At 52.4% G+C, this 40,769-nt stretch carries 62 protein-coding genes; 51 read left to right on the plus strand and 11 right to left on the minus strand.

The features are described from left to right. Positions 1-145 precede the first annotated feature (145 nt). From EFB08_RS11250 to EFB08_RS11260, 3 genes are all read right to left on the minus strand, one after another. Entirely contained in the window at positions 146-1,444 is a 1,299-nt protein-coding gene (locus EFB08_RS11250) for a site-specific integrase (RefSeq protein ID WP_123127069.1), read from the minus strand. A gap of 145 nt (positions 1,445-1,589) precedes the next feature. Next, complete coding sequence (locus EFB08_RS11255; protein ID WP_123127070.1) at positions 1,590-1,892, minus strand: hypothetical protein; 303 nt, start codon at positions 1,890-1,892, stop codon at positions 1,590-1,592. 85 nt (positions 1,893-1,977) lie between these two features. Then, positions 1,978-2,538, minus strand: coding sequence for a hypothetical protein (locus tag EFB08_RS11260; protein WP_123127071.1), 561 nt, complete (start codon positions 2,536-2,538; stop codon positions 1,978-1,980). 60 nt (positions 2,539-2,598) lie between these two features. On the opposite strand from EFB08_RS11260, the gene EFB08_RS11265 reads away from it, so the two are divergent. From EFB08_RS11265 to EFB08_RS11435, 36 genes are all read left to right on the plus strand, one after another. After that, complete coding sequence (locus tag EFB08_RS11265; RefSeq protein ID WP_123127072.1) at positions 2,599-2,853, plus strand: hypothetical protein; 255 nt, start codon at positions 2,599-2,601, stop codon at positions 2,851-2,853. Positions 2,854-2,905: 52 nt separating this feature from the next. Next, positions 2,906-3,202 (plus strand): hypothetical protein, encoded by a 297-nt coding sequence (locus EFB08_RS11270; RefSeq protein WP_123127073.1) that lies wholly within the window; start codon positions 2,906-2,908, stop codon positions 3,200-3,202. 27 nt (positions 3,203-3,229) lie between these two features. Continuing rightward, positions 3,230-3,700 carry a hypothetical protein gene (locus EFB08_RS11275; protein WP_123127074.1) on the plus strand — a complete coding sequence of 157 codons (471 nt, stop codon included), beginning with the start codon at positions 3,230-3,232 and terminating at the stop codon, positions 3,698-3,700. Positions 3,701-3,702: 2 nt separating this feature from the next. Further along, on the plus strand, positions 3,703-3,891 hold the full coding sequence (locus EFB08_RS11280) for a hypothetical protein (protein ID WP_123127075.1): 189 nt from the start codon (positions 3,703-3,705) through the stop codon (positions 3,889-3,891). A 1-nt stretch (position 3,892) separates the two neighbouring features. Continuing rightward, positions 3,893-4,207, plus strand: a complete 315-nt coding sequence (locus EFB08_RS11285; protein WP_123127076.1) for a hypothetical protein — start codon at positions 3,893-3,895, stop codon at positions 4,205-4,207. A 95-nt stretch (positions 4,208-4,302) separates the two neighbouring features. After that, complete coding sequence (locus EFB08_RS11290) at positions 4,303-5,175, plus strand: PD-(D/E)XK nuclease-like domain-containing protein (protein ID WP_123127077.1); 873 nt, start codon at positions 4,303-4,305, stop codon at positions 5,173-5,175. Between the two features lie 13 nt (positions 5,176-5,188). After that, positions 5,189-5,989 carry a recombinase RecT gene (locus EFB08_RS11295; protein WP_123127078.1) on the plus strand — a complete coding sequence of 267 codons (801 nt, stop codon included), beginning with the start codon at positions 5,189-5,191 and terminating at the stop codon, positions 5,987-5,989. 32 nt (positions 5,990-6,021) lie between these two features. After that, positions 6,022-6,621: a hypothetical protein gene (locus EFB08_RS11300; protein ID WP_123127079.1), complete on the plus strand. Its 600-nt coding sequence runs from the start codon at positions 6,022-6,024 to the stop codon at positions 6,619-6,621. A 65-nt stretch (positions 6,622-6,686) separates the two neighbouring features. Then, complete coding sequence (locus tag EFB08_RS11305) at positions 6,687-7,604, plus strand: DUF4373 domain-containing protein (RefSeq protein WP_123127080.1); 918 nt, start codon at positions 6,687-6,689, stop codon at positions 7,602-7,604. Continuing rightward, positions 7,601-8,635 (plus strand): hypothetical protein, encoded by a 1,035-nt coding sequence (locus EFB08_RS11310; protein WP_123127081.1) that lies wholly within the window; start codon positions 7,601-7,603, stop codon positions 8,633-8,635. The genes EFB08_RS11305 and EFB08_RS11310 overlap by 4 nt, the downstream gene beginning before the upstream one ends. Then, positions 8,635-8,844 carry a hypothetical protein gene (locus EFB08_RS11315; RefSeq protein ID WP_123127082.1) on the plus strand — a complete coding sequence of 70 codons (210 nt, stop codon included), beginning with the start codon at positions 8,635-8,637 and terminating at the stop codon, positions 8,842-8,844. The genes EFB08_RS11310 and EFB08_RS11315 overlap by 1 nt, the downstream gene beginning before the upstream one ends. A gap of 1 nt (position 8,845) precedes the next feature. Then, complete coding sequence (locus EFB08_RS11320) at positions 8,846-9,223, plus strand: hypothetical protein (RefSeq protein WP_123127083.1); 378 nt, start codon at positions 8,846-8,848, stop codon at positions 9,221-9,223. Then, positions 9,220-9,633, plus strand: a complete 414-nt coding sequence (locus EFB08_RS11325) for a hypothetical protein (RefSeq protein ID WP_123127084.1) — start codon at positions 9,220-9,222, stop codon at positions 9,631-9,633. The genes EFB08_RS11320 and EFB08_RS11325 overlap by 4 nt, the downstream gene beginning before the upstream one ends. Further along, positions 9,633-10,373, plus strand: coding sequence for a hypothetical protein (locus tag EFB08_RS11330; RefSeq protein ID WP_123127085.1), 741 nt, complete (start codon positions 9,633-9,635; stop codon positions 10,371-10,373). The genes EFB08_RS11325 and EFB08_RS11330 overlap by 1 nt, the downstream gene beginning before the upstream one ends. Further along, positions 10,370-10,711: a RusA family crossover junction endodeoxyribonuclease gene (locus tag EFB08_RS11335; RefSeq protein ID WP_123127086.1), complete on the plus strand. Its 342-nt coding sequence runs from the start codon at positions 10,370-10,372 to the stop codon at positions 10,709-10,711. The genes EFB08_RS11330 and EFB08_RS11335 overlap by 4 nt, the downstream gene beginning before the upstream one ends. Before the next feature lie 2 nt (positions 10,712-10,713). After that, positions 10,714-10,989: a hypothetical protein gene (locus EFB08_RS11340; protein ID WP_123127087.1), complete on the plus strand. Its 276-nt coding sequence runs from the start codon at positions 10,714-10,716 to the stop codon at positions 10,987-10,989. 4 nt (positions 10,990-10,993) lie between these two features. After that, positions 10,994-11,509: a hypothetical protein gene (locus EFB08_RS11345; RefSeq protein ID WP_125077714.1), complete on the plus strand. Its 516-nt coding sequence runs from the start codon at positions 10,994-10,996 to the stop codon at positions 11,507-11,509. A 62-nt stretch (positions 11,510-11,571) separates the two neighbouring features. Continuing rightward, positions 11,572-11,766: a hypothetical protein gene (locus tag EFB08_RS11350; RefSeq protein WP_123127089.1), complete on the plus strand. Its 195-nt coding sequence runs from the start codon at positions 11,572-11,574 to the stop codon at positions 11,764-11,766. A 9-nt stretch (positions 11,767-11,775) separates the two neighbouring features. Continuing rightward, positions 11,776-11,961, plus strand: coding sequence for a hypothetical protein (locus tag EFB08_RS11355; protein ID WP_125077715.1), 186 nt, complete (start codon positions 11,776-11,778; stop codon positions 11,959-11,961). 5 nt (positions 11,962-11,966) lie between these two features. Then, positions 11,967-12,137, plus strand: coding sequence for a hypothetical protein (locus tag EFB08_RS23495; RefSeq protein ID WP_165864865.1), 171 nt, complete (start codon positions 11,967-11,969; stop codon positions 12,135-12,137). Positions 12,138-12,152: 15 nt separating this feature from the next. Continuing rightward, on the plus strand, positions 12,153-12,326 hold the full coding sequence (locus EFB08_RS23500; RefSeq protein WP_165864866.1) for a hypothetical protein: 174 nt from the start codon (positions 12,153-12,155) through the stop codon (positions 12,324-12,326). 79 nt (positions 12,327-12,405) lie between these two features. Continuing rightward, entirely contained in the window at positions 12,406-13,101 is a 696-nt protein-coding gene (locus EFB08_RS11360; protein WP_123127091.1) for a hypothetical protein, read from the plus strand. A 19-nt stretch (positions 13,102-13,120) separates the two neighbouring features. Then, complete coding sequence (locus EFB08_RS24025; RefSeq protein ID WP_123127092.1) at positions 13,121-13,321, plus strand: DUF551 domain-containing protein; 201 nt, start codon at positions 13,121-13,123, stop codon at positions 13,319-13,321. Beyond that, positions 13,318-13,500: a hypothetical protein gene (locus tag EFB08_RS11370; RefSeq protein WP_123127093.1), complete on the plus strand. Its 183-nt coding sequence runs from the start codon at positions 13,318-13,320 to the stop codon at positions 13,498-13,500. The genes EFB08_RS24025 and EFB08_RS11370 overlap by 4 nt, the downstream gene beginning before the upstream one ends. Before the next feature lie 1,213 nt (positions 13,501-14,713). Beyond that, positions 14,714-15,220 carry a terminase gene (locus EFB08_RS11375; protein ID WP_123127129.1) on the plus strand — a complete coding sequence of 169 codons (507 nt, stop codon included), beginning with the start codon at positions 14,714-14,716 and terminating at the stop codon, positions 15,218-15,220. Beyond that, positions 15,220-16,404 (plus strand): PBSX family phage terminase large subunit, encoded by a 1,185-nt coding sequence (locus EFB08_RS11380; protein WP_123127094.1) that lies wholly within the window; start codon positions 15,220-15,222, stop codon positions 16,402-16,404. Before EFB08_RS11375 ends, EFB08_RS11380 begins: the two co-directional genes overlap by 1 nt. Beyond that, positions 16,401-16,922, plus strand: a complete 522-nt coding sequence (locus EFB08_RS11385; protein WP_123127095.1) for a hypothetical protein — start codon at positions 16,401-16,403, stop codon at positions 16,920-16,922. The genes EFB08_RS11380 and EFB08_RS11385 overlap by 4 nt, the downstream gene beginning before the upstream one ends. Positions 16,923-17,204: 282 nt before the next feature. After that, positions 17,205-17,564 (plus strand): hypothetical protein, encoded by a 360-nt coding sequence (locus tag EFB08_RS11395; RefSeq protein WP_123127097.1) that lies wholly within the window; start codon positions 17,205-17,207, stop codon positions 17,562-17,564. Then, positions 17,557-17,739 (plus strand): helix-turn-helix domain-containing protein, encoded by a 183-nt coding sequence (locus EFB08_RS24030; protein WP_123127098.1) that lies wholly within the window; start codon positions 17,557-17,559, stop codon positions 17,737-17,739. The genes EFB08_RS11395 and EFB08_RS24030 overlap by 8 nt, the downstream gene beginning before the upstream one ends. Before the next feature lie 288 nt (positions 17,740-18,027). Then, on the plus strand, positions 18,028-18,456 hold the full coding sequence (locus EFB08_RS11405) for a hypothetical protein (protein ID WP_123127099.1): 429 nt from the start codon (positions 18,028-18,030) through the stop codon (positions 18,454-18,456). Then, the gene (locus tag EFB08_RS11410; RefSeq protein WP_123127100.1) at positions 18,456-18,956 is read left to right on the plus strand and encodes a hypothetical protein; all 501 of its coding nucleotides are present in this window, start codon (positions 18,456-18,458) and stop codon (positions 18,954-18,956) included. The genes EFB08_RS11405 and EFB08_RS11410 overlap by 1 nt, the downstream gene beginning before the upstream one ends. Next, on the plus strand, positions 18,956-20,209 hold the full coding sequence (locus EFB08_RS11415; protein ID WP_123127101.1) for a hypothetical protein: 1,254 nt from the start codon (positions 18,956-18,958) through the stop codon (positions 20,207-20,209). Before EFB08_RS11410 ends, EFB08_RS11415 begins: the two co-directional genes overlap by 1 nt. Further along, the gene (locus EFB08_RS11420) at positions 20,190-20,774 is read left to right on the plus strand and encodes a hypothetical protein (protein ID WP_165864867.1); all 585 of its coding nucleotides are present in this window, start codon (positions 20,190-20,192) and stop codon (positions 20,772-20,774) included. The genes EFB08_RS11415 and EFB08_RS11420 overlap by 20 nt, the downstream gene beginning before the upstream one ends. 107 nt (positions 20,775-20,881) lie before the next feature. Continuing rightward, positions 20,882-21,307 (plus strand): hypothetical protein, encoded by a 426-nt coding sequence (locus EFB08_RS11425; RefSeq protein ID WP_123127103.1) that lies wholly within the window; start codon positions 20,882-20,884, stop codon positions 21,305-21,307. Beyond that, on the plus strand, positions 21,304-23,274 hold the full coding sequence (locus tag EFB08_RS11430; RefSeq protein ID WP_123127104.1) for a hypothetical protein: 1,971 nt from the start codon (positions 21,304-21,306) through the stop codon (positions 23,272-23,274). The genes EFB08_RS11425 and EFB08_RS11430 overlap by 4 nt, the downstream gene beginning before the upstream one ends. After that, on the plus strand, positions 23,274-25,823 hold the full coding sequence (locus EFB08_RS11435; RefSeq protein ID WP_123127105.1) for a coiled-coil domain-containing protein: 2,550 nt from the start codon (positions 23,274-23,276) through the stop codon (positions 25,821-25,823). The genes EFB08_RS11430 and EFB08_RS11435 overlap by 1 nt, the downstream gene beginning before the upstream one ends. Before the next feature lie 53 nt (positions 25,824-25,876). Here EFB08_RS11435 and EFB08_RS11440 read toward each other — a convergent pair whose 3' ends face one another. Beyond that, entirely contained in the window at positions 25,877-26,329 is a 453-nt protein-coding gene (locus EFB08_RS11440) for a hypothetical protein (RefSeq protein ID WP_123127106.1), read from the minus strand. A 156-nt stretch (positions 26,330-26,485) separates the two neighbouring features. Between EFB08_RS11440 and EFB08_RS11445 the strand changes: the two genes are divergently transcribed. Further along, positions 26,486-26,749 (plus strand): hypothetical protein, encoded by a 264-nt coding sequence (locus EFB08_RS11445; protein WP_123127107.1) that lies wholly within the window; start codon positions 26,486-26,488, stop codon positions 26,747-26,749. Between the two features lie 34 nt (positions 26,750-26,783). Here the strand turns inward: EFB08_RS11445 and EFB08_RS11450 are convergent, their stop codons facing one another. The 7 genes from EFB08_RS11450 to EFB08_RS23505 all read right to left on the minus strand — a co-directional run bounded on the left by EFB08_RS11450 (position 26,784) and on the right by EFB08_RS23505 (position 28,730). Then, positions 26,784-27,026, minus strand: a complete 243-nt coding sequence (locus tag EFB08_RS11450; protein WP_123127108.1) for a hypothetical protein — start codon at positions 27,024-27,026, stop codon at positions 26,784-26,786. Next, positions 27,023-27,373 carry a LexA family protein gene (locus EFB08_RS11455; RefSeq protein WP_123127109.1) on the minus strand — a complete coding sequence of 117 codons (351 nt, stop codon included), beginning with the start codon at positions 27,371-27,373 and terminating at the stop codon, positions 27,023-27,025. Before EFB08_RS11455 ends, EFB08_RS11450 begins: the two co-directional genes overlap by 4 nt. Before the next feature lie 45 nt (positions 27,374-27,418). Next, positions 27,419-27,640: a hypothetical protein gene (locus tag EFB08_RS11460; protein WP_123127110.1), complete on the minus strand. Its 222-nt coding sequence runs from the start codon at positions 27,638-27,640 to the stop codon at positions 27,419-27,421. A gap of 25 nt (positions 27,641-27,665) precedes the next feature. Next, positions 27,666-27,797: a hypothetical protein gene (locus EFB08_RS23895; RefSeq protein WP_262707480.1), complete on the minus strand. Its 132-nt coding sequence runs from the start codon at positions 27,795-27,797 to the stop codon at positions 27,666-27,668. A 4-nt stretch (positions 27,798-27,801) separates the two neighbouring features. Continuing rightward, positions 27,802-28,149: a hypothetical protein gene (locus tag EFB08_RS11465; RefSeq protein ID WP_123127111.1), complete on the minus strand. Its 348-nt coding sequence runs from the start codon at positions 28,147-28,149 to the stop codon at positions 27,802-27,804. Beyond that, complete coding sequence (locus EFB08_RS11470; RefSeq protein WP_123127112.1) at positions 28,146-28,361, minus strand: hypothetical protein; 216 nt, start codon at positions 28,359-28,361, stop codon at positions 28,146-28,148. Before EFB08_RS11470 ends, EFB08_RS11465 begins: the two co-directional genes overlap by 4 nt. 201 nt (positions 28,362-28,562) lie before the next feature. Then, a complete protein-coding gene (locus tag EFB08_RS23505) occupies positions 28,563-28,730 on the minus strand; it encodes a hypothetical protein (protein ID WP_165864868.1) in 168 nt (55 codons plus the stop codon). A gap of 110 nt (positions 28,731-28,840) precedes the next feature. Between EFB08_RS23505 and EFB08_RS11485 the strand changes: the two genes are divergently transcribed. From EFB08_RS11485 to EFB08_RS11550, 14 genes are all read left to right on the plus strand, one after another. Further along, positions 28,841-30,040 carry a Clp protease ClpP gene (locus EFB08_RS11485; RefSeq protein WP_123127115.1) on the plus strand — a complete coding sequence of 400 codons (1,200 nt, stop codon included), beginning with the start codon at positions 28,841-28,843 and terminating at the stop codon, positions 30,038-30,040. Positions 30,041-30,058: 18 nt separating this feature from the next. Then, on the plus strand, positions 30,059-31,072 hold the full coding sequence (locus tag EFB08_RS11490) for a hypothetical protein (RefSeq protein ID WP_123127116.1): 1,014 nt from the start codon (positions 30,059-30,061) through the stop codon (positions 31,070-31,072). 18 nt (positions 31,073-31,090) lie between these two features. Continuing rightward, entirely contained in the window at positions 31,091-31,687 is a 597-nt protein-coding gene (locus EFB08_RS11495) for a hypothetical protein (RefSeq protein WP_123127117.1), read from the plus strand. Then, positions 31,687-32,220 (plus strand): hypothetical protein, encoded by a 534-nt coding sequence (locus EFB08_RS11500; RefSeq protein ID WP_123127118.1) that lies wholly within the window; start codon positions 31,687-31,689, stop codon positions 32,218-32,220. The genes EFB08_RS11495 and EFB08_RS11500 overlap by 1 nt, the downstream gene beginning before the upstream one ends. A gap of 3 nt (positions 32,221-32,223) precedes the next feature. Further along, the gene (locus EFB08_RS11505) at positions 32,224-33,594 is read left to right on the plus strand and encodes a phage portal family protein (RefSeq protein WP_125077716.1); all 1,371 of its coding nucleotides are present in this window, start codon (positions 32,224-32,226) and stop codon (positions 33,592-33,594) included. Beyond that, positions 33,575-34,150 carry a DUF6712 family protein gene (locus EFB08_RS11510; protein ID WP_123127120.1) on the plus strand — a complete coding sequence of 192 codons (576 nt, stop codon included), beginning with the start codon at positions 33,575-33,577 and terminating at the stop codon, positions 34,148-34,150. Before EFB08_RS11505 ends, EFB08_RS11510 begins: the two co-directional genes overlap by 20 nt. Position 34,151: 1 nt before the next feature. Continuing rightward, on the plus strand, positions 34,152-35,066 hold the full coding sequence (locus tag EFB08_RS11515) for a SprB repeat-containing protein (RefSeq protein WP_123127121.1): 915 nt from the start codon (positions 34,152-34,154) through the stop codon (positions 35,064-35,066). Position 35,067: 1 nt separating this feature from the next. Further along, positions 35,068-37,086: a hypothetical protein gene (locus EFB08_RS11520; RefSeq protein ID WP_123127122.1), complete on the plus strand. Its 2,019-nt coding sequence runs from the start codon at positions 35,068-35,070 to the stop codon at positions 37,084-37,086. Between the two features lie 98 nt (positions 37,087-37,184). Further along, a complete protein-coding gene (locus tag EFB08_RS11525) occupies positions 37,185-38,519 on the plus strand; it encodes an alkaline phosphatase D family protein (protein ID WP_165864869.1) in 1,335 nt (444 codons plus the stop codon). A 128-nt stretch (positions 38,520-38,647) separates the two neighbouring features. Beyond that, the gene (locus EFB08_RS11530) at positions 38,648-38,995 is read left to right on the plus strand and encodes a hypothetical protein (RefSeq protein ID WP_123127124.1); all 348 of its coding nucleotides are present in this window, start codon (positions 38,648-38,650) and stop codon (positions 38,993-38,995) included. Then, positions 38,992-39,279 (plus strand): hypothetical protein, encoded by a 288-nt coding sequence (locus tag EFB08_RS11535; RefSeq protein WP_123127125.1) that lies wholly within the window; start codon positions 38,992-38,994, stop codon positions 39,277-39,279. Before EFB08_RS11530 ends, EFB08_RS11535 begins: the two co-directional genes overlap by 4 nt. 2 nt (positions 39,280-39,281) lie before the next feature. After that, positions 39,282-39,956: a glycoside hydrolase family 19 protein gene (locus EFB08_RS11540; RefSeq protein ID WP_123127126.1), complete on the plus strand. Its 675-nt coding sequence runs from the start codon at positions 39,282-39,284 to the stop codon at positions 39,954-39,956. Positions 39,957-39,960: 4 nt separating this feature from the next. Beyond that, positions 39,961-40,173: a hypothetical protein gene (locus EFB08_RS11545; RefSeq protein ID WP_123127127.1), complete on the plus strand. Its 213-nt coding sequence runs from the start codon at positions 39,961-39,963 to the stop codon at positions 40,171-40,173. Positions 40,174-40,214: 41 nt separating this feature from the next. After that, the gene (locus tag EFB08_RS11550; protein WP_125077717.1) at positions 40,215-40,583 is read left to right on the plus strand and encodes a hypothetical protein; all 369 of its coding nucleotides are present in this window, start codon (positions 40,215-40,217) and stop codon (positions 40,581-40,583) included. Positions 40,584-40,769 lie beyond the last annotated feature (186 nt).

Raw genomic sequence — 40,769 nt, forward strand, 5'->3', positions numbered from 1 at the left:
ATGTTAATGAGATGTTAAACCTACCTTACGCCCCTGTGCCCTCGCGTACCGTAAAAGCGAATTTCCTGTGTCTCATACCCTGCCCTTACGGGATGGGAAAGGACGAAAAGGAGGGGAATGTTTTACTATTGTTTTACTGAGCGTTTCACTGGTGTTTCACTGAGGAGTAGAGGGAGGTGGTCAGTTCGTCGTCCTCGCCTTCCATGAAGTCGCGCACGTAGACTTCCGTGGTGGAGAGGGAGGAATGCTTGAGCAGGCCCTGCACCATGCGCAGGTCGGTGCCGTTCTCAAGCGCCGCGTTGGCGAAGGTGTGCCGCGCCGTGTGCATGGTGAACCGCTCCACCCCCAGCATCTGGGCGATGGTGGCCAGCCGCTCGTTGATCTTCGCCTTCTCCCGGTCGCGCTTGGCCTTCTGCCAGAACTTGTCCTTGGTCAGGTACTTCTTGTTGAGGAAAGGGAAAATGAAAGGGCGGTCCTCGCCCTCGGCCGGCATGTACTTGGAAAGGATCTGGGCCAGCGTATCGGTCACGATGATGGACTTCTCCTTCTTGTTTTTGCGCATGGTGAAGCGCACCCGGTCGCTTACGTCACTGGGCCTCAGTTCCAGCACGTCCCCGCCCCGGCTGCCGTGCAGGTAGTACTGCACCAGATAGATGTCGCGGGAAACCTCCAGCAGCGGGTCCTCGCTGCCGCTCAGGTCCAGCTCCGCCATCTTCCTAAGGGTGTCCTGGGAGAGGGGCTGCTTCTTGCGGTGCTGCACCCGGCCCTTCAGTATCTCCTTCACATGGTGGAAGGGGTTGTCTTTGAATTCCAGCAGGTTCTCCAGCATCGCGGCCTTGGCCACGCTGGTCAGGATATTGAGGTACGTGGAGATGGTCACGTTGCCGGTGGGGCGGGGGGTGTCCGGCGTGCCGTGGTTGCCGACCGTCTGCAGGTGGTACACGTAGTCTTTGAGCAGGCCTACCGTCAGGCGCGACATGGGCAGGGTGCCGCCGCAGAAACGGGAAAAGGTCTTGTAGAGCGAACTGTACACGTCCAGGGTGGAGGCGGAAAGGTCGTGCTTGCGGGCGATCTCCCTTTTGAATACAGCCAGAAAGCAGGGCTCCGAAGGCTGGGCCTCCTCACCCTCTTGGGGAATCCCTTCCTTCCGGGAGATGTAGAGTTCGATCAGCTCCTTGGAGGAAAGGGCAGGGTGTGCCAGCCCCAGAGCATGCAGCCCGTCCAGATCATTCTTGAGCGAGGCGTTGTCTACCCCGCACATGGAGTACCCTTTCAGCCAGTTCTCCTTTCGGTACTCAGCCTTGGGGTTCCAGTTGGCCTTCAGCACGTAGATTCCCGTGGTATAGTAGCGGGGTTTCCGGTCTTTGGTCACCCGGATGCGCACGGCATGGGTCTTGTCTTCCCGGGGCTCCGGCTTCAGGTTCTCGCTGATGGTGAAGGGCATGGGAGTGTTGTATTTAAAAAGTTATATATTATTCGATTTGCTAAAATATTTAGTTAATTGAGGATGTAGGAGGTTAGGTTGCCTGTAATAAAGGAAAGGTTCAATGGTATTGGCTAGCGGGTTTAGTCAGTCCTGGCCTCCAAATTTAGCATATGCCGCCGCGGAAGCATTTGCACCTGGCCGCTGTCTGGCGCATGGTCTTTACCTTTAGGCGCTCATTCTCAAGCAAGCTTTCCTTATAGGCCAGCTGCTCTTCCTTATAGGCTAATTGTGCCTCTAAATCCTTGATATCTTGTTCCTGAGAGGTGATTATATTCTCTAATACGTAAATCCTGTCATTGTTCCATGGGTACTCAGGGGGAGTGGTTTGGTACGTGTAATTGTTGGCAATACTGTTTCCGCTTCCGTTGATGATGGGGGCAATGTCCCCGGCTTTCTTCTTTGCCATTGTCTGATAAAATTCGCTATTCCCTATTTGAGGCATCAACCTACGGAAAGCTAATATCATTGGCAAATGGGGTGTCAATTAGCCCCTATCTTTCTTTTAACTCTCTTATTCTTTCTTTCAATTCTTCTATTCTTTCTCTTAATTCTTTGATGAGTTCATCTTTGTATGCAAGCAGAGCATCTTTGTTGGCTACCACTTGCTTCAAATTCTCCAATTCCATCGCCAGTATCTGAACCTGGCTCCCCTCTCCGCCAACGCCGCCATGCGTCACTACCTGCATTCCCGTGGCACGGCTGATATCACGAGCCTTGAAGCTGTGGTCATTGGTGGTCTGACTCCAGTTATTAATTATAGGCTCACCCTCACCTCTCTCTATATAGTCACGTGACAAGGCATATCTATTAGTAGCTGAATTAATAATATCGTCAGTGACTAGTCTTTCATTTTTCTTGTACTTGCTCCAATTAGTAGAGTTTACCCCTATTGACTCGGAAAACTTAGTCGAATTCTTAACCATACCAAGGTTTATAAGCATTTCTACTGCTTCTATAAACCGCTGATTCCTAGAAAGTAAGGCTTCTTTATTCATTAACCACAGAAAATAATTGAAAAAAATATAGTCATTGACTTGACTATGACTTGTCAAACAACGTACATTTGAGAACAAATCAGGTCAAAAAGAGAACAACGGCTAAATATACAACAAATGACTGAATGGGATCCACAGCTAGTATCTGAGGCACTTGCAGGCCTCGATGCCCGGCTTCAAGCAAACCGGGGAGCAAAAGCGAGAATTGCCAAAAAGCTCAATGTGCCTAGAAGCCGCGTCACTGAGGTTTTGAAAGGCATCAAAAAAGATGAAAGGATTCTCCGGGCCTGCCTGGAGGAAGCCCGGACGGCAAAGGAGATGGAAGAAAAGAACCGTCAGATGTTGGTCGCTGAATTCATAGAAGCCGCTTAAGTCTCTCAACTGCTGCAAAGTAATCAATCTTAAACAAATCGACTTTTACCCTATGGCTTACCACTTCATCACGCCTGAGGAACTGGAAGAGAAACTTCAACAAGCCCTGGCCCCGATCCAGAAGAAGATCGCCTTCCTGGAGAAGATCAGCCCGCTCTGGCTGGACACCAAACAGGCTTGCAAGGCCATCGGGGTGTGCCAGAAAACGCTGGAGAATGAGCGCAAGCGGCCCGGCACCCTGATCAGATACAAGTACGAGGGCGAGAAAGCAACAAAGCCCGTGTACTGCGCCCAGTCGCTCCATGAATACAACGAAAGCAAGACCATCAAACGCGGCCTTGCTGCCTAAACCCACCTATATACTCTTACCACAGCAATGGAAAAATTACTCTCTTCTTCCCAACATGTAGACTCTGGCCCGGCGCTCAGGGTCTACCGGGGCAACCCGCTTGCCCACAAAGACTCCTTCACCCCCGGCGATTCCATCCGGGCCACGAACCCCGGCTTAGGCATGGATCAGGGAATTGATTACCCCATTCTTGGCTACTGGAATTCTGAACAGTTCGGCATGTACGTCTATATCCCGGCCACGGCCAATGCCATGATGAAGCATTACCGCTTTGCCGTGACGGAGGAAAGGTCTGGGGAAGAGGTGTTGTTCTACCTGCTTCCGGAGGAGATCACCGAGATCTGCATCAAAGACTGCCTGTTCGGTCTGGAGTACGTGCCGGCCACAGCTCCTGAGGTGATCATGAAGGCAACAACAGGGGGGATGCAGAAGGAGGAAACCCGCACCATCCCTTTCCATTCCACCGGAATTCAACTCTCACTTTTCTCAGTAGCCTAGTTATGTCAGAAACTACTTACGCCCAGAAATACGCGCAGCTAGCACAGGCGGTGAAGTCCATGCGCGACGCCCAGAAGCAATACTTCAAATACCGCGAAAGGGTAGACCTGGAAGCCTCCAAGAAACGGGAGAAACTGGTTGATGAACTGCTTGAAGAATCGATTCCCGCCACCCAAACCAGCCTCTTTTGATATGCAAGACCTTCAGATAATACTTGACATTGAAGCCAAGCTCAAAGATGCTGGCCAGTTCGCACCGGGATACCGGCACTGCTCGGCTAAGGTGACGTTGGATGCCTCGCATGAAATGGGCACCTACATCACGGTTGCCCTTGCGGTGCAGCTAACTGGTAAGCAGTTGATCGCTGCCGGAGCTTCCAGCAACAGCATCCATGAGGCGGCAACCATCGCCTTCTCCGATATGCAGGGCAAGATTGCTGATTGCCAACTCAAGCAGTTTGCCGCTTACAACCAGAAGCAGTTCCCCTTCATCTCTAAAGCCAGCTGACTATGGAGAAGGTACTCACGGGCTCCATCAAAGGCAGGCTCTCCACTATTGTTCAAATTATCCGGTCAATTCCCACCTCCTCAAACTGAATTCAAATGCAAGTAGCTGAAACCATTGCTGAGAAAGCCCTGATCCAAAAGGATTCTAACAGCACTTACCACTCCAAGAAGGAGTACATCAACGCCTCCGGTCTGAAGACCATCTTCCAGAAGTCACCCATGCACTTTGCCAACAGCGAAGCCAAGGAGCCCACCCCGGCAATGCTGTTCGGGACCGCTTACCATGACTTCGTGCTGGAGGAGGATTTATTTCACTCTAAGTACTGGACTCTGGATATGAGCCAGCGGCCGGAGAATGACAAAACCATGGCTTCAAATAAAAACAAAGCTTGGAAAGAGGAGATGGAATTGCTGAACGCTGACCGTCAGCTCATCGGCCATGATGACCTTGCCAAGCTGCAGACCATGAAGAAGGTGCTGCTCTCAAACCCAACCATTGCCGGGTTCCTGATCAACGGAGAGGCCGAGCTTTCCCACTACCACCAAGACTTCAACGGTGCCGCCGTTCGGGTGCGTCCTGACTACCTGAAGCCGAAGGTGATTGTGGATTTGAAGACCTGCCAGGATGCCTCACCCGAAGGCTTTGCCCGTCAGGCACACGGCTTCGGCTACCATATCCAGGCGGCCCTTTACTCCGATGTGCTGGAAGATATCTACGGCACCCAGCGGAAGTTCGTCTTCATCTGCCAGGAAACCACTTTCCCTTATGCGGCCCAGGCCTACGCCGTTTCGGAGAACTTCCTGAACCAAGGGCGCTACGAGTACTCTATTGCCCTTGAATTATATAAAAAGTGCCAGCAAACAGGAGAGTGGCCCGGCTATGAGATACAGGCCTTGCCCGAGATGCGCGGCCTCATTGAACTGGATCTGCCGGTGTACGCCTACCGTGAAAGCAAACTTTCAGCTTAGATAAAATCAGAATATGAGCAATCAACTACAAGTAGCGCGGGAGCAGGTGATTTCCGCCCAGAAGAGTTTCAAGAACGTCCCCAACAACAAGCTGGACTTTGAGCGGGAGGCGGGCTTTGCCATGCAGATGATTCAGTCCAACCCGTTCCTGGCCTCCATGGATGCCAACAGCATCCGCAACTGCATCGTGAATGTGGCCCTCACCGGCCTAACCCTCAACCCGGTGCTGAAGCTTGCCTACCTGGTGCCCCGCAAAGGCAAGCTGATTCTGGACCCTTCCTACATGGGCCTGATCAACGTGCTGGTGACCTCGGGCGCTGCCAAGAAGATAGAAGCCGATGTGGTGTGCGAGAATGACTTCTTTGATTACGAGAAAGGCACCAACGGCTTTATCAAGCATAAGCCTTCGCTCTCTTCCAGAGGCGAGATCATTGCTGCCTATGCCATCGCCCACCTGCCCAACGGCGAGGTGCAGTTCGAGATCATGAACCGTGAGGAACTGGAGAAGGTGCGGAAATCATCTGAGGCAGCCAAGAAAGGCTCTAGCCCTTACGACGGTTGGGCCAGTGAGATGATGCGCAAGGCACCTATCCGCCGCCTATTCAAATACCTGCCCAAGCACAACATCCCTGACCAGGTGATCAACACCCTGAGCCTGGATGAGCAGAACAACGGCGTGGACTTCTCCGCCCAGAAGCAGGAGGCCTTCAAAGGCAAAGCCGCCGATTTCTTTGAGGATGAGCCGGCCAATACCGTGGATGCCGATTATACCGACATGAGCCACGAGGAAGCAGACAACGAACTGGCTGCCTGAACCAAGTTACTTCCATCATAAACATCTACCAGATGAATAAGAAAGAAAAGAATATCGGAATTGAGAAAGCCAAGATCAACAAGGATGGCTTTCTGGAGTGCACCTACTACCAGGTAGAGAATGAAGTCTACTCCCATCATTCAGTGGTGATTCACCGCTATGTGCACCAAGACTTACTGGACAAGTTCCAGAAGCTGAACACGCACCTCTGTCTCATCACCGAGCAGGTGCAGGTAGGCACGGTGCAGTCAATGCTCAGAAAGGAATTTCAGGAAAAATTCAAGATCACCGTCTCTTCCCATGATATGCCTGAGCGGGAATTTGACCTACTGGGCGCCTCGCCTCTTGATGAGTCTTTTGAGACCGGCGAGATCTACCCGCTGGAGTGCTTCTCCAACTTTCGGTGCACGGGCTTTATCAACAAGGAAGGCATGATGCTGGTTGGACAGCGCGTGCTTCGCTCCGGCAAGGTGGTGAACCTGATTTCTCCGCTCACCAGCTCAGATGAGGAATACGAATTCTACTGGCAGCTCATGAAGGATTTTCAGGAAACGATGGATGAAGTGGAGCTGCACCTGAACGGCAAGAGCGGAGGCGGTGAGCAGTTGGACCTTTTTGAGGATGTGGCTTAATACACTATCACTTAGATGCGGGCGGAGGGTATTCTTCCGCCCGCTAACTCACCGGAGGTAAAAGCATGGCAAGAAAGCAAACTAATACAGCGGACTTCTTTCCTCATCGGGTTACCCACGGCAAGACCATGTTTAAGCTGGAGGCAAAGTATGGGAATGATGGATATGCCTTTCTATTCAAGTTATGTGAGATGCTTGGCGCCGCCGAAAACCACTATCTGGATTTAAGCGATGCCGGAGATTGGGACTTCTTTGTGGTGAAAATGAGGATGGATGAAAGTAAATGCAACTCCATCCTTCAGGATTTAATCACATGGGGGAAGCTGGATAAGGAGCTTTATCAGGAGCGGAAAGTCATTTGGTATGAGAGGTTCATGCAGGGATTAAGTACCCTTTACCTCAATCGTAAGAGAGAAATGCCAGCCCGCCCGCATTTCTACAGTAGAAATGACAGTGATGGTCCTTTAACTACTGTAGTAGTACATAAAGTAGAGGAGAGTAAAGTAGAGCAAAGCAAAGAAAAGGAAAGTATTACTCCTCCTCCTTTGCGCGAAGGCGAAAACGAAGAGCCAGAACTTCTCCCTGAATGCCCTTTGAAAGTTAGCTCCCCCCCAGTTGCGCCGCCCCCCCCAGAACCTTACTCCAAATATACACCGCCCGGGCTTGAAGAAGTAGAGGAATACTTCACCGAAAACGGGAGTGATGAAGCGGAGGCCCAGAACTTCTACCGCGAATACAGCCAGGATAACTGGTTCAATAAGGCTGGTCACAAGATGTTCAACTGGCAAAAAACAGCCCACACGTGGATCAAGCACGAAAGGGAGAACCAGAGAAGAAGGGAGGAGGCCGCGGCCCAGGGGAAGCTTACCAAATCAGAAACAAGGCCCGCCGGGATGTCCCACTTTGACAGAAGGCTCCGGCAGGTGGAGGACTTCACCTCAGAAGACAAATACGATTCAGAAGGTAACCGCAAAATAGCATGACCTCACTACAGAAATACTCAGACCAACTGGCCGTCTTCGCTGATCCGCAGGAACGCGAGGCAGTGGCCAAGCTAAAGAAGCAGGAGCAGGAGATTCTTCTTTGCTCGCTCAAAGGCACCAAGGTCAACATGATGACTGACCGGCAGCTGGATACTTTGGTTGCCTCCGTGATCGGCACCGGCCTTCTGCAATTGGGTCACAAGAACCAGCTGGAGACCAAGACCGAAACCGAGATCTTCTTCAACTCCATAGCTGCATTGCTCCGCGAGAAGTGGGGCCAGATGACCGAGCAGGAAGTAAGGCTGGTCTTCAAGATGGGAGTGAGGGGTGACTTCAAGGCTGATGCCAAAGAGGTGGTGTTCCTAAACGAGCCCAACATCAACGGCTGGTTCAAAGCCTACAAGTACCAGCTCAAGGCCGAGGCCCACCTGCAGAAGCAGAAGCTGCTCATGGAGGTAGGCAGAGAGACCCATCCCCGGCAGATGTCCATGGAGGAAACCTTTGAGCTGAACCTGCGAAGGCTGGAAGCCGAAATGGAACGGCTCTCGCAGCCCGGCGAGATCTACCGGGAGTTTGACCTGGGCAACGTGCTGCTCTCCTGGCTGGAATCCTTGGGTGTCATTAACCTGACCGATGCCGAGAAGCTGGATATCCTCAATGCTGAACGGAAGCTGGTCCTGGCAGAAAAGAAAATGGAATCCATTGAGCTGACCCACCGCCTTTCCTACAAGCTCTTCCAGGCAGCCCTTGAGACCGGCAGCCACGCCTCGGGCAACAAGTACGAGCAGGAAGCCAAGAACCGGGCGCGCAAGGAGGTCTTCAAAGGATTCGTCCTGAGCACGGTGGAATCCGGCGAAGACATCCGCACCCTGGTCATGGAGCAAGTGGAAACAAACCAGAAGGAGCGGGCCAGACTCAGTTCTCTGGATGAAATAGGGATGCAACAGCAGGTGGAGTACTACCTCAAAACAGGCAACCGGCACGGGCTGGCCCTGATCAAAGAAGTTTCAATGCAAAGACAATCCGCCTAATGAGCAACTTCCCTAAAGCCCGCACGGTGGAGCAGATGGTTTCTGACTTCATGCAGGAAAGGCCCAACGAGCCGCAAAGCCTGTACGCCCTGGTCCGCAAGTACATCATCAACGCCCGCACCGAGGTCACCATTGAGAAAGCGGAGCTGGCAGTATCCCAGAAATACGGCTTCCAAGGCTTAGACGGGCACCCTTATCAAGATGAGTAGCATGAGGAAGATTAGGAACCACAACGCCCAACGGCAACGCTTCATGGATCGGTTCCTGGATCGGGAGCTGACCCCGGCCGAGGAGCTGTTCGCCCTCTGTAACGCCTACCACCACATCAAGGCCTTCCGGAAAGCCGCCGCCTACGCCGATACCGATACCCTCCAGCGGCACACCCTGGCAGCAGACTTCGGAGTGACGAACGGGAGTATGGTAAAGTCCTTTGCCTGGTTGCAATTCCTTGAGGGAAGGAGTGAGGAGAATTTCGGTACCAGGCTCCGTGAGTTCATCTACAACACCCTGAGGTATGCCCAGAGCTTCCCAGGCATAAACCAAGAAACCTTTAAGCCAACCATTTCAAGAATAGCACAAGCAGCATGAAAACCATTGTATCTACACCCAAAGTGCCCAAGACCAAAGACCTGATGTTCTTCGCGGTCCTGTGCGAGGTGATGGACTTCCACCGCACCACCTTCGAGAAAGACCTGAGCGGCCAGGCCAAGCATGACTTCAACATCCTCAACAAGATGCTCCAGAACTGGAGAACCCGCTTCCTCACCAAGGTAAGCCCAGAGAGCGCCGACAGCTTCGACAACACCGCAGCCGCCGCCTGGGAGGTGTTCAACGAGTTCATGGAAGCCGCCGACAAGAAGCAGTTCCTTGCCGTGGTGAAGTGCTACAACGAAGGACTGGTGATGATGGAGGGGGACAGCCGGCCATTGAATGAGGTGCCTTTCCAGGAGGTGCTTGAGAAAGGAAAGTCTAACAATCAAATCAACGAAGCAGCATAATGGAAACTATCCAGCAAGTAAAAGAAAGACCTATCCTGTTCAAAGGTGAAATGGTGAGAGCCATTTTGGAAGGCAGAAAAACACAGACCAGAAGAGGTGTTAAAGTTGATGCAAAACGAATCTCACCAAGAATTGGCGCTGATGATATGCCTACTGGTACATTTTGGGTTTCTTCCAAAGACTTTGATAATGTCATAGTGGATGAAATAAAATGCCCTTACGGCAAAGTTGGTGACCGCCTTTGGGTGCGGGAAACATGGTGTGAATCGGTAGATATTAACGCCGTAGACTGCTTTGAGGGACGCCCTCATATCCCTACTGACTTCTTTGACAATGGCAAAGTAAGAAGTGCTTACATCCACAGGGCAGATGGTGAAACGGAGTGGGTTGATGATGATGGATTCTCAACAGAAAGAAGCTTCTGGAAACCATCAATCTTCATGCCTCGCCAAGCCTGTAGGCTGGTTCTTGAAGTGACAAGTATCAGAGTGGAGCGCCTTCAGGATATCTCACGGGAGGATGCCATTGCCGAAGGTATAAGCCACAAGTTTGGAGGTTGGAGAAACTACCTAAATCCCAAGTTGATCTTCTCTCAATTTGAATATGAAGTCCAAGGTGAAACCATCCCCGCGCCAGTAATGAGCTTCAACTCGCTTTGGATATCCATAAACGGTGAGGAATCTTTTGAGGCCAATCCTTGGGTGTGGGTGGTTGAATTCAAAAAGGTAGGCCAGGCATGAAGCAAGTCATCCAAGGTACCTGCCCGAGCAAAAGCAACTGCTACCGCATAGGCACCAAGGGGCTGTTCAAAACCGCCGCCCTCACCCGCTACGAGAACATGTTCTACATCCAGTGCAACCACTACCGCAACCGCAACATCACCGACTACTTTGAGCTGCATGTGGACGTGTTCTATCCCAACCAGCGGGCCGATCTGGACAACTCCCTGAAGATCGTGCTGGACTGCTTGCAGAAGGTCAAGGCCATCAAGAACGATAACAAGTGCGTGAAGATAGTGGCTCAGAAGTTCCTTGACGCCAAAGAGCCCAGAATTGAATTTCAACTGATAGAAGTCTAGCCATGGAAGAACATTATGATGATGGTTACGGGCAGGCAGAAGCTGAGGCCCAGTACGCCGACTACCTTGATCAATTGTGTAAAGACGGGCTTTATTACCTGTTCGCCTTTGAGGTTATGATTGACCTACTCAACACCAATGAATTCAAGAAGTCAGTTAAAACCGCAGAGCAATTCCTGTTTGAGAAGAAGCAGGCGCACATTGAAAAGCTTTACCCGCCAAAGGAAAAGCCTGCGCAAAATCAAGCAGAAAATTTAGACGATGACTTACCCTTCTAACCCAATGAAAAAGACCATACCCCTCGCCCTGATCCTGGTCCTGCACATCTCCTGCAACAGCACCAGACCGATGGACAGCCTTTCCCCCAGAGACACGCTCCGCACTACGCCCACCGCTTGGCAGAAACTGACCCAAGCCAATAAAGTGAAGATCCAGAATTCAACCGTCATCATTGCCCAGGACAGCAAAGTGGAATCCTCCACCGCTGGGGAGATTAAAGGGTCTACCCAGAGTAGCAACGAGCAGAACGCCTCAGGCGGGAGCACCATTGGCGCCGCTTCCTTTCAGGGTGCCGACATCAGCAAGACAAAGGGAAGTGCCGTCACCGAAGCCCAAACCACCAACACCGGGGGCCAAGGCTCCAAGGTGGAGGGGAGTGCTGAGGTAAAGAGCACCAATCAGCAGGCAAGTGTCTGGAAGTGGCTGCTTCTGGCCTTCGCCGGAGGGATTGTTTTTAGACAGTTTCTGCCCAAAATATGGGGAGGGGTGAAGCGGGTTTTTCTGCCTATGGGTGCTTGAGAATCGATTTCCCCCGGGAGGAAAATACCAGTTTAATGTAACACAGTTAATCTTAACGATTTATGCAATCACATTTAGACGATAAAATAGAAGAAGTCTACCGAGCGGCAGAGCACTTGGGATTAAATCCTAAAACACCTTTTGAAGCTGAACTTTTTAAGAAAGCTCTTAGGGGTATCGCGGCCCTTGCTGTTGATGAGATGAAGGCCGAGGTGACAGAAGTGATGTCTAAGATCACTCACAGACACAACGTTTAACTAATGATTATGGAGTGGATAAAAGATAACAGGCAATGGTCTGAATACCCAGAAGGCACAAAAGCAAAAGCACAAGGCGGTGGATATTGGGAGAAAAATAAAAGAGGTTGGAAATGGTGTACAGGCTCCACTTTCCCAACTCCCGGGGGTGATGCTACTGGGGAAGTTTGCTTACCCGAAACAATTAAAACCTAATGATTATGACTGAAAAAGAAGGGCGTAAGGCTGGATCACTTATTCAAGTACGGGAGCGACTTGTTAAACTGTACCAAGATGGTGTAATCAATGAAGATGAGTTGGAAAGCCTTGAGGCACCATTCAATAAAATCCTTGAAGATATGGGTGTAAGAAAGTACTCTAAAGAATTTTAACCTAAAACGAATCTTATGAAAGTCTACAAATTACCTATTGGCGGGAGTACCCTATACGTGGAAGATTTGCAAGGAGCACTTATGCACCTGGAGCCAGAACTCGACAACCTAGAGCTGGGTGAAACCTTTGTAATAAAAGTTATTGAAATGAGCGAGGAAGAGTTCGCCGCTTTACCTGAATTTGATTAATTAAACTAATGATTTATGGAGACAGCTAAGCAAGAAGTTTACATAGTGACTTTCGGGGGGCGGGGTAGACTCTACCGCAATGCTGATCCGGCTTGTGAAAGAGAGAAGGCCAATTGATTATGTCTTCTTCTCTAACACGGGAGGGGCTTCCTCTAAGGGCGAAAAGAAGGCAACCTATCGCCATATCCGCTTAATGACCCGGTGGCTGAAGTCAAAAGGTTACCCTTCTGTGAAGACTTTAATCTACAACAGGGAAGGTCTGTACCAGGAGGTTCTCCGCAGAGAGTCCTTGCCCTCCATTGCCTTCGGGTTCAAGACATGCTCTATCAAATGGAAAATTACTCCAGTTGATCGGTATGTTGCCAAGCACCTCAAGGGCAGGAAGCTGGTAAAGTATGTTGCCTATGACGCCTCAGAGTCACATAGGATAAAGGACTATTCAACAGAGAAGGAGCGGGTGGTTTATCCGCTTGTGGAGTGGGGTATGGACCGATTTGACTGCATGGCTTACATACACAAGGCAGGGCTGCCAGTCCCCCAAAAGAGCAGTTGCTTCTTCTGCCCAAACATGAAAGAGAGGGAAATCAAGCAGCTCCAAGCCGCCGAGCCTGATCTATTAGAGATGGCCTTGAATTTAGAGAAAATAGCTCTTCCTAATCTTGGCACGGTAGCGGGGCTTGGGCGGGGGAAAAGATGGAGCGAGATGCTGAAGCAAACAGAGCTATTCCCGGAAGAAGATGATTATGACAACATGCCGTGCGAGTGTGCGGCTTAACACAAAAACCTAATGATTTATGGAATGGATCAAAGTAACCGATAGTCTCCCTGACCACTCGACAGTATTGTGCTGCAATACGAACTACCAGCATCTAGGGTATTTGAGACAAAGTGTTTGGTACACTACAGATGGTGATAAAAAAGTAGATACGGCAAATGGATGGGGTGTAACTCATTGGATGCCTTTGCCTGACATGCCAAAAACTTATGATTTATGAGAAAGAGAAGCTACTACGACATATTCAAGATGAATTTTGCTGCGGCTTTGCATGTAAATGGAATGGAATACCCTCAAATAGAAGCTATTTTGGATAGTTTCGATAGAGAGATGCAAATAAACGAGCCTGCCATAACCATTACCATGCTTGCCACTACTAAAATAGAAGGAGATAATTGATTTATGTGCGCTGAAAATCCGAATTATACCTATAGTCTTTTAACTAGTAAGCTTACGCCTGAATCTTTTTACTACGATGGGAAGGATTTAGCGGATATTAGAAACGAAAGAAAACACAGAGAGACTTGTACCAAGAAAAGAAAGAAGCGCAAGGCTAAAAAGAGACGCTGAACAATATGAGAACAAGAATCATTACTAAAATAGTCTGGGAAAACGGCAAACCTGTTCTAAAATCCAAGCTAGTGTACTACTAAAACCTAATGCTAAATAATGCACAACTGCATATATTTTTTGCCCTTTCCGTAATGGAGTATATTAGTATAATACATTAACTTTGTGTATATTAGTTGCCTCTATTGAAAGTTGCACAATAAGTATAATTCTAACTATCAGGTGGCAGGTGCTTGGGTGTGCCTGCAACCTCTAAGGCAAAGCGAACGGCTTGCCTATCCTCTGTAAACCTCTTGGGGAATTGAACGAGCGATAAATCCAGCGGCGTAAAGGCTGACCTGAAGTGTGGCCCAAGAGGGGGTTTTGCTCTCATCCACCAAGGCGGCAATGGATTGGCAAGCGGGAGAGACCGCTATTTGAAGAGGTCACGGTTGGCATACTACCGCTTCGGGTTCGACTCCCGACCACATTCTAGACAGTGGCATTTGGGCAGCGGGTGGTTTATGGGTTCGAATCCCATCCTCTTCACGACTTCAGGCGGAATAGAAGCAGATCACCGGATGGTAGTTACGGTGGCATACCGCGGGAAGCTACCCACGCGAGCAGCGGACTGATGGAAAGACATCTATGCGTGACACGTTGACAGCGGGAAAGACTGATACCGAATGCAAACGACCAAAGCTCTATTGATTCGACTTTCGTTTGCGAGTTTAGGTTCAGCAATCAATGACAGCCTGGAAAGACAGGCAACATCTGATTGTAAGTCTCAAAGGTAGAGCTCCTGCAAACCTCCAATAGACCCTAGCTGATCGCAGGTGATGGAGATAATTCGACAGGGGGTGTTGGTTCGAGTCCAACCGATTAGACAACCCACTAGGAGAGAGGGGGAGCATTAAGCAACTATGGAGCTTGCAAACCGGATTAGCTGGATAAGTCCCAGCATAAGTTACTAAGCGACCTTGTGCAGTGGTCAATATGCACGAGGTAGGCACTGCAAAACCAAAAGCGAGATAGTTGTGCTCCCCCCATTAAGTTTTTGAATATGGCAGCACCGAAAGAGAATAAGAATGCAGTTGGTAATAGTGGAGGCGCCCCGTCTCTTTACAGGCCGGAGTATGCCCACCAAGCCTATAAGCTTTGCCTTTTAGGTGCTACAGATGCAGACCTAGCCAATTTCTTTGAGGTTGCCGAATCCACCATCAACAATTGGAAGAAGGAGGAAATTGAGTTTTTGGAGTCCATAAAAAAGGGGAAGGATTTGGCAGACGCAGAAATTGCCGAAAGCCTTTACCATCGGGCAAGAGGCTACTCCCACCCAGAGGACAAGTTCTTTGTGATTGAGGGTTCTGTAGTTGTGGAGCCCACCACCAAGCACTATCCTCCGGACACCACAGCCGCCATCTTCTGGTTGAAAAACCGCAAGCCTAAAACTTGGAGAGATAAGCAGGAGGTGGAGCATAGTGGTGAATTGCCAGTGATCCAAGCGGAGGTTAGAATCCTGCCTTCTGAGGCAAAGATCGCCTCCAGTGAGAAAGACGTTAGCCTGTAATGTTTGAGACCTCCGTATTGTACGAAGCCAACTACAACGCCACTGCTCAGGTAGTGGTGGATCAGGGCGGCACCAGCTCGGGGAAGACCTACAACATCCTGCAGGTGCTCTTCACCAAACTATCCGAGCGGCCGCGCAAGGTCTGCACCGTGGTAGGGCAGGACATCCCCAACCTGAAAGCCGGTGCGCTCCGTGATGCCCTTGAGATCTACGACAACACGGCAACGCTCCAGCGGCTCATCAAGTCCTACAACAAGTCAGACCGGATCTTCACCTTCAACAACGGCTCCATCATGGAGTTCAAGTCGTATGACGGGCCGCAGGATGCCAAGTCAGGGAAGCGGGATTACCTGTTTGTGAACGAGGCCAACGGGGTGGAGTACCTGATCTGGAAGGAGCTGTTCCTTCGTACCCGTATCCAGTCCTACATTGACTACAACCCCAATGCTGAGTTCTGGGTGCATGAGCACCTGATCGGCAAGCCCTTCGTGCAGACGTTCATCTCTGACCACCGGCACAACCCTTTCCTCTCCGATATGCAGCGGGCCACCATTGAGGCCTTGCGTGACGAAGACGAGGAGCTTTGGCGGGTGTATGCCCGAGGGCTCACCGGCAAGATTGAAGGACTGGTACTGCGCAACTGGTCCCTCTGCGATGAGATTCCGGCAGACGCAAAGCACATCGGCACCGGCATGGACTTCGGCTTCACCAATGACCCGACGGGAGTGCCTGATGTCTACATGCAGAACGGGGAGCTGTGGGTGGATGAGCTCATGTACGACCATGGCCTGACGAACCCGGCCATCTGCAAGCGGTTGGATGAGCTGGGCTTTGACCGGCGCAAGGACATCATAGCGGATTCCTCAGAGCCAAAGTCAATCCGGGAGATCAAAGACATGGGCTTTAGGATCGAGGGCGCGATGAAAGGCCCTGACAGCATCCTGAACGGCATTGATATCCTGAAGCGCTACCACATCAACGTGACCCGCCGGAGCGTGAACCTCAGGAAAGAACTGAACAACTACAAGTGGAAGGTGGATAAAGCCACGGGCAAGCCCACCAACGAACCCATTGACGCCTTCAACCACTTGATAGATCCGCTTCGCTACGTGGCCCTGAACAAAATAGGCAAACCGACCAATGCCCCGATCCAGAACAGAATGAAAAAAGCATCCAAACGATGAAGAACCTAGAACTACACGCCGCCTCGGGCGAATCACTGACCGTGCAGGTGCCTACCCATTGGGGGCAGGTGACCCTTCGCACCTTTCTGGAATTGCAGGGGAAGAGCCAGCCTGAGCAGTTCGCCTTGCTGTGCGGCATTACCCTTGACCAGTACTTTGCCCTGAGCAGCAACGCCGTAGAAGCCATTGCCGCCGTTCTCTCCTTCATCGCAGAGGAGCCGTTGGAAGAGGAAGGGCTTGACTACCCCAAGAACCTCGGCGCGGAAAGCATAGGCCAAATGGAGCTTGCCAAGAAAGCCATCCAGGACACGGCAGAGTTTGGCGAGTTCGCCGCCATCCCTTACCTGTACGCCATCTATATGCGGCCGGAGAGGATTGACTTCCTTTCTGCCTTCGTGCATGGGTTCCCGGAAGACCTTGCCAACGAGGTCAGGGACTTGCCAGTTACGGAGGTGTTGGGCCCTTCGGTTTTTTTTTGGGCCAAGTACTTGAGATCGCTGCCAAGTACGGCCGTTTAGTTTACCGTGAGCCGGAACCGGAATACGTGGCAGCCGGGTTTGACACGCTGAACGATTTTGGTTTTTACGGACAGTTGATAACGAGGCACACTGACTGGCAAGCGAGAAAGGATATGCTGAAGATTCCCGCCGACTACCATTACCTAGAGCTTGTTCATGAGGCAAGGGTTAACGACTGTCAGAAGAATTTGCAGGAGATACAGAAGAATAAGGATAATCGGTAAGATGCTTGGTTTTTATATTAGCGTTCGCTAACTTTGGGTATACTAAAAAGGTAATACTATGAAAATTAACGAATCAGTTTACGAAGAAAAACAACCTGAATCAGCGGAGGGAAATCTTTTGATGGTGATTGAATTTCCTTTCAGCACTGCTAAATTCAGGGTTAAAGGTGAAGATGATTTTACAGATGAAGAAAGGGGAGACCTAACATGTATGAAGATCAAATGGGATTCCCCTTGGCTCCCAAACGTAGGCGATTACATAACTTTGGATGAATTTGTAAAGCCAGAATATTGGAACATAAAAAAGTTTGAAAAGTACATGTCTTTTGTAGAAGACGAAGCTTTTGTAGTTACTCAGAGATATTTTGGAAACGGGAAATTGCAATTATACATATCCCCTGAACCCCGCAATGACTAGTAGCGAAGTTAAAGCCCTTCGCACCCATCATGGGCTAACCCAAAAGCAACTAGCAGAGGCTATTGGGGTTAAGGTGACCAAGATAAGCGAATGGGAAAACGGGCGATACCAAAGCATTAGCCCCGTGTACCAAAAGCTTTTGAAAGAATATTTTACATCTCTGGATAAATCATAATATATGGCAAAGCTTAAGGTTCATTACCAAAATGAGCATGGGAAATCATCCTGCGGGAAAGGTACAGCTCGGCTAGATGGGAATAGAGAAAATATAACCTGTGGTATATGTCAATCCCTTTTGTCAACTGAAGACTACTACAGAAAATCTCGTCAGGCTGTAGCCGACTATTTTAACAAGCACTGGCAAGATTAAACCAATGCTTTAAGAAAAAACGCATACCTCTTTCTTTTAGATAGCTTTATCTAGGCTTTGAATCTACGTATTTTTGCTTATACAATTAGGCAAATGACGTACAGCGAGATCAGGTTCATCATAAAGCAAACAGCAGAAGCCCTCCTTGCCGAATTAGGCGGGGTAGGGCTTTTCCATTATGGCCGGGAGTCTCAGCACCCCTTGGAAGGCTACAACCAACCCATGCCCCAGATATGGATGGACCCGCTTCAGGACACCACCAATTACGGAACAGGTGCCCGGAACTACCCGATAACAGTTGGCTTCTTTGAGCAGGACAAATCTAGTTCCAACGCCGAAGAGCAAGCAGCCTTGGTAGAAAAGATGCAGGTGCTTTCCGATAAGTTCTTTACCCGCCTGTCTGAGCATGATGAGTTTGAGGACATCACCGTAAGGCGCACGCCCCTTTATCGGCATACCCAAGCCATGCTCACCGGCGTGGTTTCCAGCTTCACCATCACCACATCTGCAAGGCTATGCTAATGGCTACGGCTGCCATACTGCAGGAGTACGGCCGGAAGTGGGTTGCCATGATTCAGGAGAACATCCTGAGCTATGACACCAAGAACTACATCCCGCTTGCCGAGCGCCAGAAGATGGCCGCTTCTATCCGCTCTGAGGTGACCAAGGAAGGGCTGACCATCTACGGCGGAGAGTGGGTGTTCACCTACGAGTACGGCCGCGGGCCTACGGTGAACGACGGTGACGGTGCGGTAAGGAGGAACGCCCTGGCTTTCATCCGGGAGGAGGGCATACAGCCCAAGGGACTGCTTGCGGATGGCTCACCCATGGACCAGGAGACGTTGGCCTTCTTCGTGTCACGCAAGATTCACCAGCAGGGCACGCTGCTTTACCGCACCCAGACCCAATCCGGCGTGCTCAGTGACGTGATCAACGAGGGCAGCGTGCAGGAACTGGAGAGTAAGCTGTTCTTTGAGATCGGCACGGCAATCAGCTCAAGACTTTTAGAAGCGATACAATAATGGCGAAAGTAACCATCAGGTATACCTATGACGATATCGGGTATAGGGTAGAGTTCGATACCGTCACCAAAGAGTTGGACGTGGTGCAGGATAGTTCCTTTCCCGCCCCCGGCCAACTGGTGGTCAACGGCGTGGAGTTTGGCCAGTACATCTACAGTAAGTGCGATGGCAGCACCCTTGACCGCCTACGCTTTGACGGGGGGAGCAGTGTGGAGTATGCCCCGGAGCTGAACAGTTCCCAATGCACCTACACGCCACCGGCTGACGGCACCTTTATCCGGAATGACTGCCAGGGCTTTGACCTGTACCAGGTAGTGGCCAACGGAACCGGCGGGGAGAGATGGGGCGCACTGGTGCAGACCAATAGCGTAGCATGCGGTTACGTGGCCCCGGTGATAAGGGGTTGCACCAATCCCGCGGCCTCCAACTACAACCCCAGCGCCACGGTAGACGATGGCACCTGTGTGCTGCCTCCACCTCCGCCTGCGGAGTACCATGCGGTAGGCGGCGTGCTGCCTAACCCCATTGAGTACCTCATTGACGTAGACCCATTGCTGGAAGGGCTGCCCAAGAAGAACCACTTCATCAGGGCCACCATCCACCGGCAGGACGGAACCACGATTGGCACCATGCAGGGGCGCGTGCGCAACGGGAGGGCTACGCTGGACGTGTCTTCCTACCTGCGGCCTTTGGTGGGCACCGAGATCACCACGGCCCCCATGAACGTGTTTGAGCAGCCGGGGGCGGTGTATCCCTTTTTTGTCCGCTACAAAGAGCACTACAACGGCTTGGAGTCGGCAGAGGTGACGCTTGCCAATCCGCCGAGGTTGGCGGTAGAGGCTGCCCCAGATGATTATTCCGGAAGCCTGGAGCCCTACGTGCTGCGGGATAATGACCTGACCTCAGAAACTCTTAGGCCAGCTTTCACCACGCCTTACCTGAACCCGGTTTGCTTCAGCGGCCTGCCTTTTGAGGTGAGCCTACTCATCGATAGCAGCATGGCCGGGAAGCCCATGTTCTTTGAGCGTCGCTACATCGATGCCTACGGCTCGGAGCTGGAGATACTGAGCACGCCTATTCAGCCCGGTATGGTTGGGAAGATGGTGCGCCTCAGGATGGACCCTTTCCCGCTGGACTGCGGCTGGAAGGTGGAGCTCTCCATTGTGGATGAAGACCGTAGCTATAGGGGTTCCTGCCCTGTGGCGGAAGGTATCAAGATATTCGATAAGAGCTTTGACTTCACTTTTGAATAAGATGATTCCTGTTACCCAAGACATATTTATCAATGACCCTCAGGGTAGAGTTGGCAACTGCCTGCAAGCCTGTGTTGCTTCTATCTGCGAAATGGAGTTGCAGGATGTTCCTCATTTTGCCGCTATGCCAGACCATTCATGGTTTGAGACAATGTGCAATTGGCTTCATGATAGAGGCTATGGATTTGAGGACTTTGATACGGTAAATGACAGCACAGATTACATGCTTGTCATTGGGCCTTCCCCTAGGGGTGTTTCCCACGCGGTGGTTTATAAGGATGGGGAATTAGCCCACGACCCACATCCTTCAAGGAGTGGAATTCTGGAAGTGAAGTGGTGTGCCAGTATTTACAAAAGAAAAGAGAATACTATGAAAGCAGAAGGTTTAAGACTCGGACAAACAGTTTACCACGAACAACTTTATAGCGGTCGTGAAGCAATGAAGATAGTTGGCTTGAGGGAAACAGAAGTTGAGTTGCTCGGAGACTATTCGGGCGGCACTCATAATGTAAGCCAAAAAGATTGGATGCCTATTGAAGGTGTGCTTTTAACAAAAAAGATGTAAGGATACATCGGCTTGAAAAGCAGCCTACAGCCAGCTAGTGCACATTTTATGCAGAAGCCCGCTGTAGCTGAAAACAAAAATAATGTAAGGTTACATCAATCAAATGGATGAAGAAACTATCCCAAACCCTGACCGTTGCCCTCTACCCGGTCTGCCCAGACAAAGGCGTATTCCTGCGCTGGAAGAACCAGCTCGGCGGCATTGACGGGTGGTTCTTCGGCGGCAAGAAAAGCACCCGCATGGACACCGAGAGCATCGCCACTGTGGTAAGCCATGATGGCCGCAAGGAACGCAGCACCGGCAAGGTGGCCCGCGAGTTCTGGACCGTGCGCTGCGGTGGTCTGACCGTTGACCAGGCAGAGGCAAAGCGGCAGCTTTACCAGAGCCCCCAGGTGCAGATGTGGAACCCGGACGGCTCCTTCACCGATGTGGAGGTGGTGGCCGGTTCCTTCACCATCATCAACGAAAGCGAGAAGAAGCGGCTGGTGACGCTGGAAATCCTTCTGCCCAAACCTAACGCGCTGGTACGATGACAGAACTCTACATTGAGGGGCAGCGCATGGACCTTGGGCCGGACACCATCATTGCCCGTACCTTCCAGCAGAACTTGCTTTCTTCACAGGGAAGCGTGGACAGCCCATATACCAACTCCTTCAGCCTGCCCTACACGAAGAACAACGCTAGGGTGCTGGGCAATCCTGAGGAGCCAACCAGCCTCACCGATACGCCTTACATCAAACTGGACACGGTGATCCGGCAGCACGGCATTGAGCAGTTCCCCAGCTCCATTGCCGAGGTGCAGGGCTTTGAGGACAACGCCTACAACGTGCAGGTGTTCGCCGGAGCCGTGCCGTTCTTTGACCTTTTGGGGGAGAAGACGCTGCAGGAACTGGACCTGAGCGAGTACAACCACCTGTGGGACTTCGCCAATGTGGCAGCCGGTGGGGTGGAGGGCGTGTATAGCTATGACCTGATTGATAGGGGCAAGCCGCTGGACCTTTCCAAGGTGCACCCTTCCTTCCTGTATCCTTCTGTTTTCGCGAAAGCAATCTGGGAGCGGATCTTTCTGGAAGCCGGTGTGGGTGTGATCATGGCTGCGCATGAAGACTTGAACCGTTTGGTGCTGCCCTTCTGCAATGAGAAGCCGGTGCATAACCAGGCATGGATTGAGGCGCACACCGCCACTTATCCGGTGACCTCTAATGACCGAAATGGGGAGACTTACACCGAGAAGGAGGTTCCAGTCACCGAGTACGGAACTTTGAAGGTAAGCATGCAGGTAGAGCTTACCAGCTTCAATAAGCCGGTGCAGGCCTTCTTCCAGCTTAAGAAGAATGGGAGAATCCTGCCTTTCACCTCCAAGTCTTCCACCTTCAGCAACTTCGGGGTGCACACCTTTGAGGTAGCCTATGAGATAGAGCCAGGCATGGACCTTACGGGGCTTGTAGTGAACACGCACCTGCCTTCTTCCTCAGATACCACCTTCACCTACCAAGACTACACCTTTACCGTCAGCTATGACCAGGAGGCCTATTACGGCACCGAGTGGGATATAAGCCTGAACCTTCCCGACTTGAAACAGAAGGAATTCGTGCTGGCTTTATGCAAGCTGTTCGGCTGGTCTTTGGTGTATGAGCCCTATGAAGGAAGCATTCATGTGAAGCCACTGGCTGATGTGTTGGTAAATATGCCTCAAGCAAAGGATTGGAGCGGCAAGGTTGACTACTCCGCCCGCCCGAAACTGGCCTACAGGTTACCAGAAACGGCCATAAACAACCTTTACACCTGGGCAGAGGACGAAACCGTGCCCGCCGGTTTGGGTGATGGGGTGCTGGTTGCCTCCAATGAGCACCTGGAGAAGGAGCGGAAAGCGGTAGAACTGCCCTTTGCTGCCTCTGAAGTGGTGAATGGACTCCTGAAAATAGGCCTGTTTTCCAGAAACAACCCTGTTTTGGAGAAACCCTACACCATGACGGTAGCCAATATGGCGGCCCGAGAGGCTATTCCGGAGATCGGGGACATTGAAACGGTGCTGGTGGAGGATGCCAGCGACGACCCGACCGTGCCTAGTGGTAGTGCCATCTATACTTTTTACCGGCAGGTGGATTCATCTCAACCTGATCAATGGGTAAAGGAGGAGCAGGAGGAGTATGACACCAACGGCATAGAGCCAAGACTTGCCCTTCTAGCCGATACCACAACCACTTTCACCCTGAAGCAGGGCAACAGCACTCAAACAGTCACACGCCGCATGGTGGACTTCTCAGGCCTGCACTTTGCCGTGCTTCTGCCCAAGTACCACGAAGTGCCGCAACGGGTGCTTTCCCGGGTGCAGCTGCTGCGGGTGAACGTGCTGCTAACCGCGCAGGACTTTGCCGAACTGGACAGCACCGTGCCTGTCTGGGTGGAGCAGTTCCAGGACTTCTATTACCTCAACAAAATAACTGACTACACCTCCGAGGCAGTGCCCTGTGAGGCTGAACTGATAAAACTGAACTAATGGCAGAAATGAACGAAACGGCCATCTTCGAGTTGAAGATAGACGCCGGTGCTTCTGAGAAACGGATTGCAGAGCTTACCGCTGACCTGATCAAGGCCAAAGAGGCAAAGGCGGCATTGGATAAGCAATACAAAGCCGGGGAGATCACGGTAGAGGAATACGGTAAGCAAACTGCTGCCAACAAACGGGCAACCACGGAGCTGACAGCAGAACTTGGGGCAGAGACGAAGATACTTGCCCAGCATACCAAGCAGACCAAAGAGGCGGTTGGTTCCAATAACCAGATGCGGGCGCAGCTCTCGGGGCTTACCCAGCAGTACAACGCCTTAAGTAAGGCTGAAAGGGAGAACGTAGAAAATGGCGGCGTGCTGCAAAAGCAAATCAAAGAGCTTTCCGATGCACTAAAAGAGAATGAGTCTGCTGTGGGTGATAACCGTCGCAATGTGGGGAACTACGCTGGTGGGCTTCTGCAGGCAGTTGACGGAACCGGCTTGCTGGTAACCATTACCGATGCAGCCACCCAGGCACAGGAGACATGGAATGCCATGCTGACTGTCAGCAAAGCCTCCTTAGCCGGGAATGTCAACGGGCTGAAGCTGCTCAAGGTAGCCCTTGCCGCAACCGGTATAGGTTTGGTAGTACTTGCTTTGGGTGGGCTGGTTTCATTCCTCACCAGAACGCAGGAAGGCATGGATTGGGTGAGTGCCAAGACCAAAGGCCTGACCACCGTCTTCACTTTCCTAATTGACAAACTCTCCGGAGTAGGGAAGATGCTGTTTGATGCCTTTGACAATCCCAAACAGGCACTGAAGGACTTGGTAGGCTTCATTGAAACTAACCTCATGAACCGGCTCAAGTCCTTTGCCGTGATCTGGGAAGGAATCCAGAACCGGGACCTGAAGAAAGTCAACAACGGGCTCTTTCAGATGGCTACCGGGGTTGAGGACGTGATAGGCAAAACCGCTGCATTAGGGAAGGAACTGGCAGCAGTAGCCAAAGCCGGGGAGGATATTGAACGCCAGCAGCAACGGCTTGAGAAAGACCGCATCAACAACATCGCCACCAACAAAACGCTCCTAGGACTGATTGAAGCCCAGAAGAACATCCGGGACAACGAGTTCAACAGCATGGCCAAACGGAAGCAGGCCAATGAGGAAGCGGCTAAACTGGAGCAGCAACGCCTGAAAACCTTGGAAGACCTTGCCCAACGTCAGGTGGATATCCTGATGCAGGAAGCCAACCTGCGCGGAGGAATTGATAAGCTACGCAATGAGGAGGTGCAGAAAATCAAAGAGGCAGAAAACGAGCTTGCTGACATCAGGGAAGATTCTTTGGGCCGGCAGAATGAGACCATCACCAACCGTTACCAGTTGGAGCAGGAGGCTTTGCAGAAGTCAAAGGAACTGGAGATGCAGCGGCTTGAGGCTGCCAAGGCCCGCATCGAAGCGGAACTTCTGTTTGCCAAGGAAGGTACCCGCGAGTACCTGGCTATTCAGGAAAGGCTCATTCAACAGGAGCTGGTGATCCAGAACAAAGGTGCTGGCCTAAGCAGGGAGCAACGCAAGCTTAATGAACTCAAAGCAAATGCCGAGATACTGAAACTACGCTCTGAGTTTTACCAGAAGGTGGCCTTGGAGGAAATGAAGTATCTGGGTGAGATGGATGTGTTCCATGAAGACAGTAACCAGGCAGCCAAGGATCAGCTAAAGGAGCAGAACCAGGCCACCTTTGCTGCTATGGAAGAACGCCGAAAACTGACTGAGGAGAAGGCCCGAGAAGCATCACAGGCCCAAATAGATGCTGCCAAGGAGACCAAGGAGAAGCTTGCTGAGATTGACCAAGAACACCTTGATCTTGCCATAGAGACCACCAATGCTTTATCAAGTTTAGTAGAGTTGGTAGGTGCGCAAAATGAGGAGGCCGCCAATTTTCAACGGGCGCTCGCTGTTTTCCAGATTGGTATATCTGCAGCAAAGGCTATCATGAGCGGTATTGAGAAAGCATCTGAGGCGGGGCCATTCCCTGCTAACCTTCTGGCTATTGCTGGGACGGTGGCAACAACGCTGGGGTATATTGCCCAGGCTAAAGCATTGCTATCTGAAGGTGATGCACCTAAGGCGCCTAAGTTCAAAGGGGCAAGGGGTGGAGTCTTACGCGGTCCATCCCATTCACAGGGAGGTATCAGAGGTACTGGCCGATTCAGCAATATTGAGGTAGAGGGAGATGAGGCGGTTTTAACTAAAGGCGTCACCAAAAACCCGGTACTCTTTACCATGGCCTCTATGATCAACCAGCTCGGGGGCGGGGTTTCTCTGGGGCCTACCAAGTACGGGGCGTTGGGCGGTATAATCCTTCCGCAGTCTGACAGGCAGATCACCATGGAGCAGGCGCTTCAACCTGCCATGGTACAGCCATCAATTCCACTGGGCATAGACTATACACAATTGGCAGCTGCAATGAAAAGAGTAAAAATTTATACTGAGGTCACTAAGATTAATAGGGCTCAGGAAGAAATAATTTATACCAGAGGGAGGGCTAGTGAGAGGTAATAAAAAAAAAGGGGAGACTAATCATCTCCCCTTTTAAATTGATCTGCTAGCTACTATTCTTCACGGTCAAAAGTTATAACTGTGTAAGAGTTATAACCCTGTGCTGTCCTAGGCTGGGCAGACTTTAAGATGAGGTTTCCCTTAGTGATCGAAGTTATCTCATACTCCCATTTTGTTGAGGATTGTATTGTTAGAAACAACTTATTTGTAATCTCACTCAGAGTATAAAGAGGAGATTCATTTAACTCCCCATTTATGAAAATCTTTACTGTTGTCTGATTGAAATCATACTTGGTGTCTTGCATATAAGAGTCCTTAGAGTCATATAGCTGTCCTGAAGAGGTGTACCGCTCGACCTTTAAATTTGTCATCTCCCATTTACCTTGAAGGAGTTCTTTAGTCGCGCTTACCTTAGAGATGATTTCATTCTCTTCTTCGTCTTTGTCATCACCGCAGCCGGAGAATACTGCAAGGAACAGGAGGAGGGGGAGTAGGAGTTTTTTCATGGAATTGAATATTGGGACTATTTGAAGTTTCCCAAAGATAGCGATTGTTTTGAATTGGCCTCTTTGGCTAATTCAAAGAACCTTATTGCACTCCCATCCAAGAACCTGCTTTTCGTGGTATCTTGTGGGAGTTAAACTAAACCAAATATTTAATTTATGAATTCAGATTTAGACGCAGTAGCCCTTAATGTATTAATCCACCTTTATGATATCAAAGACATAGGAATGTTTGCTAATCGCAAATATCATAAGGTCTCGGAATTGTTGAAAGAATTAAAGATAGCAGACCCTACTGGCAACTTAAAGAATGTTGTTTATGCTGATTTAGCAAATTCAGGGTATGTAAGTGTGGCAGCTGAATCCCTAGCCATAAATGAAAATGGAATTAAATTTGTAGAGAAGCGATATAAATCATCTTAACAAAAAAGCCTCGGGAGACCGGGGCTTTTTTATTTTATACTGCATAGCTGTAAACAGAGCAGCGGCTTGCTTCCACCTCTTCTGTTGTTAGAATCCTGAACCCATGTAGTTTCTCCTTTGCCCGTATGTACTTGGCGTGGGAGCATACTGAACAGGAGCAGGGCGTCCCGTGGCTACGGAAGGCATAGAACTTGCCCTCTCCATCTTTGAGGCCGTATTTGATCAGCCGCTTCTTGTATTTGAGCATCTTCAACTCATGACGCCTTGCTTTGTTCATGGTTTACGCTGTTTATATACCTCTCTTCTATGGAGACCCACCACGGTTCCCCAGTGCTCGCAGACCGCCATGCGTAGGGGCCTGGTCTCCGGTTCGGTGTGCAGGTATTCCCCTTCCAAGCGGCGCACCAGAAACTTATCCTTATAGGTGACCATCACGATGTCCCCGCTCTTCGGCTTCACATCACGGTCCACCTGCAACAGGTCACCTTCCACGATGTGCGCCCCTTTCATATCGTTGCTGCCCATCTTGAAGTTATAGGCGCTGGCAGGGTTTGGGGTGCTGTAGGTGTTCAGGTCAATCTTCTCCTCGCCGTGCTTCTCCAGGTCGTACACTCTTCTCTCCATGCTTGCAAAATTAGCAACGGGAAAGAGAAAAGCTAATGGGGTTAGTTATTTCCTGAGGTAAGTGGGGTCACTGATTGTCTGTTTGCCATCTTTGCCAAAGCTCCAGATGTTTGAGTCTTCCCTCTTTTCGGTCAGGATCTCCTTATCCATGGAGACTTCTATTTTGTTCTTCCTACGGATTGAGCGGTTTGCGTGGCGTTTATCCTTCTTTTCGGATTCGCACTTAGAGATACCGCCAATGTTTATCTTCTTTCTGCTACGTGCCATGGGTATGTTACCGACATGAATGTCGTTAAGATGAATACTTTTCCACCAACTTCCACAGTGCAAGCAGGGCCAGAACCACCAGGCCTAAGATCAGCTTCGGTTTCAGGTTGTGCCAGAACCAGTCATTGCGGTCCCATTCGCGGCGGTCTTTCTTCATGGGGTTAGGCGGCTAATCCTAGTAGACTCTTTTCTTCTGGTGTAAGTTTAGCTAGCGCTGCTTGTTTAGCTAGCTCTTGTTTTTGCCTTTGAGTGAGTGGCCTTTTAGGTTCTACTGTAATGATACATGGAACGTACTCTGCCTTTCCCGGATATAGTTCTCTAAGATGTTTCTTGCAAATAGGGAAGTAGAAACTACCTAATGACTTCTGAACTTTAACTATGCCGTTAGCAATGTTCCCGCATTGATCGCAGGAGACATGGGTCCCATCTTCATTTTGGAGAATCCAACGGATATACCCTGAGTAGTATTTACGTTCAAAATAACTTCTTAATTGGGCGAATCTGCTCATAGCGGTAATGTCATTTGTCTTGGTGAGATATGTTCCGGACTGGGCTTATCCCTTCCCTCGGCAAGGAGCTGCTTCATATGCCGCCACGGCTCAGGGTGGTTGGTGAACTCGGCAAAGGCCACCATGGCATCAACGGCTTCCAGCCTGCGGATAGCTGCGTCCCGCTCGGCTTCTAGCTGGTCGTAGGTGGGCTTAGGCAGTTGCTTCTTCATGCGGCCATTGCGTAGTCTTCATCTGGGCTTGGCTTGAGCTTCTTAATGCGGAAACCTACTATCCCTTGAGGCAAGCAAACGGCTTCATTTATGTAGAGGTGTTTCCGGTAAATCCAACCGGTAAAGCCGGAGAAGTCAGGCCGGTCTTGATATATCCAGTCCCTTCCCCCTGTATCGGACATATACTTCTTCTGACTCATATCAAGCTGCCTTATCTGATTTAAAATCCTGTACGTCCTGCCGGGCCAGACTCCTGAGCCATTCGCCCTCGGTTTTAAAGCCTCTCGCGTTGTAAACCGCCTTTACTTCCTTCTTGAATTCCTCGGGGACTTCGGCCTTGATAACCGTTGTTTTCTTGCGCTTACTCATTGTATAAAATATTGAGTACGTATTACGTACGTGAATATAACTAAACCATAGCTTTAATACAACCAAATAGCCAATTTTGTACTACTTCCTCCTAAAGAAAGTACACGACCTTGGCAAAAGAGCTACACATCAGAATAACGGACCAGATCGGGATAGCCGAGGACTCCTACGGGTATTTCTGGCCCGGTTTCACTGCCTTAGAATTGGAGTGGCGCTTGCAGGAAATCCAGAATCCCGAGAAGGTGGTTCTGCACATCAGCTCCCCAGGCGGGGACGTGGAGGAAGGGCTTGCCATCTACAACCGACTCCTTGAACTGAGGGAAACCGGCGTTGTGGTGGCTGCAATTGTGGAAAGCCACTGCTATTCCATCGCTACCCTCATTGCCATGGCAGCCAGCCCCGGCGAACTGAAGGCCCGCGAATCCTCTCTGTGGTGCGTCCACAAGCCCATGTTCCCGGCGCTGTACTACGCCAACGCCGATGACCTGCGCCGCTATGCCAATAGCCTGGACGCATGCGAGGGAGCTGTGAACGCGGCCTATGTATCCCGCACCGGCAAACCCCTTGCCGAGGTACAGGCAGAATTGCGCCTTGATTTAATCATAAGCGCAGAGCAGGCTTTGGCCCAAGGCTGGATTGATGGTACTCTTCCTGCATTGGACGGAGTGCCCGATGCAGCCGCGACCGCCAAAGTGCAGGCCTTGAAGCCGGTTGCCTTCGTGCGCCCCAAATCCGAACAGCAAAAACAACCTGAGAATAATATGTCAGACAATAAGAAGCCTAGCAAATGGGCAAAGTTCAAAGAGGCCATCCTGGCTTTGGTGGACGAAGAGGAAGGCGCACAAGCCTCCGAAGATGATAACAACGTGGTAGCCCTTACCACTGCATTGGAAGACGGCTCCACCATCTACCATGACGGTGAGCTTGCGGTAGGCACTGCGGTCTTCACCGACGAAGCCCTTGAAACTCCGGTAGCCGACGGCTCCCACGAGCTTTCTGACGGCCGCACCATCACGGTAGCGGAAGGCGCGGTGACTGAGATCACGGAAGCCACAGAAGGTGGAGAAGATACCGCCGCTGCATTGGCTTCCAAAGACCAGGAGATTGCAGACCTGAAGGCGCAGCTGGAGACAGCCACCGCCACGGCCAGCAAAGTGACTGCCTTGGAAGCTGAGGTAAAGGCCTTGAAGAACAAAGTACCAGGTGGTGGTCAGAAGCAGACCACTCCTCCACAGAATTTCAACCAAAGCCCAGAGAAGAAGGAGAACAACCCCTTCACCGCTGCGGCTAACAGCCTAAAACGCAAATAATAAACCCCTGTATAACAAATGGCAATTTTAACTACCAACATTACCTACGGGGGTAAAACCCCTACAGAAGCCCCGGACGGCGGCAATCTGAAGGCAGCATTGATCTTCCAGGCAATCCTGGCCATGGCTTCCTTCCAGTCCCTTGGCTATGACCTGCGGGAAGACATCCAGACCTCGGAGGATATGTATTCCATCATCCCTTCCGACAAGGTGACCCGCAAGAAAACCACCTGCGGCTGGAACCCATACGGTAGCCTCGGGGAGCTGCGTGATAAGAAAATCACCGTGACTGAGCTTGCCATTGAGATGGAGCAGTGCGCAAAGGACTTTGACGGCAAGATCCTGCAGCTGGTGAAGAAGAAAGGCTTTGACCGCTACGACCTGACAGGTACCCAGTTTGAGGAAATCCTTCGTGAACTGGCCCAGCCTATCATCTCCCGCGACATGAACCGCATCATCTCTCTGGCTGATACAGCGTCTGCGAATGCGGACTACAACCAGATTGACGGGAAGTGGAAGAAAATCTATACCGGTGTTGCCGGTGGGACAATCAAAAAAGCGGCTGACCTACCAGCCACCGGCCCCTTGGCTGATGGTGCAGCTCGCACCGCCTTGGATGCTGTCCACTTTGATGCCCCGATTGAGCTTCAGACCATGGCAGAGGCTGACAAGGTGAAGGTGGTGACCCGCTCGGTGTATAACAACTACCTGAAAAGCTTTGCCTCCAACGCGGACCTGGAGAGCGCGATGACCGTGCTTCAGACCGGTTTGAAGACTGTTACCCACTGGGGTGTTCCGGTGGTGGTGGAAGACCTGGTGGACGCCTACGTGGCCGCTGACTTTGCCGGTGCTGACCCGCACAGAATTTACTACACCGCCCTCAACAACATCACCGTGGGAACTGACATGGAGTCTGACTTCACTGAAGTGGATTTCTGGTATGAGAAGAAAGAGCAAATGAACCTGATGCGTGTGAACTACAAGCTGGGTGTTGCCTTCGGATGGGATAAGTTGTTTTCCGTTGCCTACTAACCAAGAGGAACAATAACCATGGCAAACAATTGCAACGTAGCCGTCGGCGGGATCAAACTCGATCCCGCATGCGACGCCCTCCGGGCTCCGGGCGGGATCAAGAAAGAGGCATATATCGGTAGCCTCTCCGAATTAGCGGGTTACACCACCGACGCCACCAGTAAAGACATTGCAACCCTGCTCTTAAAGGCAGGCGCAAAACTGGGCAAGCTGATCGGGCGCAAGCTCAAGAACAGCACCTCAACCGGTTTGGAGGCAAACGAGAACATCACCCTTTTCCCGCACTCCTTCGTGTTCGTGGCCTACGCCAAGACGCAGCTGGACAAAGAGACCATCGAGAAGCTTTCCAAAGTGGAGGACTTGTTTGCCATCGTGCACAACAACGACGGCACCTTTGAGGCCTTCGGTCTGGCAGGGGAGAACGGCGTGTTGGGCAACGGTTTATCCATGACGGCTTTGGAGCACGGCTCCGGTACGGCTTTGACCGACGGCAGACCATGGACCCTGACTTTCTCAGGTTCTGAGTCCAAGCTGCCTATCAATGTCTCTTTGGGAGTGGATGAAATCGCCACCCTGGCAGAGCTTGAGGCAATGCACACCACCGCGGCGGTTTAATGACCCAGCAGGAACTACTGGAACGGGCTAGGGTATGGTTAGCGATACCATACCCTAAGAACCGGGAAGAAGCCAACAGGCAGGAGTTGAACACCCTGTACCATGCCGTCACCGGCAGACATGCAGACTGTTCCTCCTGCACAAACTGGCTCATCAGGATGGCGGCGAAGCTAACCGAGTACGTGGCGAGCCCAGAATCATTCACCCTTCAACCAACACGGACAGTAACGATGGCTACTACTAGCTCTAAATACAGAATCTCCAAGGCCGCCAAAGAAAATGGCGCCGAGATCGTGGTCCTGAACCACAACGGCACCTCTGAGGCCATCAACCTCAACAGCATGACCGATGCCCAGGCAGAGCGCATCCTGAAGAACAAGCAGTTTGCCCACAATGTGGAGGTCATCAAAACCAAGGAAGGCGATGCGGCACCGGCTAAATCTACCAAATCGGCACCGAAAGCAGCGGCAGAGGCTCCGGCCCCAGCCAAAGCAGAACCAACAGCAGCCACCGGCGAAACAGGCAAAGAATAATCCATGCCAGCACCCATCAACCAACGAATGAAGAAGGCTACGAAGGCCCAGAACCTCAAAAGCTCTGGGCCTTCGGCTCAAAATACCCCTGCCCAAAAGGTAGGGGAGGCGAAAGTGATCAAGTTCGGCGGCAACGACAAGCTGCCCCACGAGATCATCGATGCCCTGCGTGCCTCCGGTACCGCCAAGCGGTGCTGGAAGAAGCTGGACTCATTCCTGCAGGCCGATGGGTTCTCTGATACAAAGGAGGCAGAGCGGGAGGTGAACCTGAACGGGGAGACCGCTGACACTTTGCTGGACCGGATCAGTTCCGATTATTCCGCTCTGGACGGCTTTGCCCTGCGGGTGAAGTACAACCTGGCCGGCAACATCGGGGAGATCTACCATGTGCCGTTTCAGACCGTGCGCAAGATGGATGACGGCACCTTCCTGGTAAACCCCACCTACGGCACCAAGCAGTACAAGAAAGACCAGGATGAGATAGTCCCGGCCTTTGACCCTGAGAAATACACCGAGGTGCTTGCCTTGGCGGTTCCCGAGGTAGAGGGCAGCCAGAAAGGGCAGATTCTCTACATCTATCGCCCAACCACTGACGCGCCGGTTTACCCTGTGCCTGATTTCTGGACAGAGGCCGGGAGGCTGGACATAGAGTCAGACGCGCAGATCAGCAAGTCAGACCACAAGACCCTTCGCAACAACCTGCGCCCGGCGGCTATTGTCTTTATTCCCGGCTTGAATGCCACGGCAAAGGATGAAGACGGTAAAACGGAATTTGACTACGCTACTGACCAGGTAGCGGAATTGGTGGACCCTGAAAACGAGGGAGAGCCCATCGTGCTGACAGGTGACACCAAAGAGGCAGCTGCCCAAATACTTCCGTTCGACAACTCTAAAAACCTGCTTTCCATGGACGGGAAGCGGGACACCATTGGCCGTGCCGTGTGCCGTCACTTCGGCATGCCTCCTGCGCTGGTCGGGTTCTCCACCGCTGGCCAGCTGGGCAACAACCAGGAGATGCTGAACTCCATCAACCTGGTGCAGGATGAGATCAACCGCAAGCAGCGGGTGGTGCAGCGGGTCTTCAAGAAGCTTTTCCCGGACGGGGAGTGGACCATCAGCACGCTTTCGCCGCTGAAGGTGATCCCTGCCGAGATTTGGGCTACCATGACGGATGATGAGAAACGGAACTTCGCAGGCCTTCAGTCAGTGGAGAGTACCCGCTCCAAAGAAGCGGACAAAACGCTTCAGGCGCTGAATACCCTACCATCTGACGTGCGCAGCAAGGTCATGGACGCTATGAGCGATGCCCAGATTCTTGCCTTAGCAGGTCTTTTACCTGAAAACACCCAGAACAATGCTGATAACCAAGGCTGATATAGCGGCTTACGCGGACTTCACCGTGAACATCTCCGACCAGAATGTGACCCATAGGATTGTGCAGGCTGGTTTGATGGACGTAGCGCCTGTAATCGGGCGGGAGAACTACGAGAAGCTGCTGGCTTTGCAGCCTTTGCCCGTGGAGCCTCCTGTTGTGGAGCCTACCGAGCCGGTAATTATCCCCTTAGACGAAGTACCCGCTGAAGAGATACCCATCGAGGAACCGCTTCCGGTGCCCGTAGTGGACCTTCATGCTTTCTACCAAGCAGTGTTGCCTTTCTGGGCACTGAGTGCCTACAAGCGCATTATAAAGTTCCATGGGGTGCAGGTCGACCAATCTGGACTGACAGTAAGGAGAGGCCACGACTTTGACCAAGCTTCAGACAAGCTGAGAGGGGAGATCCTGAACAGCATCAGAAGTGACATACACTTCTACCAATCAGAGCTAGAGGCCTACCTGCGGGCCAACAATCTCCTGCCTAAGGTGGATTCCTGCAGCGAGGCCCCAAGAAAATTAAATATCGGCATCGCCACCGCGAAGAGAAGAAGATAACATGGCACTAACTGACCAACAACTCCTAGATAAGATTGCCGAAGTGCGCAATGAGGTGCGGGAACAGGGCAACACCCGCGTGCGCATCGCTGACCTGTTCACCTTCTTCATGGATTGGGTGAAAGGTCTAACGCCGGGCACCCCATTAACGGCCACCGCTTCCCAGACAGAGGCCACCGTGTACGGCGGCAATGACGGGAAGGTGACCATCATGCCTTCGGGTGGGGTTGCGCCTTTCCAGTACCGCCGTGACCCTGCCCAGGCTTGGGGACCAGCCCAGAACACGCCTTTCACCTACCTTGGCTACAGCGCAGGTTCTGCCACCGTGTACGTGCAGGACAGCGAGGGCAACACTACCTCCGCCACGGTTACGGTTAGGCAGGCAGCACCGGTACTCGACGGCCCTCTTTCGGTGGATGCCGCCGCGAAAACCGCCAACTGGGCCATGCACCCCTCCTTTGCGGGGCTTTCCTCCTATGAGTTCAGCGCCAACAACGGCGGGAGCTACACCACTACCGCGGCAAGGCCGGTGACGCTGGCGCCTGGCACCTACGCCGCCGGGGCTTTGCGCCTGCGCCTCAAGGCAGGAAGCACCTACAACTCCTCCAACTACATCTCAAACGCCGTGGCTGTGACTATCGCCGCGCCTGAGCCGGTGTACAACGCGCAATTGGTTCACGGGCAGAGCGCGGACGGCATCACCCTGACCGCATTGGCCGGGGTTGTCTTCAAGTACAACTCGCCGCAACCCGCCGGTGACCCGTTCCCGGCTACCATGGAACTGTTCGCGGGCAGCACGCCAATCGGGCAGGTGGACTTCAATACGCCTTACATCGGGCAGATATGCGGCATCACCTACAACGGCACCACCTACCACAAGAACTTCGTCAACGGGCAGCTTAACATCCTAGCATAACATGGCACAGCTATTAACCGGCCTCTGCATCGGGCATTTTAACGGATCAACCCTTACCCTGGCGGATCAGCCTTGGAAGACCAACCTGAACGCCCTGTACGAAGTCAACCAGACCCGCAACGGCTGGCGGGCCTACAAGCCCAGTTCCGCTTTCCCATCCGTAACCCAGGTTGAGGACGGGAAGCACTACCTGCTGGACGTGAAGACCGCCTTTGATTTCCCGGGTATGAGCCTGGTGGGCACCTCCAATGAGGCAGGGGGAGATCTGGAGATACTATTGGTGGACGCTACGCCTACTGAGGGAAGCGATAACCTGGTGAGCTCCGGCGGGGTTTTCTCAAGTCTTTCCTTGCTCCAGAACCCCAAGTGGGAGGTGTTCGGCAACGCCACGCTGGCTGCCAAAACGCCGCCATTCTGCATCCGCTACACGGAGAGCAATATAGAGCTGGCCGGCACCGGCCACGTGGACGGCATCGTGTTTGACTATATCGCGGGGGCCTTCAAGATCGCCACCGGGGCCTGCGTTTTCTCCCAAAACACCGCCCTGGGGGCCGGGGCCTATTACCGTGCCTCAGCTGGCGGTGGCACAACGTCCACCGAGCCTACGGAGGTGGGCACCAACCATCTGCCGCTTTTCCGGATCATTGGCACTGGCGCCACTAAGAGAGTGGTGGTGAACATCGGGGCCTTCACCCAGGGCATTGATGTGGTGGAGATCACCGGAGGCGGCGGGACCACCGGGCCGGACCAGACCAAGGTACTGGACTATATCTCCGTAACGGCCAACCCCGTGAGCATGTCGGAGGGCAACAGCAGCATCGTATCGGTTATCGCGCACTTCACCGACGGCACGACCTACGACGTCTCCGCTAACGCCAACACCACCTACCAGAAAACGGCGGGGGTGGGCACGATGGGCACCGGCGCGGCGAAGAACGTGCTGACGGTGGACATGAACAGCATCGCGGTTGATTCTTCCGCCACCGTCCAGGCGACCTATTCGCAGGGCGGGGTGAGCAAGTCGGCAAGCGTAAATATAAGCGTGCTGAACGTGGCTGAGCAAAGCGCTACCACGCTGACAGGCATTGCGGTTACGCCTAATGCTTTCTCAGTAGGCGAGGGTTTTTTCCAGGACCTGCAGGTTATGGCAGAGTACAGCAACGCCGCCACGGAGAACGTATCCATCAGCGAGAATACCACCTATGCAAGCAGTCATCCTCAGTTCGCCTCCTTCGGGACGGGGCTGAACGCCAACCGTTTATCTGTTCCGGGTAACGTGGTGGACACCGACACCCCGATCACCGTCACCGTCACCCACACCTATCTGGGGGTTACGAAATCGGTCACTATCCCGGTCACGGTACTCAACAACGTGGAACCGGTCTTCAGAGAGACCTTCCTGAACAAGACAGGTGCCAACGTCTCGCTATCCAACTACGGATGGTTAGCCTATGTGGGGGCATCCCGGAACACGGTCACCACCAACGGGGTAGTCAATGCGGGCTCAGGGAAAGCGGGGACGAGCCTTCCTGCCGTGAACGCCGCCTACGGCACCATCGACTACTCCAATGACGCGGCGAGTTTATTAGGGACCGCGACCATCACCAGCGTCAACAACCGCGCCCTGCTGTTCACCGAGAAGTTCCAGCTGCCCACGCCGCCGCGCATGGCCAAATGGGACCATGGGCACCAGGCGGGCGATTATTCCACCCGGTTCGCGGTGCGGGTAGGGGCGAACTGGTACGCGCACGCGCAGGGCCATGCGCAGGCGAGCGTAGTCGCCAACTCCACCGGATTCCCGGCCAATGCCCTGCATGTGGAGCAGCCTATGGCTCCCGGCGCGGCTGAGTGGCTGCCCATCGCCTTCGCAACGGGCGCTTTGAGTGTGGATTATTCCGCTACGCCGGTAGCCCTGCCGGTTGGGAACATAACCGCTTTCGGCTGGTACACCGGCACCCTGAGCGGGCTGGACAGCACGACCGGCACGAACCGATACGACAACCTTGAGATCTATCTGTAATGGGGATAACGACAGCGCAAATACAGGCGTTCTTCGCAGGCAAAAGGGGGGTCATACCCCCACCCACCGGACCTTCCGAACCTGCCCCCTCCATAGAGGTGCAACTTGTCTGGAGCGGCGCGGTGACTCCCACCGGCGCAGTGGTGAAGGCGCGGCTTGCGTCCGGGACGGAGGCGCAGATCGTAGTCTCCGAATCGGCCAACCTGTCAAACCCTGCCTTCCAGGCGACCGAACAGGGGAAAGACGACAATATCCTGACCTTCCAGCCTACCGGGCTGAAGCCCAACACGCGCTACTACTATGGGATAAAGGGCTCCCAGGTAGCAAAGGCGGGCCGTTTCCGTACTGCCCCCGCGCCAAAGACAGACTTTGAGTTCGTGAGCAGCGCGTGCGCGGGATGGAACGGGCCGGCTTCGGGCGTGGCCCGTAAAATGTCGGACAGCTACATCTTCAAGGAGATACCGGACCGGCACCCGAACGCGGCACTTTTTCTGCACCTGGGGGACCTTCATTACAGGGATACAGCCGCCGCTAACGTAGAATCTTACCGGAACAACTTCCGCCACGTGCACCAGCAGGCGCTGGGGAACCAGAACTACCTCTACGAGCGGCTGCCCATCGCCTATGTCTGGGATGACCATGACAACGGCCCCGACAACGCCGACAGCACCCACATCGGCCAGCCCTACGTGAACCAGGCCTACCGGGAATACGTGCCGCACTACCCTATACAGAAAAGTTTGGTAACAGGTGCCACGCCTACGGACGGGCAGCTTGCCATTGCGCAGACCTACGCACTGGGCTCCGTCCGTTTCATTATGCTTGACGCAAGGAGCCACCGGCTGGGGGCCGACTTTCTAGGGAGTGAACAACTGGTCTGGTTGAAAGAGACGTTGGGAGCGGCGACTGAACCTGTTATCGTCATCACCTCCGGAGTGCCGTGGGTCGGCGGCGGGTTGGACTATTGGGGTGGCGCGGCAGAGCAGCGGGCCGACATCGCCAACTTCCTCATGGCGGAGAGTAACCGGAAGAACGGCGTGCTGCTCAATGACCGCGTGGTCTTGATCACGGGAGACGCGCACATGCTGGCGTGCGACTCAGGCCTGAACAGCCAGTACGCCACCGTGGACGGGACGCCCACCGGCACGCGGTTGGACGGTGCCCAGTTCCCCGGCCCCGCCGTGTTCGCCACCGCCGCGCTGGACTCCAATGAGAGCATCAAGGGAGGCCCTTACACGAACGGGCAGCTGAAAGGCACGGGGCAGTACGGGCACTTCGCCGTCAGCCACATCACCGACGCGGGCGTGCCGAAGATCAAACTGACCTTCACCGGCTACCGGCGGGAGGCGGTAGCGGCATACACCACCAACTACACCACAAGGTTAAGCTATACAAAGCTCTTTCTTGACCAGGATTATCCGGCTGTTCTCTGATACGGAATGAGACCTGCCAATCCAATTACCCAGAACCGCACCTTGGAGGTGGGCATGGTGGAGCAGTACGCCATGCAGATAAACTAACAATAGCGCCATAGCGGGGCTGCTAAAAATCAATTAAAAGCATGTCTGACCAAAACGAGATAAAGATTGCCAAACTGGAAACAGAGGTGGAATTCCTGAAGGCGTGGATGGCCGATGCCAAAAACGAGATCACCGAGCTAAAGGGCTCGGTGAACCTCTACCAAACCTCCACCGTGCAGGTGAAGCAGAAGCTGGACCAGATTTTTGCGGCCCTGGCGGGGGATAATACCGGCAATGTGGGGATGGTCAAGCGCCTTGCCAATGTAGAGTTGGTAGTAGAGTGGGTGAACGCCAAGAAATCCTACGTCTGGGGCATGGTGGCCGGGATCGGTGCCGTGATGGGGGTAGTTATCTGGGGAATCGAAAAAGTATTGAGCCTATTCAAATGAAAGAGCAATTCAACAAGATCTACTGGTTCTGCGTGGGCGTCTTCACCTGCAGCTTCCTGCTGATGGCAGCCCTGCTGTTCATCGAGATTCCGGAGAGGAACCGAGAGATGGCCAGCAACGTGCAGGGCTTCCTTCAGGGGAGCCTCATGATGTCCATCATCGGCTGGCTGCTGGTAGGCTCACCCAACCAGCAGAAAAAGAAGGCGCTTGAGGGCACCACATCCGCTGAGATAAGCGCCACCATTACCCAGGAACCCGATACAGAAACCAAACCAGAAGAATAGCCATGGCTACAGCAGCATTCTTTAACCAGATCAAAGCAGACCTGTTCGGGGGCAAGCTGGCCCAACCGCAGGTTGACACCATCAACGCGCTTATAGCTGAGTGCAAGAAGCGGAACGTGACAGACCCAAGGCAAATCGCCTATGTGCTGGCCACCGCTTTCCATGAGACAGGGGGCAGGATGCAGCCGGTCTTTGAGAACCTGAACTACTCCGCGCAGGGCCTGGCCAATACCTGGCCCAGCCGGTACGCCGTGGTCCCAAAGGCCAAGGTGAAAGTGCCCAACGCGCTTGCCAAGAAGCTTGCCCACAATCCAAAGGCCATCGCCAACAACTGCTACGCCAACCGCATGGGCAACGGAGATGAAGCCAGCGGTGACGGGTGGAAGTACCGGGGGCGTGACCTATGCCAGACTACCGGCAAGGACAACTACCGCCGGTGCGGGGTGCATGCGGGCGTGGACCTGGTGAAATACCCTGACCGGATCATGGAGCCTGCCATTGCCGCCTGCAACATCGTGTGCGGGATGCGTGACGGTTGGTTCACCGGGGCCAAACTGAACGACTTCATCAACGCCAAAGGGGTGGATTACGAAGGATCCAGAAAGATCATCAACGGCACCGACAAAGCGGCCAAAATCGCGGAGGAGGCCATCACCTTCTACAATGCTTTAACCTAAAACTATGAATCTATTACACAAAATCTTCTTCCCCGGCGTGCCTTACCCTGCTGCTATTATTGTCCATTTCATCATCGGGGGAATCATTGCCGCCCTTTTCGGGGCTATCGCTTTCGGTTACCGGGGGGAGGGCTACGCCTTGCCTGTCATCGGCGGATTGGTGGGCATCGTCTTCGGGTTTGTCACGCACTTAACCTATAAGCAGACCAAAAGGTGATCGCGCTATTGCTTGTTATTATTGCTGGCATGTGCAAGGCAGTGTCGGACACGTTAGCCCATCACTTTGAGCAAAGCATTTTCTGCAAAACAGCCAACCAACCGGGAGCCTCCTGGAACAAGTACCAGTTCTGGAACCCTCAGATAAGTTGGTCTGCCAAATGGAAGAACGGAGACCCCAAGCAGGGGGAAGCCTTCCCGCTGTCCAGTACGGTGCTGGTTTTCCTGACCGATGGCTGGCATCTTTTTAATTTTATTCAGTACACCTGCTTGACTCTGGCCTTGGTGGTATTCAAACTGCAGGAACCAATGGTGAGCCTCTGGGTAGACGTAGCGCTTATGGCAATTCTTTTCCGGGTGGTGTTCCAGTTTTGCTACAGCAAGGTGTTTGTCAAGACAAAACCGGGATAAATCCGTACATTTGAACCGGGGGGAAACCTCCATTGCTAAAATAGAAGACCCTGGCTTTTGGCCGGGGTTTTCGCGTTAAAAAAGCAGGACGGAGTTTTACCATTGTTTTACTGAAAAACGGTTTAAGTCAATTAAAATACTGATTAACAGACTAGTATTAAAATAGGAATGTTAATGAGATGTTAA

The sequence above is a fragment of the Rufibacter latericius genome (genome assembly GCF_003721515.1).
GTDB lineage: Bacteria > Bacteroidota > Bacteroidia > Cytophagales > Hymenobacteraceae > Nibribacter > Nibribacter latericius.

Bases quoted from the DNA above. Each gene is read 5' to 3' on its own strand.
- EFB08_RS11465 (WP_123127111.1), bottom strand. From the start codon at position 28,149: ATGAGCAGATTCGCCCAATTAAGAAGTTATTTTGAACGTAAATACTAC.
- EFB08_RS11255 (WP_123127070.1), bottom strand. From the start codon at position 1,892: ATGGCAAAGAAGAAAGCCGGGGACATTGCCCCCATCATCAACGGAAGC.
- EFB08_RS11490 (WP_123127116.1), top strand. From the start codon at position 30,059: ATGGCAATTTTAACTACCAACATTACCTACGGGGGTAAAACCCCTACA.
- EFB08_RS11320 (WP_123127083.1), top strand. From the start codon at position 8,846: ATGAGGAAGATTAGGAACCACAACGCCCAACGGCAACGCTTCATGGAT.
- EFB08_RS11250 (WP_123127069.1), bottom strand. From the start codon at position 1,444: ATGCCCTTCACCATCAGCGAGAACCTGAAGCCGGAGCCCCGGGAAGAC.
- EFB08_RS11375 (WP_123127129.1), top strand. From the start codon at position 14,714: ATGGCAGCACCGAAAGAGAATAAGAATGCAGTTGGTAATAGTGGAGGC.
- EFB08_RS11460 (WP_123127110.1), bottom strand. From the start codon at position 27,640: ATGGCACGTAGCAGAAAGAAGATAAACATTGGCGGTATCTCTAAGTGC.
- EFB08_RS11470 (WP_123127112.1), bottom strand. From the start codon at position 28,361: ATGAAGAAGCAACTGCCTAAGCCCACCTACGACCAGCTAGAAGCCGAG.
- EFB08_RS11395 (WP_123127097.1), top strand. From the start codon at position 17,205: ATGAAAATTAACGAATCAGTTTACGAAGAAAAACAACCTGAATCAGCG.
- EFB08_RS11330 (WP_123127085.1), top strand. From the start codon at position 9,633: ATGGAAACTATCCAGCAAGTAAAAGAAAGACCTATCCTGTTCAAAGGT.
- EFB08_RS11430 (WP_123127104.1), top strand. From the start codon at position 21,304: ATGACAGAACTCTACATTGAGGGGCAGCGCATGGACCTTGGGCCGGAC.
- EFB08_RS11340 (WP_123127087.1), top strand. From the start codon at position 10,714: ATGGAAGAACATTATGATGATGGTTACGGGCAGGCAGAAGCTGAGGCC.
- EFB08_RS23495 (WP_165864865.1), top strand. From the start codon at position 11,967: ATGACTGAAAAAGAAGGGCGTAAGGCTGGATCACTTATTCAAGTACGG.
- EFB08_RS11530 (WP_123127124.1), top strand. From the start codon at position 38,648: ATGTCTGACCAAAACGAGATAAAGATTGCCAAACTGGAAACAGAGGTG.
- EFB08_RS24025 (WP_123127092.1), top strand. From the start codon at position 13,121: ATGGAATGGATCAAAGTAACCGATAGTCTCCCTGACCACTCGACAGTA.
- EFB08_RS24030 (WP_123127098.1), top strand. From the start codon at position 17,557: ATGACTAGTAGCGAAGTTAAAGCCCTTCGCACCCATCATGGGCTAACC.
- EFB08_RS11300 (WP_123127079.1), top strand. From the start codon at position 6,022: ATGAATAAGAAAGAAAAGAATATCGGAATTGAGAAAGCCAAGATCAAC.
- EFB08_RS11450 (WP_123127108.1), bottom strand. From the start codon at position 27,026: ATGAACAAAGCAAGGCGTCATGAGTTGAAGATGCTCAAATACAAGAAG.
- EFB08_RS11325 (WP_123127084.1), top strand. From the start codon at position 9,220: ATGAAAACCATTGTATCTACACCCAAAGTGCCCAAGACCAAAGACCTG.
- EFB08_RS11355 (WP_125077715.1), top strand. From the start codon at position 11,776: ATGGAGTGGATAAAAGATAACAGGCAATGGTCTGAATACCCAGAAGGC.
- EFB08_RS11275 (WP_123127074.1), top strand. From the start codon at position 3,230: ATGGAAAAATTACTCTCTTCTTCCCAACATGTAGACTCTGGCCCGGCG.
- EFB08_RS11545 (WP_123127127.1), top strand. From the start codon at position 39,961: ATGAATCTATTACACAAAATCTTCTTCCCCGGCGTGCCTTACCCTGCT.
- EFB08_RS11425 (WP_123127103.1), top strand. From the start codon at position 20,882: ATGAAGAAACTATCCCAAACCCTGACCGTTGCCCTCTACCCGGTCTGC.
- EFB08_RS11290 (WP_123127077.1), top strand. From the start codon at position 4,303: ATGCAAGTAGCTGAAACCATTGCTGAGAAAGCCCTGATCCAAAAGGAT.
- EFB08_RS11440 (WP_123127106.1), bottom strand. From the start codon at position 26,329: ATGAAAAAACTCCTACTCCCCCTCCTCCTGTTCCTTGCAGTATTCTCC.
- EFB08_RS11345 (WP_125077714.1), top strand. From the start codon at position 10,994: ATGAAAAAGACCATACCCCTCGCCCTGATCCTGGTCCTGCACATCTCC.
- EFB08_RS11535 (WP_123127125.1), top strand. From the start codon at position 38,992: ATGAAAGAGCAATTCAACAAGATCTACTGGTTCTGCGTGGGCGTCTTC.
- EFB08_RS11360 (WP_123127091.1), top strand. From the start codon at position 12,406: ATGCTGATCCGGCTTGTGAAAGAGAGAAGGCCAATTGATTATGTCTTC.
- EFB08_RS11455 (WP_123127109.1), bottom strand. From the start codon at position 27,373: ATGGAGAGAAGAGTGTACGACCTGGAGAAGCACGGCGAGGAGAAGATT.
- EFB08_RS11315 (WP_123127082.1), top strand. From the start codon at position 8,635: ATGAGCAACTTCCCTAAAGCCCGCACGGTGGAGCAGATGGTTTCTGAC.
- EFB08_RS11520 (WP_123127122.1), top strand. From the start codon at position 35,068: ATGGCACAGCTATTAACCGGCCTCTGCATCGGGCATTTTAACGGATCA.
- EFB08_RS11405 (WP_123127099.1), top strand. From the start codon at position 18,028: ATGACGTACAGCGAGATCAGGTTCATCATAAAGCAAACAGCAGAAGCC.
- EFB08_RS11435 (WP_123127105.1), top strand. From the start codon at position 23,274: ATGGCAGAAATGAACGAAACGGCCATCTTCGAGTTGAAGATAGACGCC.
- EFB08_RS11270 (WP_123127073.1), top strand. From the start codon at position 2,906: ATGGCTTACCACTTCATCACGCCTGAGGAACTGGAAGAGAAACTTCAA.
- EFB08_RS23500 (WP_165864866.1), top strand. From the start codon at position 12,153: ATGAAAGTCTACAAATTACCTATTGGCGGGAGTACCCTATACGTGGAA.
- EFB08_RS11380 (WP_123127094.1), top strand. From the start codon at position 15,220: ATGTTTGAGACCTCCGTATTGTACGAAGCCAACTACAACGCCACTGCT.
- EFB08_RS23505 (WP_165864868.1), bottom strand. From the start codon at position 28,730: ATGAGTAAGCGCAAGAAAACAACGGTTATCAAGGCCGAAGTCCCCGAG.
- EFB08_RS11410 (WP_123127100.1), top strand. From the start codon at position 18,456: ATGGCTACGGCTGCCATACTGCAGGAGTACGGCCGGAAGTGGGTTGCC.
- EFB08_RS11385 (WP_123127095.1), top strand. From the start codon at position 16,401: ATGAAGAACCTAGAACTACACGCCGCCTCGGGCGAATCACTGACCGTG.
- EFB08_RS11310 (WP_123127081.1), top strand. From the start codon at position 7,601: ATGACCTCACTACAGAAATACTCAGACCAACTGGCCGTCTTCGCTGAT.
- EFB08_RS11495 (WP_123127117.1), top strand. From the start codon at position 31,091: ATGGCAAACAATTGCAACGTAGCCGTCGGCGGGATCAAACTCGATCCC.
- EFB08_RS11295 (WP_123127078.1), top strand. From the start codon at position 5,189: ATGAGCAATCAACTACAAGTAGCGCGGGAGCAGGTGATTTCCGCCCAG.
- EFB08_RS11510 (WP_123127120.1), top strand. From the start codon at position 33,575: ATGCTGATAACCAAGGCTGATATAGCGGCTTACGCGGACTTCACCGTG.
- EFB08_RS11335 (WP_123127086.1), top strand. From the start codon at position 10,370: ATGAAGCAAGTCATCCAAGGTACCTGCCCGAGCAAAAGCAACTGCTAC.
- EFB08_RS11445 (WP_123127107.1), top strand. From the start codon at position 26,486: ATGAATTCAGATTTAGACGCAGTAGCCCTTAATGTATTAATCCACCTT.
- EFB08_RS11500 (WP_123127118.1), top strand. From the start codon at position 31,687: ATGACCCAGCAGGAACTACTGGAACGGGCTAGGGTATGGTTAGCGATA.
- EFB08_RS11515 (WP_123127121.1), top strand. From the start codon at position 34,152: ATGGCACTAACTGACCAACAACTCCTAGATAAGATTGCCGAAGTGCGC.
- EFB08_RS23895 (WP_262707480.1), bottom strand. From the start codon at position 27,797: ATGAAGAAAGACCGCCGCGAATGGGACCGCAATGACTGGTTCTGGCAC.
- EFB08_RS11505 (WP_125077716.1), top strand. From the start codon at position 32,224: ATGCCAGCACCCATCAACCAACGAATGAAGAAGGCTACGAAGGCCCAG.
- EFB08_RS11305 (WP_123127080.1), top strand. From the start codon at position 6,687: ATGGCAAGAAAGCAAACTAATACAGCGGACTTCTTTCCTCATCGGGTT.
- EFB08_RS11285 (WP_123127076.1), top strand. From the start codon at position 3,893: ATGCAAGACCTTCAGATAATACTTGACATTGAAGCCAAGCTCAAAGAT.
- EFB08_RS11370 (WP_123127093.1), top strand. From the start codon at position 13,318: ATGAGAAAGAGAAGCTACTACGACATATTCAAGATGAATTTTGCTGCG.
- EFB08_RS11415 (WP_123127101.1), top strand. From the start codon at position 18,956: ATGGCGAAAGTAACCATCAGGTATACCTATGACGATATCGGGTATAGG.
- EFB08_RS11280 (WP_123127075.1), top strand. From the start codon at position 3,703: ATGTCAGAAACTACTTACGCCCAGAAATACGCGCAGCTAGCACAGGCG.
- EFB08_RS11265 (WP_123127072.1), top strand. From the start codon at position 2,599: ATGACTGAATGGGATCCACAGCTAGTATCTGAGGCACTTGCAGGCCTC.
- EFB08_RS11350 (WP_123127089.1), top strand. From the start codon at position 11,572: ATGCAATCACATTTAGACGATAAAATAGAAGAAGTCTACCGAGCGGCA.
- EFB08_RS11540 (WP_123127126.1), top strand. From the start codon at position 39,282: ATGGCTACAGCAGCATTCTTTAACCAGATCAAAGCAGACCTGTTCGGG.